This window comes from Nocardia sp. FBN12 (assembly GCF_050320175.1).
In the GTDB taxonomy this organism is placed as follows: Bacteria; Actinomycetota; Actinomycetes; order Mycobacteriales; family Mycobacteriaceae; genus Nocardia.
This window is the reverse complement of sequence record NZ_CP190048.1, coordinates 1-56,477: the sequence shown is the minus strand read 5'-3', so window position 1 is coordinate 56,477 and position 56,477 is coordinate 1. Positions and strand designations below refer to the sequence as shown.

Here is a 56,477-nt window from a genome sequence, read left to right as displayed (position 1 = left end):
GAGATGCCGAGCAGGAACCCGGTCATCACCGAATGCGAAACGAACCGGGTGTACTTGCCCAACCGCAAGATCGCGGCGACGATCATCATCGCGCCCGCGATCAACGTCAGCATGACAATGGCGGCCGACCGCTGTTCGGGGTCGACTTCGGTCAGCGTCGAACCGACCGCCAACGCGGACGCGCTCGTCGTGGTGACCACCATCAGCTGCGTGCTCGTGCCGAACCCGCCGAAGAATCGCCCGGCCATACTCGCGTACAGCCCGTGCACCGGGCTCACCCCCGCGAGCACGCCCGCCGCCATCCCGTCCGGCACCCCACCGATCGCACCCGGAATCCCCGCGACGACATCGGCTTTCGACATTCGCTCGGTCCGCAGCCACTGCCGAACCCGGCGCACGACCTCAGCCACAGCGCGGCCTCGCCGTGGGCATCACACCGCCACGGCGCACGGCCTCGGTCACCGTGGCGTTGTGGGCCGTCGGCGTCGCACCCATCACATCTCCTTCGGCTGCCGACCGGGCGACTGGCGACTCCCGCCGATCGCGCCGGTACCCTGGCGCGGTCGGCGGGAGGTTGTTCACGGCGTGACCATGGCGAAATCCGGGTCGGGGGCGACCAGATAGCCGACGAGTTCGACCAGCTTGGCGGGGTCGCCCTCGACCGTGACGCGGCCGTCGCCGATCATCTTCCCCAGATCCTGTCCGCCGAGAAGAGCCGCGCGCAGGTCCACTTCGGTGAGACCGAACGTCGTCTCGGCGGGCGGGAGGTCGCCCTCGACATCGAAGTGCACGAGCAGCCCGTTGCGTAGTTCGGTGCGGTGCACAGTGCCGGAATCGGTGAGACGCCAGTCGATGACGATCTTCGCGTCCCAGGCGCTCGGGCCGTCGACCCGCAGCGCGAGCGCATCGAACACCTGCTCCACGGAGAGCGCGGCGGAAATGTCGTCGGAGGAAGTCGCCAGCGGGGTACCGACATTGCCGTTGCGCAGTTCGTAGGCGCCCATCAGGAAGAAGTTGCGCCAGGTGCCGTTCTCCGAGCCGTAGCCGAGTTGCTCGAGCGTGTCCGCCTGCAACGCCTTCGCCTCGGCATTGCCGGGGTCGGCGAAGATGACGTAGTTGAGCACCTGGGCGACCCAGCGGAAATCGCCGTCGGCGTAGGACTTTCGCGCCTTGGCGATGACTTCGTCGGCCCCGCCCATGAATTCGACATGGCGTCGGGCGCTCGCGACCGGCGGATGCTGCCACAACGTGGCGGGGTTACCGTCGAACCAGCCCATGTACCGCTGGTAGATCGCTTTGATGTTGTGGCTCACCGACCCGTAATAGCCGTGGGTCGACCACGAGTTCACGATGGCCGGTGGCAGTGGGAAATCCTCGGCGATCTCGATACCGGTAGCGCCCTGGTTCAATGCCCGCAACGTCTGGTCGTGCAGGTAGCCGTAGAGGTCGCGCTGAATCGACAGGAACTCGGTCAACCGGTCGGTTCCCCACGTCGGCCAGTGGTGGGAAGCGAACACGACATCGGTGCGCGCGGCATATCGGTTGATCGCCTGCGTGAGGTATTTCGACCACACGTGCGGGTCGCGAACCAGCGCACCACGCAATGTCAGCAGGTTGTGCAAGGTGTGGGTGGCGTTCTCGGCCATGCACAGCGCCCGCCGGGCCGGGAAGTAGAAGTTCATCTCCGACGGCGCCTCGGTACCCGGGGTCATCTGGAACTCGATATCGACCCCGTCGACTGTCACGGTCTGCCCGGTGTGGTCGATGTAGACCGTCGGTGAGATCAAAGTCGGGGTTCCGGTCGAATTCGTCGGTCCCAGGCCTGCACCGACCGCGCCCTTCGGCCCACGCGGAAGCACGGCGCCGTACATGTACGCCGACCGGCGCGCCATCGCGGTGCCCGCGTACACGTTCTCCTCGACCGCGTGCTCGGTGAAACCGACCGGCGCGATGATCTGGCAACGCCCCGCCGCGACATCCTCTTCGGTGGTCACACCCTTCACCCCACCGAAATGGTCGATGTGGGAGTGCGAATAGATCACCCCGGTCACCGGGCGCTCACCACGATGCTCACGATACAGCGCCAGCCCAGCCGCGGCGGTCTCCTGCGAGATCAGCGGATCGATCACGATCACACCGGTGTCGCCTTCGACCAGCGTCATATTGGACAGGTCGAATCCGCGGATCTGGTAGATGCCGTCGGCGACCTCGTACAAGCCTTGCTTCGCACACAATTGCGATTGGCGCCACAAACTCGGATTCACCGTGGGCGGGCACTCGCCGTCGAGGAAAGAGGTATAGGCGTCGATGTCCCACACCACCTCGCCCGCGGCGTTCTTCACCACCCCCGGTGTCAGCGCCGCGACGAAGCCGCGTTCGGCATCGGTGAAATCCTGTGTGTCGCCGAACGGTAGCGTGCGCAACAACGTTTCGTTGTTGGCTTCGATACTGGCCGAGACACCCTGCTGACTGGTCATCAGATTCCTTTCACTGTCTGTGAACGACGCCGAATTGCGCAGTGAATCGCGGGTTTCAGGCGAGCGCCTTGGCCTTGAGCTGCTGGAATTCCGCCTCGGTGATGGCGCCGGCGTCGAGCAGCTTCTTCCCGTCGGCGATCTGGGCGGCGGAATTGGTGCCTGCGGCCTGTCTGATGTAGTTGTCCGTCTCGGTGCGTGCCTGCTTCTGCGCTTGCTCGGACCGTTCGGTCATGCTCTCGCCGCGGAAGATCAGGTACACCAGCCCGGTGATCAGCGGGAACAGGATCAAACACACCACCCACACCGCTTTCACCCAGCCCGAGGTGGACCGGTCACGGAATAGATCGGTGAGAATGTAGAACATCAACATCAGGTAGGCGACAAAGCAGAAGCTCACGATGATGACCCAGAGAACGTCCCACACCGACGACATGATTCGACCTCACTTCTGTGATGCGTGAGCACCGGCCGGTGGCCACGGTTGTGCCCCGCCATCGTCGCGGAGAACCCCGGCCGCACACATCATCCGAATCGGGTGAATCCGGCCGAGCTGACACTCGAATTCACCCGTAACGGGGGATACGGCACAGCACCGACGGCCCTACCGTCGACATCATGACCACCACCTCGCATCCCGTCCGCCAAGGTCTCGCGGCCGGCATCACCATGCTCGCGGCGACCATGCTCCTGGTGGCAGGCGCACTGAGCATCCTGCGCGGCATCGCAGGCGTCACCAAGGACGAAATATTCCTGATACCGAGCGAATACAGCTACCAGTTCGACGTCAGCACCTGGGGCTGGATCCACATCGCGCTCGGCATCCTGCTGGTCGCCGTCGGCGTCGGGATGATCGCGACCGCGACCTGGGCCCGAATCTTCGCCTACTGCTTGGCCTCGCTGTCGATCGTCGCCAATTTCCTGTCGCTGCCGTATTACCCGTGGTGGTCGGTGATCCTCATCGTCATCGACCTCATCGTCATCTGGGCGATTTCGGCCTGGAACCCCACCCGCGTCTGAGCTGTGGGGCCCCGCCCGCAACGGCACCCGGCCCCGCGATTCTCGCGATCGGCAGTCGACCCGGGTTCGCTACGTCTTGGTGGCGGTGATCTGGGTCAGCAGGCACCGCCACCGACCGTCTTCCTCGACGAACACGTCGGTTGTCCACTCGTCGGCATCGAACCGGGTGCCTTGGTAATGGGCAGTATTGGTGATCCGGGTAGTCAGCAGGGCGAGCTCGCCGTGGTAGCGGATCCTCGGCTCGCCGACTCGCCGCATCGCCGAGTGTGTGAGATCGCCCGATCGGACGAAGGCAAGGAACCGCTCGGCCGTGGTGATGCCGTTCTCCGACACCATGATCCACTCGTCGGCCATGTAGGAGCCGATCCGGTCCGCGTCGTTGGCGACGATCGCCACCTGCCACTCGTCGAGTACGGCCAGCAGCTGGTCATCAGCCGTGTGTGTTGTTGTCATGGTCCAACGCTAGGACCGATATTCCGCCCGGTCTTGGACGAATGGAACGACAGTCCCGGTGTGGCGGGAGCTGCGGGGTCAGCTGCGAAATCGCCTCCGGCATCGAGAAATTTCGCAGCCGACCCGCACTATCGGATCAGAGGCTGACGCCGAAATCGCGGGCGATGCCCTCCAGGCCGGAGGCGTAGCCCTGGCCGGTGGCACGGAACTTCCACTCGGCACCGTTGCGGTAGAGCTCGCCGAAGACCATGGCGGTTTCGGTGGACGCGTCCTCGGAGAGGTCGTAGCGAGCCAGTTCCTCACCGTTGCTGCGGTCGAGCACGCGGATGTAGGCGTTGCGCACCTGGCCGAAGGACTGGCTGCGGGCGGCCGCGTCGTAGATCGAGACCGGGAACACGATGGAGTCGATGGTCGCCGGGGTGTTGGCCAGGTCGACGTTGATCGTCTCGTCGTCGCCGTCGCCCGCCCCGGTGGTGTTGTCACCCGCGTGCTCGATCGCGCCTTCCGGCGACTTCAGGTTGTTGAAGAAGACGAAGTGCCCGCTCGACACCACCTTCTTGTCGGCACCGAGGCCGATGGCGCTGGCATCGAGGTCGAAGTCCGTGCCGGTGGTGGTCCGCAGATCCCAGCCGAGGCCGACCGCGACGGCGGTGAGATTCGGCGCCGCCTTGGTCAGTGAGACATTGCCGCCCTTGGACAAGCTGACACCCATATCGAGAACTCCCGTACCTCATCGCGGCGCACAGCGCACCGTCGCCCCCACCCTAACTCTCGACTCTGAACGTTTGCTGTGATCAATCCTGTTCGGCCGCACCCGATTCCACGGGCATCCGGTCGGCACCCCAACTCCGGTGCAGGTAACCGATCACCCGGTCCAGTTCCGCGCGCTCGACGGCGGCCAGTTCACCCGGCTCGAGCGGGTCGAAATGGAAGATGTAGAGGCGCGAGGCGAATTGTTCGAAGGGCAGCGACGCTTCGCCGAAACGCTCACCGTGCCCGGCGGTTCCGACCACCACCCCGTCGCCCCAGTCCTGGCCGCTGTCGTTGTTCGGGTTGTAGAAATACACCCGCATCACATCCTGCGGATCGAGACTGACCCGCAGGACCGTGATCGCGTGCCAGCCGACGAAGCGGGCCGCGCTGTCGGTGACGGCGATACCGGCGGGCTGCGGGTGGATCACGGGCTGGTTGCCGTTGTAGAAGGGGTGGTAGCCGGCGTAGAAGTGGCGCAGGAATTCGTCGACGTCGGTCAGGTGGCCGGTGGCCACGTCGACATTGATCCGGAAGCCACGTCCGGACCACCAGCCGTGGAACTCCGGGTTGATCCAGCGGTGTGGATCGCCGTCGCGGCCAACACAGCGCCGCCCCATCTCCGCGTAGATCCGGTCCAGGTGCGGAACCACCAGCAGCGACACCGGGTCCAGATCCAATTGCAGCGCGGCCGATTCCGCGTCATCGGTCTCACGCGAGGAAATCGGCTGCCCTTCGAAGTGCATGACGATCTCGTCGTCGCGCGCGGCCCAGACCAGGGTCTGCAGCAGATAATCGGGGTCGTTGTAGGCCCACATCGACAGTGCCCGCGCTGATTGGCAGGTGGGGTTGTCGCCCTGTCCGATTCCCAGCGGCAGGCCAAGCACCGACAGCATCCCGGACAACAACCACGACCGCGGTTCCGGCGCGGGCCCGAACACCTGGGTCAGCCGCTGACAGGAACGGGTCGAAAGCCGCAGTGCCAGTTGGCGCCACAACGCGGGCGCGACCGGCGGCTGATAGAGGATGCCGCGCTCCAGCAGGAGGGTGAGACCGTAGATGCACTGCGCCGTTTCGACGTGGACAGCCTGCTCGATGAGGCTGTGCACCAGTTCGTGATAGCAGAGCAGGCTGTCGCGACCGGTGCTCGACAATCCCATCGCCTCACCGAGCAGGTACGCACCCTTGGTGAGCAGAAAGCGCAGCAGCACAGCGTGATACGGCGAGACCAACCCGGTGTCGTGCATGGATCGCGCGAATCCTGTTGCCTCGTACTGCAATGCGCTGTCGTCCATCGATTCCAGCCGCGTGCGGTAGATCTCGACGCCCGGGTCCTCCCGGCACCCCTCGGTGGTGCCGTAGAGGCTGCTGATCAGCCGGTCGGCACCGAGACCACTGGCACCGAGGTCCACATCGGGATTGGCACGCGCGACGGCGATCTGGGTGATCATCCGCTTGACCCCGTCGACCTGGATCGGCCGCTGCCGCAGGATGCGCCAGATCTCGTCGACCAGGTTCTCGAGTACCTTCTCGTACCCCACCTCGGCGACGAGGTAGTGCAGCAGCTCCCGCGAGACCTGCGCCATCCGGCCCTGCTGTTCCCGTTCGGCCTCGGTGGGCGGGGAGAACAGCAGCGACAGATTCACCGCGAGTACCTGCGACAGATGATCATTGGCCTGTTCGGCCGAAATCAGCGCATGCTGATAATCCCCCTTGGCGACCGCGAGCAACCGCAGATCACTCACCGCCTCCAGCACCATGGTGTCGGCATTGGGGCTGCGCAACGAGCCGGAGCTCAGCGCCGGAATGAGGATCTGCGGCTGCGTCCAGTCCGTGCCGAGGAACAGGCCCGCGGTCTCCAGCTTTTCGGCGCGGGCTCGCACCGCGGCGCACCCACCGGGCAGCAACAGCACCCGCCGCAGGGTGTCCATGACCCTGGGCAGTTTGACGAGCTTGCCGAATTCGCCCGCGGCGGCGAGGGACTGAGTGGCGTGGTCCACCGCGGCGAGACGCCGGTCCAAGCTCGCCGGGTCGTGGCCGTCTGGACTCAATCGCCGATCCCTTCGCGCACCGTTGCCTTCGCAACGGATCAAATATAGAAGTCGAGCTCTTCTTGTCGCTTCAACAGATCCCGCAGAGTGTACGGGTCCTCACCGAAGAAATAGAGCAGGCCCCAGTGATTGCCGAATGCGGTCCTCTTGGTCACCTTTTCGGCCTGCGGCGCGGTGAGCTCGTGCGAGTCGAAATAGTCGTGGTCCTCGGTCTCGGGCGGCACCGACAGTCGACTCACCACCCGCCGCCGCGGATACACACCGAAGCACCCCGCGTGGCCGGTGGCGTCCACCACCTCCTTCGGGAAGAACGAGTCGATCTCCTCGGCGGTGGTTTTCGGATCGAAGGCCAAGACCAGCGCGTGGTAGGCGTTGAAACCGTACGTGCGTTCCAGTAACTCGAACACCTTGAAACCCGGCGGCCGGTAGGCGACCTCGCCGAAATACATTTCCCCGTCGCTGGTGACGAAGTACTCGGGATGAATGAACCCGAACTCGATGTCGAAGGTCTTGATCAGCTTTTCGACCTGCCGCGTGATCTCGGGCCGGTACTTCTCCAGCTCCGGGGTCGCGGGCACGAACACCGAATATCCCAGCGTCACGTACTCCGAGATGTTCAGAAAGCAGATGCGGCCGTCGTGGACCCAGGCCTCGACCGCGAACTCCCAGCCGTCCAGGTGCGATTCCATCAGCATCGGGAACTCGTCGTCGGGGATCGTGTCGACCTCGTCGGGGGTCCGGATGATCCGGTGACCGAGGCAGCCCGCCTTGTCGAACGCCTTGAGGTGAATCGGATCGTTGGGATCACCGTCGAGTTTGAGCAGGGTTTGATTGACGCGCTTGAGGAAGCGGATCACGTCGTCGCGTTCGTGCGCCTCTTCGAAAATGCCGACCCGGATACCGCCGAGCTGCGCGCGCCGCTTCATCAGCGATTTGTCACGCAGGAGCATGGACTGGCCGAGCAGGCGGGGGTTGTCGAGCAGCACGGAGTTGATCGCACCCGCCCATTCCACCGTTTCCTCGAAGATCGGAATGGCGACGTCGACCCCCCTCGCCTTCAGGGTCTCCGCGATCTCCATCGAACGGTCGTTGAGCCGCTCGAAGTCCCAGGGTACGAAAGGAATATTGTGCTCGGTGCAATAATCTTGCGCCCATTCGGGCGCGACCACGATATAGCGACGATCAAAGCGATCAATCGCCTCGACTGCGTTCAAACTCCAGCCGAGTAGGGCTACATAACCTTTGTTCGGATTTCGACTTTTCGATTCGTCAGCTGAGATCGACAAACCCAATCCCTTCTCGAACTCCACAGCCCGGGCTCCGGGACCCGGAAAGAATCCCGGCAGGGCTGCCATTTCCATGGGATACCCGGCGTCCGCACGGTCAACCATGACGAAGCTGTGACCGCGGACCCGGCCAGTGCCCGCGGGCGCGCCCGGCACCCGTCCCGCATCGCGACTACGCTCGTGGAATGCCAGGTCCAGAGACAATGCCGCCGCCGCGCAACGGCGTCGGCCTCGCGTCGTTGGTGCTCGGCATCATCGCCTGCGCGGTCTCGTTCATTCCCGTCGTCAGCGAGTTCGTCGCCGCCCCTGCCGGTATCGGGGCCGTGGCCGCCGCGTTCATCGGCTGGGACCGGATCGAGAACGGCGTGGCCACCAACCGCGCCGACACGATCGCGGGCGGAATCCTCGGCGCGATCGCACTGGCGGTGACCGCCCTGGTCTACCTCGCGACCCATTCCGGCTGACGCGCGAATTCTCGTCCTGCGCGTGGCGAGCGAAGTCCGTAGCCTGAAATCGTGATTACTCTCAAGAAGGAAGACGGCGCAGCCGATCTCGCCGGTATCACCAAGATGAGCGTGGGGGTGAGCTGGGATCCGTCGGCGGGTTCCAGCGGTGGAATTCTCGGCATGGCCCGGCGCAAGCGCGGTGTCGACCTTGACCTGATCGCCGTGCTGTTCCAAGGTGGTGAGCCGGTGCGGTTCGCCGGTCTGGATTCGCTCGACCCGCTCGGCAACGGCTCGGTGCTGCACACCGGCGACGAGCAGACCGGTGCGGCCGTTGGCGACGACGAGACCGTGCACGTCACCTTCACGAATGTCCCCCCTGCCATCGACTCCATCGTCTTCGTCGCCGTCGCGTTCAAGAAGGGCTCGTCCTTCGAGAAGGCGAACAACGTGTCCTTCAAGATCTACGACGCCACCGGCGGCGATACCCAGCCCGTCGCCGATATCTGGCCGTCGCTGCTCGGCGCGGACAACGCGAACGCGATCGCCCGGACCTTCCGCAACGGCCCGGTGTGGCAGCTCGAGGTCCTCGACCGCAAGGGCAAGATCAAGCAGGGCGATCGCCAGGCGTTGCTGCGCTTCGCGATCGGCTGACACCACGGCGGCAGGGCCCGGCGCGCGCGCGTCGAGCTCCGCCGCGCGCGTGGGCCGACCTCCCCGTTTCACGCATTTGCGACATCAGCGAAGTTCGTCAAGTCCACGCGATTTCGATGTTCTCTGAATGGTTGCTGCGATAACGTTTTTCGCATGGACGACATCGAGTTGGATTTGCCGAGCGTCGCTACTTCGCGCAACGCCGGACGGATTCTGGAAATCGGCGCGGTCGGTCTGCGCAACCCGCTGCCTATCGACGGCGAGCAGACCCACGCCTACGTGTGCTGCGTAGACGGCACCACCCTGCAGCTCCCGGACTCGCTACAGAACTGGGCCATGCAAACCCTCGCCGCGAACTTCGACCTACGCGCGACCGGCCTGCCCTCACTGTTTCCCTGCCGCTTCGAATTCGGCATCCGCGACGGCGCCGCCTACGCGATCCCGGTGACCCAGCGGTCGCTGCGCGAGAAGGCCAACGCATGACGACCTGACGTCGCCTATCGTCACCCTCGTGCACGAGGGACTCACCTACGCCCCAGCCGGCGCGACCAGCCCCGCCGACCACCTCTGGACGGCCGAATACCCCGGCTTCCGCCGGCTCGACACCACAGTGGTGATCGGACACGGCGAGCCGACGTGGACGGCCGCGTCCGAAGCCGTGCTGCGATGGGGCATCAAGCGCCGCAGCGGTTTCCGCGTCGCCCCCGACGTCGCGGTGTCGACGGACGCGAAGTACCGGATCAGCGCGGGTTGGGGGCCCGTCTCCGTCCACGAGCCGGTTCGCGTAGTCGCGGTGGTCGACACCGAGGACCGGTGCGGCTTCGCCTACGGCACCCTGCCCGGACATCCGGTCAGCGGCGAGGAAGCCTTTGTCGTGCACCGGGATTCGACCGGCACGGTCTCGCTCACCCTGCGTTCGCTGACGAGACCGGCACCGACCGGATCATGGCGCTTCGTCTTTCCGATACTGCTTGTCGCGCAACGGTTCTATCGTCGCCGATATCTGCGCGCGCTGGTGAACTAGGCGATCGGCGGCAGGTGGACGACCTGGCCCGCGTAGGCCAGCCCGGCGCCGAAGCCCAGCAGTAGTGCGGTGTCGCCGGGGTTGGCGGCACCGGAGCGGACGAGTTGTTCCATGGCCATCGGGATGGAAGCGGCGCTGGTGTTGCCGGTTTCGATGATGTCGCGGGCGACGGCGACCTTCTCCGGAAGGGCGAGGGTGCGGACCAGCGCGTCGGTGATGCGGATATTGGCCTGATGCGGGACGAACGCGTCGAGATCCGCGGCCGCGAGGCCCGCGAGGTCGAGCGCGTCCCGGCACGCCTTCTCCAGGAAGGTGACGGCCCAGCGGAACACCTCGGTGCCGTTCATCCGGATGTACGGACGCTGTGAGGTGCCACCACTGGCCTCCGCCGCGGCGACTTCGGCGAAGTACTCCGTGAAATCCTTGTCCTGCTTGATCGCCGAGGTGCGGCTGCCGTCCGAACCCCACGCGACCGGCCCGATCCCCTCCTGCTCCGCCGCGCCGACGACCACCGCGCCCGCGCCGTCGGCGAAGATGAACGCGCAACCGCGGTCGGTGGTGTCGAGCAGATCCGACAGCCGCTCCACCCCGATCACCAGCACATAGCGCGCCTGGCCCGAGCGCACCAGATTGGCCGCGTCGGCCAGCGCGTAGCAGAAGCCCGCGCAACCCGCGGAGATGTCGTAGGCGGCGGTGTCGTGCATGCCGAGCTCGGTGGCCACCACCGCGCCCGCCGACGGACCGAGCACCATCTGCGACGACGTCGCCAGCACCACCGCATCCACCTGCTCGGCACTCACCCCCGCTGCCTTCAGCGCGTCACCGGCAGCCGCCACACTCATCGAGACGATCGTCTCGTCGGGCTCGGCCCAGTGCCGGGCGGCGATCCCGGACCGAGTCTTGATCCATTCGTCCGAGGACTCGATCGCCTCGACGATCTCGGAGTTGGGCACAACGCGGCGCGGGCGATATACACCGAGACCACAGATCCCCGCGTGGGTGACCGGAACCGCGGTGGCAATGGGGGTGGGCATGGCATCCTCTCCATATGAACCGATCGGTTCACGTAGGAACAGGTCTAACATGAACCGATCGGTTCAATCAAGGGGTAGGAGTAGATCGGATGGCTGCCGGACCACGAGCCCGACTCATCGAACACACGATCAGCACCGTTCAGGAACACGGCGTCCACGCGTCCTCCCTCAGCGAGCTGCTCGAGCGCAGCAACACCTCACGCAATTCGCTTTATCAGCACTTCCCTTCCGGCAAAGGCGAATTGGTGCAGACAGCGGCCCGGATCGTGACCCGTCTGGTGTACTCGCATGTAAGCGCGATGGCCGACTCCCTACAGACCGCGCCCTCGGCGCAGCAGTGGCTCACCGACCTGCTGGCGTTCTGGCGGGTCCCGCTGGAAAAGTCCGACTACGCCGCGGGCTCGTTCATGATGGCGGCCGCGCTCGACGAGCTCGACCCCGCCGTCCAGTCCATCGCGGGCCAGGCGTTCGCCGAATGGACCGCGCGGCTCGCCGACGGGATCGTCGCCACGGGGATCGAACGCGCGACCGCGGTGTCGCTGGCCGGGTTCCTGCTCACCACCATCGAGGGCACGATCGTGCACAGCCGCGCGCTCAAGTCCGCGCATCCGTTCGATCAGGCGGTCACTCAGCTGACGATCCTGTTCAACGTGCACCTGTCCGCGCGGTAGGGATCATCACGAAATACTGTGTGCCGCATCGAGTTCGGTGCGCAGGGTGGTGATGATCCGGCGGCGGGCCCTGGCGCCTTCCGCGCTGGGAGTCAGCGGATAGACGTGGACGAGACCGGATTCCTCGTGATATTCGAGGTCGACTCCCGCCTCGCGCAGCTTCGCCGCCAGCAGCCGGGCGTCGGGGTTGAGGATGTCGTCGGTGCCGGTGAACACCGTGATCGGACCCAGCCCGTCGAATTCGCCGAACAGGGGGCTGACCAGGGGGTCTTTCATCGAGAGTTCGCCGCTCCACAGCTTGCCGAACACCAAGCCGCCGTCGCGTCCCAGCCATGGGTCACGTCGCAGAACCGCGTCGATCTCGGGATTCTCGAGGGTGAGGTCGAGGGCGGGCGAGATCAGGATCGTGCGGGGGACGGTGTGGCCCGCGTCGCGCAGGTGCAGGGCGGTGGACAGCGCGATCTGACCGCCCGCGGAGTCGCCGGCGAGGAAGGTCGGACCGTGGCGCTCGCCGGCCGAGGTGACCAGTTCGGCGATGCGGGGGATCACCTGGGCCGCGGTGCCGAACGGGATCAGCGGATAGATCGGGACCGTCACGACGAGATGGGTCTGCGCGGCGATCCTGGCCGCGAGTTGCCAATGTTGCGAAGCGATTTCGCCCACCCAGCCGCCACCGTGCGCGTACACGAGGCCGCCGCGGGAGATCCCGTCCGACGGGGTCACGGTGTAGATCGGCCAGCCACGGTCGTGCACCACCGAGACCTCGACACCACGCAGCTTGCGCGGCGGGCCGTACGCGAGGGGCCGCAGACTTCGCTCACGCACGTGCGCCCTGGCCAGCTCGGCATCGATGTAGTTCCGGTTGCGCCGGGTGACCCGCAGGAATCCCGGAATCACGTACCGACTCATCACACCGGGCACCGCGACCTCCACTCGACAGGTAGACCGGCGTAGTCGAAGCGCTCGGTCCGAGCGTCACCGGTGGACGCCAAGTTACCCCGTGCCCGCGTCAGCCGAGGGGCTGCTCGGTGACATCGGTGCGCAAGCTGGTGCCGTTGAGGTCCAGATACAGCACACCCTCGGTGACCGACAGCGTGGCGGTATTACGGCGATCGACCAGCGCCGCCGCCTCGTCGATGAACGCCCGATCGAAACTGAACAGTGGAATCCGCGCCGCGTTGTGAATCTTCTTGCCCGCATACTGCGCGAGCACCTTCGCCGGATCCCGATGGGTATAAACCACGGCCCGACCAGCGAGCTTGCTCCCGCGATGAATCCGATCCGCGTCCGGCGCCCCCACCTCGATCCACGCGGTGGTCCGCCCCGTCATATCCCGCACCTGCACCGCGGGCTCATCGGTAGCCGAAATCCCACCGTCACTGAACACAATCCCCTCCTCGTACTGCAAGCAGTACGCGAGGATCCGCGTAATCATGTACTCCGCTGTCTCCGACGGATGCCGAGCCACCCGCAATTCCAGATCCTCGTACACCCCCCGATCCACATCGGCGAGCTGAACGGCGAAGTTGTGCAATGTTGCGCTGAGTGCCATAGGACATCCGAGCCTACCGGCCACCCCGAACCCGCCCACCCCCACCAGCACATTCGCACCGTAAGCGATTGATAGCCAATTGATTTGACTCTCACATGTGGTGCGCTCTACTGTCCTCGCGTGCCACGCACCCACTCCGCCGCGCTCACTAGATGGTCCAATCGACGCTGCGCCGCGCTCGACAGCTTGGAAGCGGTCCATGGTGCTGTCACGGGGCGGCGCCGTGGGCGCCAATATGCGACCGAACATTTGAACCTGGCCCTGTTCGTCAGTCTCGCGGCAGAATTCCAGGGCTACTGCCGTGACCTCCACGACGACGCAGCAAATGTCTTCGCGCTCAGTCTCGGTCCGGCGACCGACCCTCGAATCACGGCTCTGCGGGCAACCCTCGTGCGTGGGCGGAAGCTCGATCAGGGCAATGCACAGCCGAGCGCACTCGGCGCGGACTTCCAGCTCCTCGGCCTGTCACTGTGGTCAGCGGTGCATGCCGCCTACCCGTCGCGGGGCAAGGGCTGGAACGCGACTCTGACCAGCCTGAACAGTGCACGCAACGCCATCGCGCATCGCAATGACGCCCAGCTGGCTGCGGTGAAAGCAACCCAACCGCTCGACCTGGCCACCTTCAAGCGATGGCGCCGGTCGCTGGACGGCGCTGCCACTGGATTCGACAAAGTGACCGGGGCATACTTGACAGAAATAGCAAGCACCAGCTGGCACAGATAGGAGGTGGGCTCGATGGCAAAGGCGAAGAACACCGAGGTGAAGCCGGGAGATCCGGTCCGAGTCCGATGGAGCCTCTATGTGATGGATGCCGTGGTGACCAGCGTCTCAGGTGACAACGTCCACGTCACATTCTCTGTCGAAGGTTCCGACGAGCCGGTCAACGGCTTGTATCGCATGAGCGAACTCCTCGCCGCCTGAGCAAGTCGGCTACTGATCGTCGAGCAGATCACGCGGGGCGGCTTGGCGCCACGAGTCGGTGACGATGGCCTGCAGTTCCTCGCGGTCGTCGAGGGCAGCCAACCGGACCCGGACCCAGGGGTTGCCTGCCTCATGCGAAGCGATCCAGAACTTGGCGGGCTCGGCCAGTACGAGTTCGTCGCGCTCGACGATCGGGCAGCGCACCGCCATCGAGGACTCCTCCTCCGGCAACGTGAGGAACAGCTTGCCCGCGACCTTGAAAATCGGCATGCCCCAAGCGAATTGCTCCACAGTCTGTGGTAGCGACAGCACGTAGGCGCGGACGTCATCCCCGGTGACATTCATGTCCTCCATCCTGACAGCACACACCGACAGGATCCGACCCGCCGCAGCCGACCCGGGACCGCTAGTCGACGGCGCCGAGCGTGGCCACCGTCTTACGGGCACGGGAGGCGGTGATTCGGCGGCCGATCACGCCGTGGCGGGGGGCGAAGAGGTAGACGAGAGTGAAGGCGATGCCCTGGGTTACCACGACCATGCCGCCTGCCGCGGTGTCGAGGTGGTAGCTGATGTAGAGGCCGGTGACCGCGCACAGCACCGAGATCGTGGGGGCGATGACGAGCATGCGGGAGAAGCGGTCGGTGAGCAGGTAGGCGGTGGCGCCGGGAATGATCAGCATCGCCACGACCAGGACCACGCCGACGGCTTGCAGGGCGACGACCGAGGTCAGGGCCAGTAGGGCCAGCAGGGCGGTGCCGAGGATGCGGGGGTTGAGGCCGATGGCGTGGGCGTGGGTGGCGTCGAAGGCGTAGAGGGTGAAGTCGCGGCGTTTGAGGATCAGGGCGACCAGGACGATGGCGGCCAGAATCATGATCTGGACCATCTCGCCGCGGCTCACGCCGAGCAGGTTGCCGAAAACGATGTGGTTCAAGTCGGTTTGGCTCGGCGTCACCGATACCAGCACCAGGCCGAACGCGAACAAGGTGGTGAACACGATGCCGATCGCGGCGTCTTCCTTCACCCGGCTCGTATCGCGAACGACCCCGATCAACGCGACCGCGAGGAACCCGAAGATCACCGCGCCGACCGCGAACGGCCAGCCGACGATGTAGGCCAGCACCACCCCCGGCAACACCGCGTGCGACACCGCGTCACCCATCAGCGACCAGCCGATCAGTACCAACCAGCACGACAGCACCGCGCACACCACGGCCGCCGTGACGGTGGTGGCCAGCGCGCGCACCATGAACTCGTAGCGCAGCGGGTCGATGAGGAATTCCTCGAGGCTCATCGGTCTCCGTCCACATCGAGGCCGAAGGCCTTGGCCAGGTTCTCCGGGCGCAACACCACATCGGGGTCGCCGTGCTCGAGCACCCGGCGATTCAAAAGCACTGCCTCGTCGGCCAATTGGGGCAACGCGTGCAGATCGTGGGTGGACACCAGGATGGTGGCCCCGTCGGCGGCGAGCTCACGCAACAGCGCGGTGATGGTCGCCTCGGAGCGCTTGTCGACCCCGGCGAACGGCTCGTCGAGCAGCAGGATCGTGGCCTCCTGGGCGATGCCGCGGGCGACGAACGTGCGCTTCTTCTGGCCACCCGACAGCTGCCCGATCTGCCGGTCGGCCAGGTCGGTGAGCTCGACGCGGGCCAGCGCCGCGTCGACGGCGGCGCGGTCGGCCTTGCTCGCCCGGCGGGTGAATCCCATCTTCCCGTAGCGCCCGGTCATCACCACATCGCGCACCGACAGCGGGAAACTCCAGTCCACGTCCTCGGACTGCGGCACATAACCGAGGCTGCCCGCCTTGCGCGCGGCGGCCGGGGGGCGACCGTTGATCAGCACCCGGCCACGATCGGGCGTGACCAGGCCCATCACGGTCTTGAACAGTGTCGATTTGCCCGAGCCGTTCATCCCGATCAGCCCGCACACCCGGCCGGACTTCAAGGTCAGTTCGACATTGTCGAGCGCGAGCACGTCACCGTAATGGACTGTCACATCCTGGATTTCGACGACCGGCGCGGTCATTTCGGGGCTCCGGCGAGTGCGGTCGCGATGGTCTTCGCGTCGTGGCGGATCAGGTCCAAGTAGGTCGGGACCGGCCCGTCGGCTTCGGAGAGCGAATCGACGTAGAGCACGCCCCCGAACCGCGACCCGGACGCCTCGACCACGCGTTGCATCGGCGCGTCGGACACCGTCGATTCGCAGAACACGGCGGGCACACCGCGCTGGCGGACGAAGTCGATGGTCGAGCCGATCTGCTGCGGGGTGGCCTGCTGTTCGGCGTTGACCGGCCAGATGTACTTCTCCGTCAGACCCGCATCGCGAGCGAGGTAGGAGAACGCGCCCTCGCAGGTGACCAGGGCGCGCTGGTCGGCGGGCAGGGTGTTCACCGCGGCGACGAGATCGTCGCGCACGGCGCCGAGCTGCGCTTTGTAGGCGTCACCGTTGGCACGGTAGGCGTCGGCGTGCTCGGGGTCGAGATCGGTGAACGCGCGGACCATGTTGTCGACGTAGATCTGCGCGTTCACCGGCGACATCCAGGCGTGCGGATTGGGCTTGCCCCGGTAGGCGTCCTCGCTGATGTCCATCGGCGCCACCCCCTCGCTCACCACGGCGTGCGGCACATCGAGATCGGCGACGAACTGGTTGAACCAGGCCTCGAGGTTCAGCCCGTTGTCCAGGATCAGGTCGGCCTTGGCGGCCTTCTTGATATCGCCCGGGGTCGGCTCGTAACCATGGATCTCGGCGCCGACCTTGGTGATCGACTCGACCCGCAGGTGCTCGCCTGCCACATTCCGTGCCATATCGGCGAGCACCGTGAAGGTGGTGAGGACGACCTTCTTCCCGTCGTCATCGGCGGTGATCCCACCGCAGGCGGTGAGCGCGAACGTCATGACACTCAGAACACATGCCGCGAGCACCCGACGTCGCGCCGGCGAACGGTAGAACCCAACCCTCATTCCAGAATTATATTGTTCGGGTAGCCGAACTTTCAAGTTCTGGGCTTGAAACAGTCGCGAAGACGGCTCAGGATGCCCAAGGCGGGGCGAAAGTGGAGCCGTCGGGAAGTTCCGCCGTGAAGCCGACGCGCACGGTCACCAACAGCGCGGCGATCTCGTCGGTCGAGTTCGCGAGGGCGATCAATGAACCGGCGGGCGCGACCGCCGCGTCACCGGGTTTCATCGGCACGGAATCGCCGTCGATCGTCATGGTCACCTCGCCCGACAGCAGAACGAAAGCTTCCTCGCCCAGGATGCGATGGGGAACGCCGACCGAGCCGGCCCGGACCTCGGTCTGCCAGACACACAATTCGGCACTGCCGGTGCCGGGGCGGACGAGAGACGTGAAGCGGGCGTTGTGCACCTCGTGCACCTGCGCGTCAGCGGAACGGATCACCGGCATTCGAAACCTCCATAAGGTCAAGTAACTTGTCTATATGGTCAAGTAGGTTGACTATTGTGTCAAGTGCCAGAATGACTGTCGTGCCCGCGAACGCAGACCTCCCGCTCCTGCTACTCGCGGCGGCGGCCGAGATCACCCAGACCGTGAACGCCAGGGTCGCGGCGGCGGGGTTCACCGATATCCGGCCCGCACACGGCTTCGCCTTCGTGCGCATGGCACCCGACGGCGCGACAATCGGGGAGATCGCCGAGCACCTCGGCGTCACCAAACAGGCGGCCAGTCAGCTCGTCGACGAGCTGGTCACCAAGGGCTACGCCGACCGCAACCCACACCCGCGCGACGCGCGCGCCCGCCTGATCACCCTCACCGAGCGCGGCTGGGCATGCACACGGGCCGCCGACGCCGCGTTGGCGGAATTCACCAAGAACTGGTCGGATGCACTGGGCGCGACCGCGCTCAACCAGGTCAGCAGGGCTTTGGGCCGCGTGGTCACACCAGGCAGAGTCCGCCCGAGCTGGTGAGAAGTCACCGGAGCCGTAACTATTCGACGCGAGCCGACGATCTCATACCGGGTATCCGTTAATCCGAAGAAATGGATTTTCAAAACCTGCGCGGTGTCACGGCGAGCGGCATACTCTCGGATCGAGCGGTGACGCGCCACCGCGGCAGCCGGGCCGAAAGGCCTGGTTCACGCACTCGTCACGCCACCGTTTCGCCTCGATCTCGGAGAGTCAATGTCAGCCCCAGCCATCGTTCCCACTATCGACACCGTCACTCGGCACAAGTACGAGCGGCTGCAGTACACCGGTTCGGCCGGCGTCGTCGCCTCGCTCGAGGACACGCGCCTTGTCGATCGCTGGCGCGCCGAATACCCCACCTGGGACGGCGAGCACTGGGCCTTCGACGCGGGCACCGACAGCCCCGGACGACTGCGCCCGATCAATGTCGCGGTGCGCAACAACTGATCGACACGGTGCCGAACGCCTGATCAGCGCGGTGCGCACCGCCTGATCAGGCGGCACCAGCGGCGGCGGCCCGATCGATGATCCGCGGGAACAGGCTCGCCGCTTCCCACTGGTAGGCCAGATCCAGCAGCGTCCGCTCGTCACCACGACGGGCGGCGAACTGGATCGATCCGGGCAGACCACTCGGCAACAGACCGTGCGGCAGCGAAATGCCCGGTCCCCCACCGACATTGTTGAGCGGGGTGAAGCCCACGTAGTCGGCGAGTTTGGTGAACAGCGCCTCGAAGGGCTGGCCCGGCGCGAGTTCGCCGATGCGCGGCGCGGGATGCGACAGCACCGGCGTGAGCAGCACGTCGACGTCGGCGAAATGCCTGTCGTAGGCCGCGACTCCCCCGCGCAACCGCCACGTCGACGCGGCCACGCCGAGCGGATTGCGCTTGGCGAGCCCGATCAGGCCGGTGGTGAACGGGTCGAGTTTGCGCGAATCGAAGTACCCGCGATGCCCCAGCCGGAACGACAGCGCCATCGCGCCTGCCATCATCGCCCAGTACCGCTTGAAGTCCTCGACGAAGCGCGGGTCGACATCCAGGCGCATCTCGACGATCTCGTGCCCGAGCCCTTCGAGCACCTTCACCGCGGAAGCCAGCACGACGCCGTTGTCGGCGTGCACCGGCCTGCCGAGGATGTCGGCGGTGATCAAGCCGATCCGCAACCGTCGCGCGCTCGGTCCCTCGACCAAGCCGACCGGCGCGAGCTTCGGATTCGCGCTGAATTGTTCGACGGCGGCCAGGTAGTGCGCGGTGTCGCGGACCGAGCGGGTGAGCACACCCTCGGCCACCAGGTGGACCGGCAGGCTGCGGGCACCGGGCTGGTCGAGCAACCGGTTGCGGGTGGTTTTCAGGCCGACCAGACCGTTGGCCGCGGCGGGAATGCGGATCGAACCACCGCCGTCGTTCGCATGCGCGATCGGCACGACTCCGGCCGCCACGAGCGCGGCCGACCCACCCGATGACGCACCCGCCGAGTACTCCGGATTCCACGGATTGCGGGTCGGCGCGCGATGGGTGAACTCGGTGCTGGCGGTGAGCCCGAACTCCGGCAGCGTCGACTTACCGAGCACGATCACGCCTGAATGCAGGAACTGCGCGCCGGGCCCGCTGGTCACCGTGGCCGGGCGTGGGGTGAACGCGGCAGAGCCGTGGCAGCTGGGCAGCCCGGCGATATCGGTGTTGTCCTTGACGAACGCCGGCACACCCGCGAACACACCCGCGGTCTCCGGCGTCGAGGCCGCGCGGTCGAAGCACGTCATCTGGACCGCGTCCAGACTCGGATCGACCCGCCGGGTCCTGGCGATCGCGGCCTCGATCACCTCCGACCGGCTCACCTCCCCCGCGCGCAACGCCGCGGCGACACCGACCGCGTCCAGCATCCCGAGGGCATCGTCGGTAAATCCGTGCACGGCAGAGCTCATGTCCGCAGCGTAATCCGAGCCGGTGGCCCTTCGCAGCAGTAACGACCTCGCTCGACTCTCGACTATCGCATTTCTATTGGAAATGGTTATCATTAGCATCTTGCTCGAGGTTGGAGGACATGTGGGACACCTGCTGATGGTGGAGAGCTGGGTCGGTTCGATGAGCACCCTGCTCCCTGCGGGAATCAAGGACAGTGGCCACGAATTCAGTTTTCTGACCCGAGATCTCGGGCATTACCTGCGGGCTGGAACACCCGTTCCGCACCCCCTACTGGGCGCCGCCAACGTGTTCACCGCCGAGACCAACGACGAGCCGACACTGCTGGCGCACGTACGAAAACTGCAGGCGGCCTTCGGTTTCGACGGTGTACTCACCTCGTGTGACTACTACCTGCCGACCGTCGCCGCGATCGCCGCCGATCTCGGCCTGCCCGGCCCCGGCCGGACCGCGGTGGCAGACGCCTGCGACAAATACCGGACCAGACTGGTCTGCCGTGCCGCCGGTGTGGCCGGCCCCGCCTTCGCTGTCGCGCAGGAGTGGAGTGAGATCGTCGGCGCCGCAGCCGAACTCGGCTATCCGCTGGTGGTGAAGCCGGTCGACCTGTGCGGCGGGATGTTCGTCCGCCGGGTCCGCGACGACGCCGAGTTGCGGGTCGCGGTCGACGCCATCGCCGGCTTCCCGATCAACGCCCGAGGACAACACCGCTCACCACGCATCCTGCTCGAGGAATGCTTGAACGGACCGGAATTCAGCGTGGAGACGGTCACCATCGCCGGGCAGACGACGGTGATCGGGGTGACCGACAAACGGATCACCGGCGCCCCCGCCTTCATCGAGGCCGGCCACATGTTCCCCGCCGCGCTGGACTCCGCCGACACCACCGCCGTGGCCGAGCTGGCAGTCGCGGCGGTCACTGCGCTCGGTCTCGACGCGACCGTCGCGCACACCGAGATCAAACTCGGCGCCCAGGGGCCACGCCTGATCGAGGTGAACCCACGCCCCGCCGGGAATCGCATCACCGAGCTGGTCCGACGGGTCACCGGAATCGACCTCACCGCGGTGCACGCCGAGGCGGTGGCGGGCGGGAAACCCGATGTCACACCACGCGATACCGGCATCGCCAGCGCGGCCGTCGCATTCGCCGTGCCCACCGAGGCGGGTGTGCTGAGCCGGGTGGACGGTACTCAGGACTGGTCCGGCGACACCCGGATCGTGGAACAGAAATTCGCGGACCCCGGCGCGTCGGTGCGCCCCGCGACCGACAACAACACCTACCTCGGCCACGTCATGGTCGTCGATGAAAAAAACCGCACCGCAGGCGATCTCGCGCAGCGACTGATCGCCGACCTGCGCTTCGAACTCGACGGTGCGCGATGATCGAGCCCGCCCCGCGCCCCGGCTCCGTCGCCGAGCTCATCACTTGGGCACGCCGCGGCCGGCTCGGGCCGGAGCCGTCGACGCTGCAGGCTTCGACGGCATTTCGCACCGCCTACGGCACCCGGCACGCGGGGCGCGGCCGCGGATACCGCAACGAGGCGCTGAGCCTGCGGGTCGGCGCGGCTGTGGGCTCGTGTGGACTCGAACCCGGCACGGCCACCGACGATCTGGTCGACAGCTGTGTCGCGGCGACGATCGGCGAGTTGCTCGAGCATCCGGTGCCCGCGGTCCGGATCGCGGCGCTCGACGCCTATCTGATGCATGTCCGCCCGCATCCGAACGCGGGTGGCGTAGCCGGTGAGCCGGTGCTGATCGACGGGCCGACCTCGCTGACGAAGTCGCGCCGCCGGGCGAGCGCCGTCGTCGACCTGCTGCCCGCCGGGGTGTCGCGGGTGCTTGTCGTCGGCGTGGTCGGTTCGCTGCTCGCCGAACTGCGGGCACGTGCCATCGCGTATCTGCCGTGCGACCTCGCCGGCGGGGTCACCGAATGGGGTGAGCCGGTGTACGAGTCGGTCGCCGACGCTCCGGCGGACTACGACGCGCTGCTGGTCACCGGAATGTCACTGGGTAACGAGACATTCGACGAACTCCGTGGCACCGCGAACCGGCGCGGTCTGCCGCTGGTGCTGTTCGCCCAGACCGGCAGCGCGGTGCTGCCCTGGTTCCTCGACGCGGGGGTGCACGCGGTCTCGGCCGAGCCCTACCCGTTCTTCTCCCTCGACGGCGGGCCGAGCACCATCGTCACCTATCGAGAGCAGTCATGACGCCATCACAACCCGCCCTCCTGCAGTTGATCGGCGGTACCCCCGTCGTGCCCGTCCCGACCGGAAACAGCTGGTACACAGCGAAACTCGAAGCAGCGAGCATCGCGGGTATGAAAGCCCGTGCGGCGGTGTCGATGTTGCGCGCCGCGGCGGCGAGAGGCGATCTCGCGCCGGGCGCCACGGTCATCGAATCAACCAGCGGCACACTCGGTCTGGGACTGTCACTGGCGTGTAAAGCGCTGGGACATCCGGTCCTGCTGGTGGTCGACGACGAGCTGGAACCCGATCTGCGCGCCTTGTTCTCGGCGTTTCGGATACCACTCGACGTGGTCACCGAACCCCACCCGACAGGCGGTTGGCAGCAGGCCAGATTGGATCGGCTGGCGGCATTGCTCACCACCACCCCGGGCGCGTACTGGCCCGACCAGTACGACAACCCCGACAACGCGGGCGGCTACCAGGCGATGGGCGAGGAGATCCTCGCCCAGGTCGACACCGTCGATGTGCTGGTCGCCTCGATCGGATCCGGCGGGCACTGCGCCGGGCTCGCCCGGGTACTGCGCACGCGGTGGCCTCGGCTGCGGGTGATCGGGGTCGACGCCGTAGGCTCCCGGATCTTCGGTCAACCCGACCGGCGCCGACTCATGCGCGGTCTCGGCAGCAGCATCCTGCCCCGCAATGTCGCCTACGCCGACTTCGACGAGGTGCACTGGGTCGGCGCGGCCGAGGCGGTCGCGTCGTGTCGCCGGGTCGCGGCGGCCACCGGCATCGCGGGCGGCTGGAGTACCGGCGCCGCCGCCCTGGTCGCGGGCTGGGTCGCCGAGCGCGAACCCGACGCCAGGGTGCTGACCGTGTTCCCCGACGGCCCACACCGCTACCTGTGCACCATCTACGACGACGACTGGTGCCGCGCCAACGGGCTCTTCCGCTCGCCCGCCACCGAACCCACCGCGATCGCGACTCCCGACAGCGCCGAGGTGGTCGGCTGGGGCCGATGTTCGATCGTCCGCGACCCGGCCGCCGAGGTGAACGCATGACCGGCCCGCGATGAACGGCGTCGACACCTTCCGCGCGCTGCCGGGGGCAGTGCGGCTACTGCTGGTGAATCACCTTGTGGGCCATATCGGTTTCTACCTGCTCGTGCCGTTCCTGGCCGACTACCTCCTCGACGACCTCGCGCTGTCGGCCGCGGTGGTCGGGATCGTGCTCGGCGTGCGCAATCTCAGCCAGCAGGGCCTGTTCCTCGTCGGCGGCTCGGCCGCCGACCGGCTCGGCGCGCGCGGCGTGATCATGGTCGGCCTGGCGATCAGGGCGCTGGGGTTCGCGCTGTTCGCCGTCGGCGGTTCGTTGCCGGTGGTGCTGGCCGCCTCGGTGCTGACGGGTTTCGCGGGGGCGCTGTTCAATCCGGCGGTTCGCGCGTTCATCTCCAGGGACAGCGGAGCACATTCGGCGCAGGCCTTCGCGCTGTTCAACGTCTTCGGCAATGCGGGCTCGGCCATCGGGCCGGTACTCGGCACGGTGTTGATCGCCGCGGGCTTCCGGATATCCGCCCTGGTCGCGGCGGCGATCTTCGCGGTGCTGGCGGTGGTGCAGTGGCTGCTGCTGCCCGCACGACCGCTGCCCGCGCACGAGCATGGGGTCGGCGCCGATTTCGCGACGGTGTTCACCGATCGCCGGTTCTGGGCGTTCACTCTCGCGCTGATGCCGATGTTCGCCTTGCAGAGCCAGATCTACTTCCTGTTCACCCTCCAAGCGCAGGACAGCGCCGGGCCAGGACACGGTCCCGCGGCGGTGGCCGCGTTGTTCGTGGTCGAGACGATCGCCGTGGTGGCACTGCAGGTCCGGGTCACCACGGTGCTCGCGCGCAGGCCACAGCGTGGACCCGCGATGGCGCTCGGCATGGCGATCATGGGTGCCGCGTTCCTGCTACCCCCGGCGGCCGCGGGCATAATCACGTTCGAGGGAAACAGCGTGGCGGGCACGGTGATCCGGGTGGCGCCCGTGGTCGCGGCCGCGGTGCTGCTGGCGATCGGTGTGACCGCGGTGCAGCCCTTCGTCAACGAGGCGATCGGCCGCTTCGCCGGAACTCGGCTGACCGGAACCTATTTCGGCGCGTTCTATCTGGCGTCCGGACTGTTCACCGTCGTCGCCACCTCGGTCACCGGAGCGGTGCTCGACCGCACCGGCGGCCCGTCGAGCTGGCCGCCGGCCCTGTTGTGCGCTGCGGCCGGTCTGTTGTCGGCCGTCGCGCTGCTTCGGCTACACCAGCGAAATCTCTTGCCTGACAACACAATCAGCCAGCCAGATCAGGAGCCCAACGTCGAGCGCGACGCAACCGCCACGGCGTACGACACCAACTCCCCCGGTGAAAGGCGATGACTCCGATGACGATCGATCTCACCGTGCCCGGCATCGGCGTCGGCCGCGCCTTCGGCAGCTGCGGGGAGCTCCTGCAAGGCGTCACCGAACAGAACCGGCACTTCCTGGTCACGCTGCCCATCCGGCGTGGCACAGTCGCGGTTTTCGAACCGAGCGAACACGACATCGCGGTTGTCCCGGCGGACAAGTCGAAAGCACATCGGCTCGCGAGCGCGATGCTCGCTCGGTCCACCGTGCTGTGCGGCGGGCGACTCACCCTGCACAGCGAGCTGCCCGAGGGCAAGGGGCTGGCGAGCTCCACCGCCGATCTCGTCGCCACCGCCCGGGCGATCGCCGACGCCGAGGGTCGCGCCGTGCCGCTCGGCGAGCTCGAAGCCGACCTGCGCGCCATCGAACCATCCGATGGCGTCATGTACCCGGGCACCGTGGCCTATCTCCATCGTGAGGTGCGCCTGCTCGCTCCGCTCGGCACCCTGCCCGCGCTGACGATCGTCACCGGGGACGAGGGCGGCTCGGTCGACACGGTCGAATTCAACCGGAACGAACCGCGATTCAGCCCGGCCGACAAGCGCGAATTCGACCGGCTGCTCGGCGAACTCGGCGCGGCGATCGCCCACGGTGATGTCGCCACGATCGGCGCGGTGGCCACGCGCAGCGCGGTGTTGAGCGCGGCGACGCGCGACCGCCCACATCTGGACGCGACGATCCTGGCCGCGCGCGCGATCGGTGCGGCCGGCGTAGTCGTCGCCCACAGCGGCACGACCACCGGCATCCTGCTCGCCGACACCGATCCACGCCTGCGCGAGCAAGTCCTCGCCGCGCAACAGATCTGCGCCGATTTCGCCCGCTCGGTCACAGTCCACCACTCCTGGCGCCCCGGCGTGCACGCCGAACAGCGCGTATCCACCGTCGACCATCCCCACCTGCTGACCATTCCCCGAACAGAGAGCACGCCGCGATGATCACCGTCGACCAGATCCACTTCACCTACGACGGCCGAATCACCCTCGATGACATCAGCTTTCAGGTCGATCCCGGCAGCACCCTCGGGCTGATCGGACCCAACGGCTCTGGCAAGTCCACGCTGTTGCGGCTGATGTACCGGGCCCTGCGGCCCGCGGGCGGATCGGTCGTCATCGATGCGACGCCGGTGGAAAAGTTGCGCGGGCGTGAGCTCGCGAGCCGCCTCGCCGTCGTCGCGCAGGAAGCACCGCCGGACACCCCGGTCACCGTGGCCGAGACGGTGCTGCTCGGCAGATCGCCGTGGGTCGGTGCGTTCCAAGGGTATTCGCGCGCCGACCGGATCGCCGCGGCTGCCGCACTCGAGCACGTCGGGGCGCGGGCACTGGCCGAGCGCCGTTTCGCCACGCTCTCCGGCGGCGAACGCCAGCGCGTCCTGATCGCCAGAGCACTCGCCCAGCAGGCCGACCACCTGCTACTCGACGAACCGACCAACCACCTCGACATCCGCTACCAGCACGAACTTCTGACTCTGGTCCGAGGCCTGACCGCGACCACAACGGTTGTCGTGCTGCACGAGCTGAACCTGGCCGCCCGCTACTGCGACCGCCTCGTGCTCCTCGACCAGGGCCGCGTCGCCGCCGCCGGAACAGTCGCCGAGGTCCTGACCCCGCAGATCCTCGAACCCGTCTACCAGATCCCGGTCCGCCGAACCTCCGCATTCGGCGCCGTCCAACTCCTCTTCGGCCCGGCCACCGAACCGCCCACGGCGGCGACCGGCCACCGCAATGACGAGCATCCGGCGAGCGCCACCGCGGCCGCCGACGACAACGTCGAGCCTGTCGCCGCCCAGGCAGTGCCCGACCACTCGGGTGCGGCTACCGGCGAAGCATCCACCACCGCGCATCGAACGCTCGAACGTGACGCCTTGTCAATCGGCCCGGACACCACCGCGCCTGCACCGGACCTGCCCGCCCCGAGCGCCGTCGCACCCGCGGCCCAGACGAGAGAGGCGGCCACACGATGACCGCGACACTGGTGGCCGATCCGGCGATCGATGACCTCGACCATGCCCGTCATCGCGGACGAACACTACTGCTGACCACGGGGCTGACCATCGCGCTGGCCCTCACCCTCGTGGTCGCGGCCGGGCTGGGTCCGGTCGCCGTTCCGCCGGGCACGGTGGCGCGCATCATCGGCCACCACACGTTCGGTCAGCCGGTGACCGTCGACTGGAGCGCAGCACAGGACTCCATCGTCTGGCTGGTGCGGGTGCCGCGTGTGCTGCTCGGCGCGCTCGTCGGTGCCGCCCTGGCGATCACCGGTGCCGTATTGCAGACCATCGTGCGCAACGTGCTCGCCGACCCGCACATCCTCGGCGTCACCTCGGGCGCGTCGACCGGTGCCGCGGTGTATTTGCTGTTCGGGGTCGCCGCGGCGACCACCGCCACCGCGCTCGCGGCGAGCGCGTTCATCGGCGCGCTCATCGCCACCGCGCTGTTGTTCGTGATCTCGCGGATCAACGGCCAGCTCACCTCGCTGCGGCTGCTGCTCGGCGGGGTCACCATCGGCTACATCTTCTCGGCCGCGACCAGCTTCCTGATCTTCGCCTCCGACCGGCCCGAAGGCGCGCGCACCGTGCTGTTCTGGCTCCTCGGGTCACTGGCGCCTGCCGCGTGGTCCTCGGTGGCGACCACCGTGGCCGTCGTCGCGGTGTCGCTGCTCGCGGTGCTGCTGATGGCACCGCGGCTGGACGCACTGGCCGCGGGCGATGACACCGCGCGCACCCTGGGCATCGCGCCCAATCGAATTCGCCTGTGGGCGTTGCTGATCGTGGCACTCGCGGTCGGCGCGGTGGTCGCGGTGGCGGGTGCGATCGGTTTCGTCGGCTTGATCGTGCCGCATGTGGCGCGGCTGTGCACCGGCGGAACCCACCGCCACCTGCTGGTCGTCAGCGCGCTGATCGGAGCGCTGTTCCTGGTGATCGCCGATGTGGCCGCGCGCACCGTCTTCGCCCCTCGCGAACTGCCCATCGGCATCGTCACCGCCGCGGTCGGCGCACCACTGCTGCTCATCTTGATCCGCCGCTTCCGTGCGTCCGGCGAGTCCTGAACTCCACCTATCTGTCCCGGTCACCACGACCGGCGAATCCGCAACACCGAACGATGAGGACCAACACCGTGTTCACCCGTGTCATTTCCGCCCGCCGCTCCGCCATCCCCGTCCTAGCCCTGCTCACCAGTGCGATCGTGACCGGTTGCGGTACACCAGCTCCCGCCACCACCGCCGCGGAAACCGGTTTTCCGCTGACGATCTCGAGCTGCGGACGCGACGTCACCTTCACCTCGCCCCCGCAGCGCGTCGTCACGGTCGGTTCCATCGCCGCGCCGCTGATCGCCGCCGCGGGCGCCGCCGACCGCATCGTCACCCGCACCTTCGAAGCCGCTGCCTTCCCCGGCCAATACGGTGACGCGCTGAAGAACACCGAGATCACCGCTCCCACCGCGGAACTCGCGCGCGAGGAGATCATCAACCGATCCCCCGACCTGGTGGTGAGTGTCGAAGGACTCTCGGTGACCCCCGACGACCTCGCGCAGGTGAACATCCCGCTGATCGTCACCCGCGGCTACTGCCGCGACGCCGCGGGCACCTTCGAGGACATCTTCGCCGACATCACCCTCTACGGAAAGCTCTTCGGCACCGCCAACGCGGCCGACACCGAGGTCGCCACACTGAAGCAACGCGTCCAAGCGGTGACCGAACGGCACAGTGGCACAACGTCTCCCCGTCCCGCCGCCGCACTGATCCTGTCGCGCGACGGCGCCCAGCTCAAGGCCTACGGCGCCAAGAGCACCGTCCACGAACAGATGAAGATTCTCGGCCTCGGCAATGTCTATGGTCAGATCGACAAGCGCAATTTCGAAGCCAACACCGAAACCCTCATCGCCGCGGACCCCGAGGTGATCATTCTGCTCACCCAGGGCGACCAGACGCCCGATTCCGTGCGCACCGCAGTACGCCAACGTCCCGAACTGGCCGGGCTGCGCGCGATCCGCGAGAACCGGATCATCGTGGCGCCCTTCGGTTACACCGGGCCGGGGCCGGTCGCCGTGGAGGGTCTGGAAGTGCTCGATCGTGAATTGGCGCAGGTGCGATGACCACCGAGTACCGGATCCGCGAGGCAGGCACCGCGGATCTCGCGGGCGCGCGCAGCGTCATGCTCGACACCTTCTACCAGGTATTCGGCATCGGCTATCTGCCCGAATACCACCAGGACGTGATCGACCCGGAGACCGCCTATCTGCGGCATCCACGACACCGGCTGTGGGTCGCCGAGCACGAGGGTGTCATCGTCGGCACCACCGCGATCCGGGCACAGGGACCCGCGCATCCACCGCATCCCGCCGAGCTCGCGGACCGCTACCCCAGCGAGTCCACCGCGCAGCTGTTCCGGGTCTACGTGCGGCCGGAGCACCATCGACGCGGCCTGGCTACCCGCCTGGTCACCACGGCGGTCGAGCACGTGCGCGCCACCCCCGGATTCGAGCGGCTGTACCTGCACACCGACGCGCGAACGCCCGGTGCGCTGGAATTCTGGTCGACCTTCGGCCACATCGTGTACGACGCGCGCGGTCCGCATGACGGTTTCCAGACGGTGCACCTGGAGATCGCGCTGGAGGGCGGTGGACGGTAGCGCTGACGGGTTGCCGCCGGCGCGGTGACGGTTGCCGCTGGCGCGGTGACGGCATACACGGCACTATCGAACGCGTGGAACACTTGCGAATCGCCCGACCGTCGGGTGCTGTGTCGTGACCGTGCTGGCTCCCGGTGAGAACCGGCCCGCGCCCGGTGATCAGTTGACCGTCACCGTGGCGAGTTCGGCGTCGGTCGATGTGTCGGCGCTGCTGGTGAACACCGCGGGCACAGTTCGCTCCGACGCCGACTTCGTCTTCTTCAATCAGCCCACCGGACCGGGTGTGGTGTACCGGCACGGCAACGGTGGGCCCGATGTGGTTGCCGTCCAGACCTCGGCGTTGCCCGGCGATGTCGACAAGGTGGTGGTCACCGCGAGCCTCGACGGCCGCGGGCCCGCCACTTTCGCCTCCGTCGGCACCCTGACCACCACGATCGAATCCGGTTCCACCGCACTGACTTTCCCGATCCCCGGACTCACCACCGAGAGCGGTGTGGTGTGTGTCGAGATCTACCGCCGCAACAGCGCGTGGAAGGTTCGGGCGATCGGGCAGGGCTACGACGACGGGCTGGCGGGCATCGCGTCGGCCTACGGGGTGAACCTCGACGACGAGCCCGAACCTGCTGTGACGCCGGGTAATTCGGGACAGGGTGCCACCGGCGGCTATCCGCCGCCGGGCGCGCAGGGCGGCGCAGGTCAATCTGCCCCGGCGCACCATCCCGGGTCCAACGCCCCGATCCCTCCCGGCCAGTTCGCCCCGCCTCCCGGCCAATTCGCCCCGCCACCTGGACAATTCGCCCCGCCTCCCGGTCAGCCCGGCGCACCTTCGGGTGCACCGGGCTACCCACCGCCCGCCTACGGACAGCCCGGCGGACCCGCGCAACAGCCGACGTACGCATCTCAGCAAGGAGCCCAGCCCGTGCACAGCGACCTTTTCGACCCCTCGCATGCCGAGGTCAACGGCCTCGGCATCCAGAAGCAGGGCGGCAAGATGGTGAAGGTCGGCATGAACGGGGAGGTGATGGCGCGGGCCGGGTCGATGGTGGCCTACCAGGGTGACCTGAAGTTCGAAGCGCTCGGCTCCGGCGGCATCGGCCGCGCCATCCGCCAGCACCTCACCGGCGAAGGCGTGCCGCTGATGAAGGTGACCGGCCGCGGCGACCTGTTCCTGGCCAACAGCGCCGCCGACGTGCACATCATCGACCTCGACGGCACCGACGGCCTCACCATCAACGGCGCCAACGTCCTCGCCTTCGACTCCACCCTGCGCTACGACATCGGCCGGGTCCAGGGCGCCGCGGGCTACGCCTCCAACGCGGGCCTGTTCAACTGCGTCTTCACCGGCCGCGGCCGCATCGCCATCACCACCCACGGCTCCCCCGTGGTCCTCACCGTCGACCAGGCCACCTACGCCGACCCCAATGCCGCCGTAGCCTGGTCCTCCAGCCTGCAAACCGGCATCAAACGCAACGATTCCTTCGGCCTCGGCCGCCTGATGGGCCGCAGCACCGGCGAAGCGAGCACCCTGTCCTTCTCCGGCCGCGGCTTCGTCATCGTCCAGCCCTCCGAACTCCCCCCTGGCGGCCTCATCGGCGGCACCGGCGGCGGCCAGCAAGCGGGCACCGGCGGCGGCATCTTCGGCTGACCCCGAACACACAACAAAGGCCGATACCCACGCATTCGCGGGTATCGGCCTTTGACGTATCTGCTAGTTCGCGCGCTCCTTGCGGGCCTGTCGGCGGGCCTCACGCATGTCGTTGAGTTCCTGCTCCAGGCTCTCCGCGATGCGGAATTGGCCGGTGTCGTAGATGCTGGTGGGCTCGATCGCCTCGTAGCCGAAATTAGCTTCGGCGAACGCCTTTTCGACGCGGGCCTCGATGTCGGAGATGGCGCTCTTGCGGGCGGCGGGGGCCGAGTCGGCGGCCGGTTCGGGCTTGGCCGGTTCCTTGGCGGGCTCCGGTGGTGCGATCGGTGCCTGGACGGTCTTCTTCGCGGTGGCCTTGTCGCCCGCGGACGGCTTGCCGATGCCGAAACGCTTGCGCTTCTCGGGAACCCGGCCGTTGGCGGTCGGCTCGGTGGGCGTCCAGGCGGGTTCGCGGGTGATGGGGGTGGTGGCGGCCGTTTCCGCGGCGGCGACCGCCTCGGCACGGGCCATGCCCGTCATCGGCGGGGTGTAGGTCAGACGGACGCCCTCGGTGGACTGGCGGCCGAGGATGTTGTCGGCCGGGTCGGGCAGATCCCTGACCTGACTGGTCGCGCGGGTGATGGCCAGACCGTAGCGGGCGCTGACCGCGTCGTGGATCAGCAGCGCGACACCGATCATCACCGGCGCGACCGCGTGCACGGCGACGTCGTACCACCGACCGTCGCGCACATACGGATAGGTGTTGAGGGTGACGGTGAGCCCGAGCAGTGCGAGCTCGGCGAGCGCGACCTGGCGGCGGTTGTCGATCACGCCCCACTCGGCGACCTTGTTCGTGCCGACCATGATGATGATCAGACACACGCTGATCATCGCCTCGAGCAGGTAGCTGAACCAGAACAGCGGATCACTCGGCCCACCGGGCGCGATGTTCTGCTGCACGTTCACCGCCGACCACAGCATGCCGGCGCCGACCACGCCGGCCAGCGCCTTCAGCGACCACGACCGGTGCCGATACAGCGAAGCGAGCTTCGCGTGCGGGCTCGATTCGCGACGCTGGGACGCCATCGCCTTCCTGGCGAGCAGCAGATCTCGCATGTCGGCCTTCTCGATCGCTTCGGTGGTCTGACGGCTGCGGTCCGAGGCGGACGCCATCGCCTGGGTGTGCTTCCAGCGCTGCTCGCGATCCTGTTCACGGATGCGTTCGGCGAGTTCACGTTCGGCACGCAGCTCGTCTTCGGAGAGCGCGTCGGTGAGGGCCGGATCGAATTGGTAAGCGAGGCGCCCACGGGCACGTTCGACTCGCTGGGCGAGCTGGCTGACGTCGTCCTCGAGACCGGACTCGATCGTCATGCCAGACCACCGCCCAGGGCGCGCGAAGGCAGGCAGGTGACCACACGTGTGAACGGCACAGGCCATTCTTAGTCGATATACCCTCGAGCGCGAAACCGATGCTCCTACACGGCACCCCGAACACGGCGCGCCGCGCGCGACACGCCCAACAATTTCGGTCGGACACTCGATCAGCGAAGATAATCCCCCACCGCCCCCGGAACCAGAGTTTCCGGCGGTTCGGTGCCCGACCGTTGCCGAACACCGTTCGCGGACAACCCGACCCGACCGGCTCGGCGCCTGCCCCACGCCACCGGCGGACCTGCCCGGGCGAAACTCCGTTCATCCGACGGCGCGAACCGCGGGCACCTAGGGTTGTCCGGGGGTGCGGGCGGGTTGGCGCACGCCCGTGAGATCTACTCCGGAGTGACGAATTGACCGAGCACACAAGCGAACTCGACCAGGCGATCGCCGAAAGACTCGAACCGTGGACCGCCCGGCTCGGCGCCGACCGCAAGGCCTATTTCCATCATGTGCTGCGGGTACTGCGCTCGGCCGATCTACTGTTCGCCCGGAGCGGCGAGCCGGGACCGCCACCGAGTGCCCGCGAGGAATTCCGCACCGCGGCGACTTTCCACGATCTCGGCATCTGGGCGGCGTGCACCTTCGACTATCTCGAACCGTCGTGCGCGTTGGCGGGCGACTGGCTGATCGCGCACGAGCGCGAGGACATCGCCGAACTCGTCGCCGAGATGATTCGCGACCACCATCGGGTGCGCTCGGCGGGCAACGCGACCGACCCGGTGGAGCTGTTCCGGCGGGCCGATCTGATCGACGTGACGTTCGGCGCGCGACGCTACGGCCTGCCCTACGCGGCCTACTCCGCACTGCTGCGGCGGTACCCCGACAGCGGGTTCCACTTCAAGCTCGTGGAGCTCACGGTGCGGCGCGCGCTCATCCATCCTCTCTCACCGCTGCCCATGATCCGCTGGTGAGAGGCCATTTCGGCGGTACTATTGTCACTACGCCAATACTGCGGCACACTGGTATCCGTAACCACCGGTCACGCCTGGACCGGTGCTGTGCCGAGCCGAACAAGGAGACTCGATGGCCGCCAATCGGTCCAGCTGGATGAATGAGGACCTGGACGCCCTGCGTGACATGACCCGTGCGTTCATGGCCAAGGAACTGGTCCCCAATATCGACAAGTACCGCGAGCAGCACCACGTCGACCGCGACCTGTGGAACAAGGCTGGCGAAGTGGGTCTGCTGTGCATCTCGATCCCCGAGGAGTACGGCGGCGGTGGCGGCACCTTCGCGCACGAGGCGGTGCTCATGGAGGAGCAGGCCCGCGCGGTCGACACCTCGTGGGGTATCAGCCTGCACAACGGCATCGTGGCGCACTACCTCCTCGCCTACGGCACCGAGGAGCAGAAGAAGCAGTGGCTGCCGAAGATGGCCAGCGGCGAGGTCGTCGGCGCCATCGCGATGACCGAGCCCGGCACCGGCTCCGACCTGCAGGCCGTCAAGGCCAAGGCGATCCGGGACGGCGACGAGTACGTCATCAACGGCTCCAAGACCTTCATCACCAACGGCGCGCAGGCCGACCTGATCATCCTGGTCGCCAAGACCGACCCCACCCAGGGCGCCTCCGGCGTCTCGCTGGTGCTGGTCGAGGCCGATCGCGAAGGTTTCCGTCGTGGCCGCGTGCTCGACAAGATCGGCCAGAAGGGCCAGGACACCTCCGAGCTGTTCTTCGAGGACGTGCGCGTCCCGGTGACCAACCTGCTCGGCACCCAGGAGGGTCAGGGCTTCATCCAGCTGATGCAGCAGCTGCCCCAGGAACGCCTGATCGTGTCGATGGGCGCGGTCGCGGGCATGGAGGTCGCCCTCGACCACACGCTGCGCTACACCAAGGAGCGCGAGGCGTTCGGCCGTGCGGTGTTCGGCTTCCAGAACACCAAGTTCAAGCTGGCCGAGGTCGCCACCGAGGCACGGATCGCGCGCGTGTTCATCGACGACTGCGTCGAGAAGCACCTGCGCGGCGAGCTCGACATCCCGACCGTCGCCATGGCGAAGTGGTGGACCACCGACAAGGCAATGCAGATCGCTGACACCTGTCTGCAGCTGTTCGGTGGCTACGGCTACATGAACGAGTACCCGATCGCGCGCATGTGGGTCGACAACCGCGTCCAGCTCATCTACGCGGGCACCAACGAGATCATGAAGGAAATCATCGCCCGGAGTCTGTGATCCGCCAGCTCCATCGGTGATCCCGACCGGCCGCGAACCACCTGTTCGCGGCCGGTTTTCGCTGTTGAGGGGTCATTTCGTGACCTATCCGTCGTCCCCGCCGAGACGAATGTCCTTCGACAAACGCCTACATATGCGACGACGAGGACGGTGCGGCGACAGTGGACACGGACGGCAGCGGTTCGACGGGACGACCCGGACCGGAACCGGTACTGCCGGACCGAACACAGATGATGCAGGCGGTCTGTGGGGTGGCCGGAGACGGTGATCCCGTCCTAGCCGCCGCGCACGAACTGGCCACCCTGCACGAACGCCGCGAACAGCAGATTCCCGGTGATACCAGCGACATCGATTGGGCGCGTGCGCGTCTGGTCTGCGAGATCGATCGCTGGGTCGTCATCCGCTGCCCCACCCCCGCGACCTCCGCGCCGATGCACACCGAGAGCATCGGCGCCGTCGTCGACCGCATGGCCCATTTCGCCGCCCTCACCTACCGCGCCCTTGCCTGCGGCGCCGAAGCCGAACTCCACGCCGCGCAACTTCGTCTGCACGAATTGTCCTGCGGCTACGACGATCTCATCGCCGAGGTAGCGAGCGGTGCGCGGCGCCTGCCGGACGGGTTGGACGGTGAGGCCCCGGAAAGTGGTGGGGCACAGCCAACCCAGAACAACCCCCGTCCCGAATAACCGTCGCCACCTGGGCGGTCAACGGCCACATCGCCGTCTACGGGTGTTCAGCCGGGCGCCGTACCGTCGGCGTCAGACGGCGAACGGAGCCCGGCATGCTCGATCCGCGATTACACACCGCATGGTTGGTCAACGCGGCCTCGGGGGCCGCGGCGGCGACGGTTCGGGCGCCGATGGCGCGGCCGAATTCCTGGACGGGCCTGCGTGATCGGCTTGTTGTCACCGATCTCGAGGTCGTGACGGTCACGCACGACACCGCGATCCTCACCTGGTCCACGCAACGACGCGATCGCTCGGGGCAGTTGTGCCCGGCGGCGGCCGACACCGAGGTACGGCTCGCGCCCGCCGACGGGTCGACCGCACCCGCGACCCACTATTTCGATGTCCGCCGCACAGCACACCACTACGCGGAAGTGCGTGGGCTCGAGCCCGGCCGCCGCTATCGCTTCACTGCCTGCTCCGACGGCGAAACCGCGGTGCCAGGCCGTACCTGGGTGACGCGACGGCCCGGGACGCCGGAGGTCACCGGCGTCTTCCTGACCGCGCCGCCGCCACCGGGACGCCTGCTGCGCACGATCGCCCTCGCCAACGATCTGCACTGGGGTGAGGACCGCAGCGGCTTGATCGTCGCCGGGTTGCCGCCGGGTCTGCGCCACGACGACGGCCACTACCCACAGGTGATGACCGAGGCGCTGCTGCACGACATCCGCCGACCCGAGCGCGCGGCCGACCACCTCGTCGTCGCCGGTGACCTCACCGATTGCGGCACCGCCGAACAGTCAGCGGGAATCGGTGCGCGCCTCGATGCTTGGGGCATCGCGGGCCGCGACCATTTCGTGTGCCGCGGCAATCACGACGTGCCGCGTGGCCCGGATGATCACTGGGGCCGGGTATTCCAGCCATTCGGGCAACTCACCTGCCATGTACTCGGCGGGTTGCGCCTGATCGGCCTCGACACCACGCGCGGGCGAGGTGCGGGCGGCACGATCGACGCCGATCAACTCGGCCAGCTACGCGCGATCCTCGCCGCCGATCCCGACCGCCCGACGCTGGTCTTCGGACACCACCCCGCGACTCGCTATGCTGCACTGAGCAATCCCGGCGGCCCCGGTTTCGTCCTCGATCGCGCGAGCGTCGCGGCGCTGCAGGCCTGCTACCGAACGACCCCCGGCGTCTTTCTGCACCACAGCGGCCACACCCACCGAAATCGCCGCACCCGCCCCGACTCCGGCCACGTCGAGTACCTCGAGGTAGCCGCCGTGAAGGAGTATCCCGGCGGCTACGCCCTCCTGCGCGTCTACGAACACGGCTACACCGTCCACTTCCACCGCATCGCCGCCGCGGCCGCACTGGCCTGGACCAGCAAGACCCGCAGGCAGTACTTCGGCCTACACCCCGACCACGCCCTCGGCAGTCTCCCCGACCGCAATCACCGTGCGTCGCACGACTTCTCCGGAGTCACCGCGCCACACTGAGGTCAGAACATCCGCACCGCCACCAATCGCCAACTGCCCTTTGATGATTCGATGCGGCCCGCGATTGCCAACGTCCGAGGCCCGCGTTGGTACGAAGCGAAGACTTCGGCGGCGGCGCCCTCCGCGGGCGTCAGATGGACGCGGGTCAAGGTGGCGGTCCCGAGGCTTCGGTCGGGAACCGAGTCCTGTGCGAGCATCGTGTTGATGGCGGCCAGCGCTTTCGCGTCGGTGAACGCGCGCAGGTGAGTCGACGATCTGCGCCGATCGACTACCTCCAAGAGCAGCCGAAGGACGTGCTCGGTGAATCGCTTTGCCGTGGCCGATGAATCGGTGGCAGGCACGGCATCTGGACAGGACGCGCGCACTGCCCGGCGGATACCGGCCGGCGTTCCACCCGCTGCCCGCCGACGACCGGTACAGGTAACCCGATGGGGTGCAACAGCATTCACCTGTGCGGACCGATGCACCAGGCCCCCGCCCTCCAACTGCGGCTCGCAATGCGGCGCGGGCGACAACAACATTCCCTCCGTAGACATGCTCGTCCCCTTCGAGTCAGTCCACCCACTCCCCAGTGGTGGCGCACAGCATGACACGCAGGTCCGACAAGTGTTCGCGAAATCAACTCAGGTCGCCGCAGATGTCCGTTCGGCCCTCAGAACAGCGTCATCGGTTCGTCGGACTCGGGCATCGGCTGTGCGGGTAGCTCCGGGACTATCACGCGGACCTCGTCATGGAAACGCCGGGCCAAGCCACGGGCCGCGGCGTTGTCGGGCGTGTGCACGAAGACCGTGGGCGAGCGACCTTCGCGCAGCCAGCCCGCCACGGTCTCCACCCACGGCCGCCAGCCCGCGACGGTGCGGTCGGTGTCGGCGCGCCCGTGGTAGCGCACGATCGGGTACTCGGTCAGCGCCCGCAGCCGGCGCGGGACGCGCGGCTTCTTCGCCCTCGCCTCGTATTCGGAGGGGTCACCCGGTGGCCCGTCGAACAGGACAGTCGTGTCGAACGGCACCCATTCGGCCCCGATCCGCCCGAGCACTCGCTCCAACTGCACCGTGGCCCGCTCGTCCTCGAAGAACGCCGGATGCCGCACCTCGACAGCGCATCGCAACCCACCGGGCAGCTCCCGCTGAAAACGGGCGAGCGCGCCCAGATCGGTCGGCCCGAACGACGCGGGCAACTGGATCCACAGCGCGTGCACCCGTGTTCCGAGCGGCGCCATCACGTCGAGAAACGCGCCGAGTTCGGCACCGGCGTCGACGAGTCTGCGCTCGTGCGTCACCGCTCTCGGCGGCTTGAGCACGAACCGGAAATCGGGCGCGGTCTGCCGGGCCCACGACTCGACGGTCGATGCGGACGGTGTCGCGTAGAAAGTGGTGTTGCCCTCGACCGCACCACAGTGCCCGGCATAGGCGCGCAACCGTTCCCCCGGCGCGGGCATCCGCTGCTGCCACTCGGGATGAGTCCACATCGCACACCCCATCCGCAGCTCACGCACAGGCCGACGGTAATACAGCGGACGGCCGCCCTTAAAATGAGACCGGTTGCCACCATTTCGCCCTGTGCGCGGGTGGCGGGTTTCGGCCGAGCAGGTCGGCGACCCGCCACGTCCCTGGATCCCGGTGCGCGCACAACGGAAAGGGCCTGTGATGGCGATTCTCACCACCGAGCGGCCCAGTGCTGTCTCCGCAACCCGCGCCTGGCTCGGCGTGTCCGCCGCCATGGTGGCGATCGCGTGGGGTGGCAACGAGTTCACGCCGCTGCTGGTGATGTACAAAGCCCACGGCCTCCCGCTCACCGCGGTCGACCTGCTGCTCTTCTACTACGTCCTCGGCATCGTGCCCGCACTGCTCGTCGGGGGCCCACTCTCGGACCGGTTCGGTCGCCGCCCGCTGATGCTGCCCGCACCGCTGATCGCCGCGGCCGGTTCGCTGCTGCTCGCGGCGGGCGCGGCCTCGGTGCCGATGCTGGCCGCCGGGCGGATGCTGTGCGGTGTCGCGCTCGGCCTGGCGATGGCGGTGGGCGGCAGCTGGCTCAAGGAGCTGTCGCAACCACCGTTCGCCGCGGCCGCCGCGGGCAAAGGCGCGCGACGATCCGCGATGAGCCTGACCGCCGGGTTCGCCCTCGGCGCGGGTGTGGCGGGAACCCTCGCGCAGTGGGGTCCGCTACCCGATTCCACCGCCTATCTCGTCAACGCGGTGCTCTGCGTCGCGACTGCGTTCTGGATCGCCAAGACACCGGAAACCGTGACGCGCCAAGCGAATCCGGGCAAACTGCGGGACGACTTGAAGATCCCCGCAGCCGGACATCGGCGCTTCCTTCGCGTCGCGGTGCCGGTCGCACTGTGGCTGTTCACCGCCAACGCGACCGCCTACGCCGTCCTCCCGACGCTGCTGCTGCCGCGCGTGCAGCAGGCCCCGATCGCCTTCTCCGCCCTGGTCACCATGGTGACGCTCGGCTGCGGATTCACCATCCAATCGGTCGCCAGGCGCATCGACCGCCCCGGCACCGCCCGCGCCGCGGTGGTGGCACTGGTGTTGCTCACCGCGGGCATGATTTTGGCCGCGTGGACGGCGGCCACCCTGAGCATCTGGGTGACGCTGCTGACCGCGGTCGTGCTCGGCAGCGGCTACGGCATCGGCCTGGTCGCGGGCTTGCAGCAGATCGAACGCATCGCGGGCCCCAGCGATCTGGCCGGCCTGAACGCGGTCTTCTACTCCGTGAGCTACCTGGGCTTCGGCGTGCCCGCCGTCCTGTCGGCACTGCACAGCAGCCTCGGTTTCGGCTACCCCGCCATGTACGTTGTCACGGCCGTGATCGCCGCGTGCTGCCTCGCGCTCGTCGCCGCGAATTACCGCGAACGGATCTGAGCGCACACCCTCCGCCGGAGCCATCGCGGTTCGATCCGCGATCACGGCGCACTACCGTGGATCGAGTGAGCGCCGATCCCGTCGAAACACTGCTTCGCTGGCAAGATTCCGGCGCGATCTGGCGGGTTGTCGGGCGCAGGCCCGACTCCGTGACCATCGCCCTGTTCGAATGCACCGGCGGTCAGGAAGTAGACCGCTTCACCTCCACCGATCCCGCCCTCCTGCGCTTTCTCGGCGAACGCGCCACCAGCGAGGACTGACCCGCACCCGCTGCACGGGGTTACGCTGGTTGGCGCTATCGCTTCACACGCCCGTCGGCCCACACGGCCGGATCGCCAAGTGAGGAGAGACCATGTCGGCCCCTACCGGACTACCCGCGGGAACCTGGGTCATCGACCCCGCCCATTCCACCCTGCAGTTCTCGGTGCGCCACCTGATGGTCAGCAAAGTACGTGGTCGTTTCACCGACTTCTCGGGCACGCTCGTGGTCCACCCCGACGGCACCGCCGACGCCGATGTCGCGATGAACGTCGCCTCGGTGACCACCGACAACGCGCAGCGCGACGGGCACCTGGCCACCGCCGACTTCTTCGACGTCGCCAATCACCCGACCGCCACCTTCAAGGCCACCGGTTTCAAGGCGCTGAGCACCGAATTCTCCGTCACCGGCGATTTCACCATCCGCGGCAACACCCACCCGGTCACCCTCGAGGTCGAATTCCTCGGCACCGGCCCCGGCATGGCCGACGCCCCGGTCGCCGGCTTCTCCGCGACCGCCACCATCAACCGCCGCGATTTCGGCCTCACCACCGAGATGCCGATGGCCGACGGCGGCGCCGTGATCGGCGACAAGATCACCCTCTCGCTCGACGTCGAGGTCGGCTTACAGAGCTGACGGCACCGAGCACAGGAGGGCGCATGTCAGGACGACGTTTCCGAGCAGGCCTCGCCGCCACGCTCCTGGTGCTGGTCGCGGGCTGTGGCGGCTCGCCCACCGAGTCGGACACCGAATCCGCGGACCGCCCGGCACCGACGATCTCGGTCGCCCCGGAGGACGGCGCGACCGAGATCGATCCGCTCGGACCAGTTCGCGTCAGCACCAGTGACGGGCAGCTCACCGCGGTCACGATGACCAACGAGGACGGCGGCACCGTCGACGGCATCCTCACCCCGGACCAGTCGGCGTGGAAGCCGTCAGTGCCGCTGGGGTACGGGCGCACCTACACCGTCACCGCCGAGGCGGTCACCGTCACCGGCAAGGTCGGTCCGATCACCTCGTCGTTCTCCACCCTGACACCCAACAATCAGACCGAGGTCTCCTTCCGCACCACCGGCGGCATGCCGCTCTCCTCCTCGGACACCTTCGGCGTCGGCACGGTCGTAGTCGCGCATTTCGACGAGGACGTCCCCGATCGCGCGACCGCCGAAAAGTATCTGTCGGTCAGCACCGATCCGCCCGTCACCGGTTCCTGGTATTGGGTCGACAACCGCAATGCCCACTGGCGCCCCCAGAACTACTACACACCTGGCACGAAGGTGACGCTCACCGCCGACATCTACGGCAAGGATCTGGGCGGCGGCCTCTACGGCCAAGAGGACACCGAGACCGGTTTCACCATCGGCGACTCGCACGTTTCGATCGTCGACGACAACGACAAGCAGGTGCGGGTGTACGAGAACGGCACCCTGGTCAGGACCATGCCCACCTCGCTCGGTATGGGCGGCAGTCAGACCGTCGCGGGCAAGACCATCACCTTCTGGACCCAGCCCGGGATCTACACCGTGATGGAGAAGGCCAATCCGGTGGTGATGGATTCGTCCACCTACGGCTTGCCGGTGAACTCCCGGCTCGGCTACAAGGAGACCATCGGCTGGGCGACGAAGATCAGCACCGACGGCATCTACCTACACCAACTCGACGACACAATCTGGGCGCAGGGAAACACCAACGTCTCACACGGCTGCCTCAATCTCAGCGGCGAGAACGCCCGCTGGTTCTACAATTTCTCCCAACCCGGCGACGTGGTCGAGATCAGGAATACCGGCGGCGCCCCGCTCGAGGTGTGGCAGAACGGCGACTGGAGTGTGCCGTGGGAACAGTGGCAGGCAGGTAGCGCACTGCGGTGAACGGGGACAACGACTTTCCCGCGGGCACGGCGCGCGGGGAGCACAGACGGCGGGGGCCGGAGCGCGTGGGCAGGCAGGTCACCGACCACCGCGCTCCGCGGCGCGGCCGCGCTCGCCGAGTCGGGATGATCCTGGCGCGCACGCTGGTCGCGACCACTGCGCTGGCCGTCCTCGCGGGCACCGGTCTGGCCTGGTCGGCCAAGCAGGACTTCGACTCCGGCTTCACCCATTCCACCGCGCTCGGTGAGGACGCCCCACGTTCCGGTGGCGGCGCGGTCAATATCCTGCTGATCGGCTTGGACACCCGCAAAGACCTCAACGGCAACGACCTGCCGAAACAGGTGCTCGACCAGCTCCACGCCGGTGACGGCTCCGAGGGCGGCTACAACGCGAATTCACTGATCCTGCTGCATATTCCGGCCGACGCGAGCAAGGTCGTCGCCTTCTCGATCCCGCGCGACGACTACGTGCCGGTGACGGGGATTCCCGGCTACCAGCAGGTCAAGATCAAAGAGGCGTACGGGCTGAAAAAGGCTGCGGTGCAGGCGAAGTTGATCGAGCAGGGCGAGAAGGACCCGGTTGTCCTGGAGCGACGCGGCCGCGAGGCCGGACGCGCGTCCATCGTCACCACCGTCCGCAATCTCGTCGGGGTGCCGATCGACCGCTTCGCCGAGATCTCGCTCGCGGGCTTCTACGACCTGGCCACCGCGGTCGGCGGGGTCGACGTGTGCCTCAACCACGCCGTCGACGACAGTGAGTTCTCCGGCGCGGTCTTCCCCGCGGGCAGGCAGCATCTCGACGGTTCGCAAGCCCTCGCGTTCGTCCGTCAACGTCACGGCCTACTGAACGGCGACCTCGACCGCACCCATCGCCAGCAGGCGTTCCTCACCTCGGTTGCCAAGTCGCTCAAGGATTCCGGGACGCTGACCAACCTGAGCCAACTCGCGGCGCTGATGGATGTGGCCCATCGCGATGTGGTGCTCTCCGACGGCTGGAACCTGTTCGACTTCGCCCGTGACCTCGGCTCCGCGGGCTCGGTGCCGGTGGAATTCCGCACGCTGCCGGTGGTGCGCTACGACGTGATCGATGGTCAGGACGTGAACATCGTCGATCCGGCGGCGATCAAACGGGAGGTGCGGGCGGCTTTCGGCCAGGAGGTGCCGAAAACCAGCGCGGCGGCCCCCGTTCCGACGAGCGTGGTCGATGTGCACAATGTCGGCGCCGCGAAGGGTCAGGCGGCGGTGCTCTCGGCGGCACTGGAGAGCCGCGGTTACGCTGCGGGCCTGATCGGCAACGGTGATTCGAGCGACGGGCAGTACTCGTCCATCACCTACGGCCTCGGCGCCGCCGACGACGCGGGCGCCCTGGCGGAACTCCTCGGTGGACTGCCGGTTTCCGCATCCCCGTCGATCGAGGACGGGCGGGTGCGAATCGCGCTCGGCGCGGACTTCACCATGCCCAGCGAGCTGAGCCCGGCGACATCGACGACCACACCACCGAAACCCACGACGTCCGGTTCGATGCCATTGCCCGATGCGGGAAAACCCCTGTCCACCAACATCGGTGACACCATCCCCTGCGTCAACTGAGCCGCCCCGTGCTCCGGCGGCCGCCCACTGAGCGCGACAGTATCCGGCCGGCCACCGGAATTACCCGGTGGCCGACCGCTTCTCACTCCTCCGGTGCGTCCGGATACGCCTGCTGCCGGTACCCACCGCGCAGCGTCCCGTCCAGATACGCCGCCTTACAGGCCCGCCGGGCGATCTTCCCGCTCGACGTCCGCGGAATCGATCCCGCGTGCACCAGCAACAGATCCCGCACCATCACCCCGTGCCTGCGTGCGATGGCCGCCCGCACCGTATCCGTGATCGGCCCCGGCTCCAGTTTCGCGGCGCCCGTGCCCCTTTCGGCGACGACCACCAATTGCTCCGCCGCCGGGTCGGACCCACTCCCGGTCTCGAGCACCGGCGCGGGCAACTGTCCCGCCTGCACGGAGAAGGCCGCGATGAACCCGGGCCGCAGGGCGGTACTGGCTTCCTGCGCCGAGTATTCGAGATCCTGCGGGTAATGATTGCGCCCGTCGACGATCACCAGATCCTTCACCCGACCGGTGATGAACAACTCGCCGTCGTGATAAGCACCGTAATCGCCGGTGCGCATCCACTTGGCGTCGTCGGGCGCCCCCTCGGCGCGACTACCGACCGACATGCGCGCGACCACCCGGTTGTGGAAGGTCTCCGCGGTCTCCTCCGGCCGTCCCCAATACCCGATGCCCATATTGTCACCGTGCAACCAGATCTCGCCGACCTCGCCGTCGCGGCGCTCCACCCCGGTGCCTGGATCGACGATCACCGCCCACTGCGACCGCGCGACGTGCCCGCACGACACCTGTGCCACCGCGTTCGCGGCGTGCTCGTCGCACTCCACCATCCGGCCCTCGTTCAACTGCCCGCGATCGACATAGACCACCCGCGCCTCGTCGTCGCGCTTGGTCGCCGACACGAACAGCGTCGCCTCGGCCATCCCGTAGCACGGCTTGATCGCGGTCTTGGACAGCCCGTACGGCGCGAACGCCTCGTTGAACTTGCGCATCGAGGCCACCGACACCGGCTCACTGCCATTGATCAGACCGATCACGTTCGACAGGTCGAGGCTCTCGTTCCCCTTGGGCAACCCGCGCATCGCCGCGTGCTCGAAGGCGAAGTTCGGTGCCGCCGAGTAGATTTCGGCACCATCGGCCTGGGCGGCCAGCTCCTTGATCCAGCGCGCGGGCCTGCGCACGAACGCGCTCGGCGACATGATGGTGATGAACTTGCCGCCGATGGTCGGCAGGATCACCGTGAGCAGCCCCATGTCGTGGAACAGTGGCAGCCAGGTGACTCCGCGTGCGTTCTCGGTGATCCCGATGGCGTCGATCATCTGCAGCAGATTCGTTCCCACCGAGCGGTGGGTGATCTCGACACCGGCGGGCACCCTGGTGGACCCCGAGGTGTATTGCAGGTACGCCACGCTGTCGATATTGATATCGGGCCTGCGCCAGCGCGTGCCGACGGTATCGGGAATCGCCTCGACCGCAATGATTCTGGGCCGTTGCGCGGCCGGTTGTTCGCGGAAGAAGTTGCGCACCCCCGCCGCCGCGCTACCGACGGTGAGCACCGCGGCGGGTTCGCAGTCGCCGAGGACGGCGTGCAGCCGGTCGCTGTGGCCCTGCTCCTCCGGATCGAACAGCGGCACAGCCACATTTCCCGCGTACACCGCCGCGAACAGCGCCACGACATAGTCAAGACCCTGCGGCGCCAACACCGCCACCCGGTCGCCGGGCTTGGTCACCTGCTGCAACCGCGCGGCAACCGCGCGCAACCGCACGCCGAATTCGCGCCAGGTCAGTTCCCGATATTCCCCCTCGCGCTCGGTTGAATAGTCGATGAAGCGGTAGGCCAGGTCGTCCCCGTTGGCCTCGCTGTGTTTGTCGACGAAGTCGATCAAGGTCTGATCGCCGGGAATCCGGATAGTCCCCAGCTCGTCTACATAGTCGTCGAAAGTCTCGCCGATCATTCCCAATCCTTTTCAACGCACATTGACCAGAACCCGCCACTGCCGGGCGGATCGTCAATACCGCCCGAACGAGATCGCCACGTTGTGACCGCCGAAACCGAAGGAGTTGTTCACCGCGTAATCGATGCGACCACGCCGCGCCTGACCCGACACCACGTCCAGATCGATCGCGGGGTCCTGATTGTCCAGATTCAGGGTGGGCGGAACGACGCTGTCGCGCACGCTGAGCACGGTGAGCACCGATTCGAGCGCACCGACCGCGCCGATCGAGTGCCCGAGTGCCGATTTCGGCGCGTACACCGAAGCGTGCGAGCCGATGGCCTTGCCGATCGCATTGGCCTCGGCGGTGTCGCCGATCGGCGTCGCGGTGGCGTGGGCGTTGATGTGGGTCACGTCGGTGCGGCTGATCCCGCCGGTCTCCATCGCCCGCGTCATCGCCCGTGCCGCGCCGGTGCCCTCGGGATCCGGGGCGACGAGGTGGAATCCGTCGGAGGTGATGCCCGCCCCGAGCAGTCGCGCGTGAATCGTCGCGCCACGCGCCTTGGCGTGCTCCTCGGTCTCGATCACCATCATCGCGCCTGCCTCGCCGAAGACGAACCCGTCACGGTCGGCGTCGAAGGGACGCGAGGCGGCCTTGGGATCGTGGTTGCGGGTGCTCATGGCCCGCATCTGCGTGAACGCCGCGATCGGCACCGCCTGGATGGAGCCCTCGACACCGCCGGTGACCACGATGTCGGCATCGCCCATCATGATCATCCGCCACGCGTTGGCGATCGCCTCCGAGCCCGACGAGCAGGCCGATACCGGCGTGGAAACCCCGGCGCGCGCACCCAATTCGATGCCGACACAGGCGGCGGGGCCGTTGGGCATGATGGCCTGCACGGTCAGCGGCGAGACCTTGCGGTAGCCGCCGTTGCGCAGGCGATCGCGGGCGTAGATCAGCGATTCCGCGCCGCCGAGACCGGTACCGATCGAGACGCCGAGCCGGTCGCGGTCCACTTCGGGGCTGCCCGCGTTGCGCCAGACCTCACGGCCGAGGACCACGGCCATCTGCTCGACGTAGGACAGTTTGCGCGCCTCTTCGCGGGTGAGCGAGAGGGTGGGCGACACCTTGAGGTGGCCGCCGATCCGCACCGGCAGTTCGAAGTCGTCGATGAAGGAATCCTCCAAGACGTCGATCCCGCTCTCGCCGTTGAGCAGACCCTTCCAGGTCGAGTCGACGTCGCCCGCGATCGACGTGGTCGCCGCCAGGCTCGTGACCACGATGTCCGTCATAATTTTTCGCTCACTCTCTCTAGCTATGCCACGACTGAACGGGAACCGCTGATGGAGCTGAACTGGTGGAGCGTATATGCACTCGACGCGACGCGCCCAAATTCTTCAACAGTGCTGAGCGCACCGTGTCGTTTCCAGGCGCCGTGCGCCGGGTCTATTGTGACGACGGGCAACACTACCGGACCGACGCAACTCTCGCTTTTCACTAACCGGAAAGGGCAACGAGCGTGGCCAGGAACCTGACCCAACTGGAACTACTGATCGAGCTGGAACCCATCGCCGCGAGCAATGTGAACCGCCATCTGGCGATGGCCAAGGACTGGCACCCGCATGATTATGTGCCGTGGGACCAGGGCCGCAATTTCGCGGCGATGGGCGGAATCGATTGGGACCCAGAACAATCCGCACTCAGCGAGCTGGCCAAGGCCGCGATGGTCACCAACCTGCTCACCGAGGACAACCTGCCCTCCTACCACCGCGAGATCGCGGAGAACTTCTCCAAGGACGGCGCGTGGGGCACCTGGGTCGGCCGCTGGACCGCCGAGGAGAACCGGCACGGCATCGTGCTGCGCGACTACCTCGTGGTGACCCGTGGGGTCGATCCGGTCGCGCTCGAACAGGCGCGAATGATCCACATGACCAACGGATATTCGGCGATGGCCGTCGTCGACGACAAGGCGCCCGGCTTCGACATCCACAGCTCGACCGGTGCCGGATTCCTGTTCTCCGTCGCCTATGTGACCTTCCAGGAACTGGCCACCCGGGTCAGCCACCGCAACACCGGTCGCGTCTGCGACGACCCGGTCGCCGACAAGATGCTGGCCCGCATCGCCGCAGACGAGAACCTGCACATGATCTTCTACCGCAACCTGTGCGCCGCCTCGCTCGACCTGGCCCCCGACCAGACCATCGAGGCGATCAACACCATCGTGCAGAACTTCCAGATGCCCGGCGCGGGCATGCCAGGCTGGCGACGCAACGGTGTGCTGATGGCCAAGCACGGAATCTACGATCTGCGCCAGCATCTCGAAGAGGTTCTGATGCCGGTGCTGCGCAAATGGGACATCTTCGAGCGCAACGACTTCAGCCCCCGTGGCGAGCGTGCCCGCGAGGATCTCGCGGCGTTCCTCGACCGGCTGAGCGGGGACGTCCTGCGCTTCGAGGAGCAACGCGATCGCTCACTGGCGCGGGCGGCGAAGCGCGAGCCCCAATCGATCTGATCGACTCCGGCCCGGCCGCTACCGGGCCGGATCGCGGCGCGCGTCGTTCTTGTTGCGATACATCGCCGCGTCGGCGGCGTGCACCAGTTCGTCTACGGCACCGGGCAATTGCTCGAAGAAGGCAGTGCCGATGCTCGCTCCGACAACGAGCATGTGCCCGTTCGCCGCGAGCGGCTCGGTGAGCGCGGACAGCAGCTCATCGGCCAGTGTCGCCAATTGCGCTTCGCCGGAACAGTTTTCGACAAGCACGAGGAACTCGTCGCCGCCGATGCGGGCGGCGACCGCGTCGGCCGGACGCACCGCGTCACGCATCCGGTCTGCCACGACCTGGAGCACGCGGTCTCCGATCGTGTGCCCCCACAGGTCGTTGATCTCCTTGAAACCGTCGAGGTCGAGGTAGCAGACCCCGATCGGGGGTTGCGCGTCGGCCAGTTTGTTGAACAGGTGCGGGCGGTTCGGCAGACCGGTGAGTGCGTCATGGTTGGCGTCGTGCCACAGCCGGTCGGCGAGCTGCTTACGCTCGGTGACATCGACCGCGACGCCGATCAGGAATTCGATACCGCCGTCGGCGCCGCGCACCGCCGACATCGACAGGTCGATCGCGGTGATCCTGCCGTCGGTGTGCAGGTGCTCGGTCTCGGTGCGGAAGCTCTCGGTTTCACCCGCGACCATGCGCTGGAGTTGTTCGAACGCGAAGTTCAGGTTCTGTGGGCCGAGGATGTCGGCGACGGTCCGGCCCGGCATCGTCTCCGGGGTCCGGCCGAGCATCTGGGCCATGGTGGCATTGCAGTTCACCACCTGACCCGTCATGTCGACAGTGCCGATACCGACGAGCGCACCGTCGAAAACCGCCTCGAACCGTACTTCCGACAGCGCTCGGCGGGTTTCGGCCTCCTGGGCCGCGGCCAGCACCGCGGCCAGCGTGGCCTCCTGCTCGGCGAGTGCGGCGGCACGTAACGCCGCCGTGAAGCCGGCGGCGAAATCGGCGGCCAGCCCGATGGCCCGCGCGCGGATCTGCGGCAGCGCTGGGTCGGCGGGACCGTCGGCAGCGACCTCGACCAGATCCGAACACAGCACCGGCACCGACCGGCTCACCGCCGACGGGTCGCGAAAATTAGCCGCGACCAGCATCCGAGCGGCGCGGCGGGCGATATCGGGGTCTTCACCACCGCGCGCCGCGTCGATCAGACCGGTACACAGGGCGGCCAGCATCTCGTCGATCTGAGAGCGGTTGAGCGTAGGAGCTACGACACCGTCCAGGGCATCCGCCCACCGCTGCCCCAACTCCCACGACCCCACTGCTTCATCCACCTGTCATCGTCGATCCCACCGCCATGGCAGGCGGCTCTACTTCTTGATCGCGACTCCGCCCAGACCGAGCGAACGGCCCGGCTTCTCGTGCTGATCGCGCTCGGACTCGGGCCGCCACAGCGGCAGCTCGACTACGCCGGGCTCGACCGAATCCCATCCCTCGAACAGTGCGACGATCTCGTCCTTGGACCGGAAATGAATGCCGACCTTGGCATGATTCACCGACTGCACGCCCAGTTTACTGGCATCCTCGGGACGTAGCTCGGATGTGAGATGTGAAATGGCTATGAAACTGCCGGGGGCGACCGCCGCACGCAGCGCGGCCACCTTGCCGATCGGATCCTCGTCGTCGTGCACCAGATGCAGCACCGCGATCAGCAGCAATCCCACCGGTTCGTCGAAGTCGATCAGCCCGGTCTCGCGCACCGCCGCGAACAAGTCGCCGGGCTTGCGTAGATCGGCCTCGATCGCGCCTGCCTTCTCGATGCCCTGCAGGATGGTCCGCGAATGCGCGACCGCCACCGGATCGATGTCGACGTAGAGCACCCGCGCCCCGGGGTCCAGCTCGTGGACGATCTCGTGCACATTGCCCGCAGTGGGAATGCCCGATCCGATGTCGAGGAACTGCCGGATCCCGGCATCGAGCATGAAGCGGACCGCTCGGCGCAGGAAGGCCCGATTGCTCAGCGCGAGCCGCGGCAGATCGGGAACCAGTTTGATCGCGTACTCCGCGGCCTCACGGTCCACCGCGAAATTATGCGAGCCACCGAGCAGCGCGTCATACATCCGAGCCGGACTCGGATACTGAATATCGACACCCTCGGGCGCCCATACCGGCCTGTCCATCACATTCCCCTATCCGCCATTACTTCGACAGCGCCCTCGCAACCCCGCAGTGACGCCACCGAATCGTAAACGGCATCACCGACATCGGCGCGACTATCGGTTCGCGCCGTAGGGCTGGGCCCAGAGAGGGGCGACGTCCGGGGTCATAGTGGCGACTACCGGGATTCCCGCGGCGAGGAAATTGTCCAGGGCTCGGCGCATGTGGTCGGCGGAGGTGATGAGGACTGCTTTGGTAACGCCGAGGGCTTCCATTATCCGTGCCGAGAACTCGGCGTTCTGCACGGTGGAGCCCGCTTCGGTCTCCGCATGCAGCCGGTGCCTGGCGACGCCGCGAATGTTGAGCCAGTCGGCCATCACCTGCGCCTCGGTGACACCGTTGCGCGGGTTGCCGCCGGTCACGATCACCGGGGAAGCGGGTGACATGTAGGCCTGAATCAGGGCCGCGTGCAAGCGATTACCGAGTTCGGCCCGCATGGTGCCGTCCGGCAGCAGGCCGTACCCGAGCACCACGATCGCGGTCTCGGGGCCGTAGGTGGCCGGTAGCTCGATCCCGGCGAGGCCGGCGACCGAGCCGACCGCACCGATCAGCGGGTCGGGAGCGGGCGCCGCAGCGCCGGGTGCGGCGGTTGCCGCCACTACTGCGATCAGTGCGGCAGGCAGCACGAACGCTGTCGCGTAACGACGCAGTGTCTGGTGAGTGCAGAGCCAGTCCATGGTGACCTCCCGAAGCGACGTCGCATCATCGTCGCGCACCGGAACCCCGGGCATGGAGGTTTTCTGAAATGTTGATGGTTCGGACTGCTGGCCCGGTGTGGCAGGTGCTCGGGAACGCAAAAAGGCCCCCAACCAATGGTTGAGGGCCTTTCGCAATGATGTTCCGGCAGTGTCCTACTCTCCCACACCCTGTCGAGTGCAGTACCATCGGCGCAGGTGGCCTTAGCTTCCGGGTTCGGAATGGGACCGGGCGTTTCCCCACCGCTATAACTACCGTAACTCTATGAAACTATCGACAGCGCTCCCCGAAACACCGACCCCCCGAACGGGACCCGATGACCAGGTTTGCTGCAGTGTCTGTTGTTTCAGAAACCGCACAGTGGACGCGTAACACCTTTGTAGTAAGCCCTCGGCCTATTAGTACCAGTCACCTACACCAGTTACCTGGCTTCCAATTCTGGCCTATCAACCCCATGGTCTGTAGGGGGCCTTAACCCATCAAGTGGGAGAGAAACCTCATCTTGGAACAGGCTTCCCGCTTAGATGCTTTCAGCGGTTATCCCTTCCGAACGTAGCCAACCAGCAGTGCTCCTGGCGGAACAACTGGCACACCAGAGGTTCGTCCGTCCCGGTCCTCTCGTACTAGGGACAGCCTTCCTCAAGTTTCTTACGCGCGCGGCGGATAGAGACCGAACTGTCTCACGACGTTCTAAACCCAGCTCGCGTGCCGCTTTAATGGGCGAACAGCCCAACCCTTGGGACCTACTCCAGCCCCAGGATGCGACGAGCCGACATCGAGGTGCCAAACCATCCCGTCGATATGGACTCTTGGGGAAGATCAGCCTGTTATCCCCGGGGTACCTTTTATCCGTTGAGCGACACCGCTTCCACTTGCCGGTGCCGGATCACTAGTCCCGACTTTCGTCCCTGCTCGACCTGTCAGTCTCACAGTCAAGCTCCCTTGTGCACTTGCACTCAACACCTGATTGCCAACCAGGCTGAGGGAACCTTTGGGCGCCTCCGTTACATTTTGGGAGGCAACCGCCCCAGTTAAACTACCCACCAGGCACTGTCCCTGAACCAGATCATGGTCCGAGGTTAGAAGTCCAATACGATCAGAGTGGTATTTCAACGACGACTCCCACAACACTAGCGTGCCGCTTTCACAGTCTCCCACCTATCCTACACAAACCGTACCGAACACCAATACCAAGCTATAGTGAAGGTCCCGGGGTCTTTTCGTCCTGCCGCGCGTAACGAGCATCTTTACTCGTAATGCAATTTCGCCGAGTCTGTGGTTGAGACAGCAGAGAAGTCGTTACGCCATTCGTGCAGGTCGGAACTTACCCGACAAGGAATTTCGCTACCTTAGGATGGTTATAGTTACCACCGCCGTTTACCGGGGCTTAAATTCTCAGCTTCGCGGACAAAGTCCGCTAACCGGTCCTCTTAACCTTCCGGCACCGGGCAGGCGTCAGTCCGTATACATCGTCTTACGACTTCGCACGGACCTGTGTTTTTAGTAAACAGTCGCTTCTCTCTGGTCTCTGCGACCTTCCCCAGCTCTGAGTGCAAGACTCGTCACCAGGGCAGGTCCCCCTTCTCCCGAAGTTACGGGGGCATTTTGCCGAGTTCCTTAACCACAGTTCTCTCGATCGCCTTAGTATTCTCTACCTGACCACCTGTGTCGGTTTGGGGTACGGGCCGTGTACCAGCTCGCTAGAGGCTTTTCTCGGCAGCATAGGATCACTGAATTCCCCTCAACGGGTACGCATCACGTCTCAGGCTACATGTTGTGCGGATTTGCCTACACAACGCCCTACACGCTTACACCAGGTATTCCATCACCTGGCCCAGCTACCTTCCTGCGTCACCCCATCGCTTACCTACTACAATCGGGGTCCTGTGCAGCAATCATCCCTCTCACCCGAAGGCTCGATAAGACAACATTTGGACAGTTAGCACAACTGATTCAGCATTGGGCGCGGATACACGGGTACGGGAATATCAACCCGTTGTCCATCGACTACGCCTGTCGGCCTCGCCTTAGGTCCCGACTCACCCTGGGCGGATTAACCTGGCCCAGGAACCCTTGGTCATTCGGCGGACGAGTTTCTCACTCGTCTTTCGCTACTCATGCCTGCATTCTCACTCCCGTGGCCTCCACAGCTAGTTCACACTGCTGCTTCCACGGCCACAGGACGCTCCCCTACCCATCCACACACCTGGCCCTGCACGAATGCAGGACGGGTTATTGTGTGAATGCCGCGGCTTCGGCGGTGTACTTGAGCCCCGCTACATTGTCGGCGCAGGATCACTTGACCAGTGAGCTATTACGCACTCTTTCAAGGGTGGCTGCTTCTAAGCCAACCTCCTGGTTGTCTAAGCGACCCCACATCCTTTTCCACTTAGTACACGCTTAGGGGCCTTAGCCGGCGATCTGGGCTGTTTCCCTCTCGACTACGAAGCTTATCCCCCGCAGTCTCACTGCCACGCTCTCACACACCGGCATTCGGAGTTTGGCTGACTTCGGTAAGCTTGTAGGCCCCCTAGGCCATCCAGTAGCTCTACCTCCGATGTGAAACACGTGACGCTGCACCTAAATGCATTTCGGGGAGAACCAGCTATCACGGAGTTTGATTGGCCTTTCACCCCTACCCACAGCTCATCCCCTCAGTTTTCAACCTAAGTGGGTTCGGGCCTCCACGACGTCTTACCGTCGCTTCACCCTGGCCATGGGTAGATCACTCCGCTTCGGGTCCATAATGTGCGACTAAATTTCGCCCTATTCAGACTCGCTTTCGCTACGGCTACCCCTCAACGGGTTAACCTCGCCACACACCGATGACTCGCAGGCTCATTCTTCAAAAGGCACGCCATCACCCCACGTACAAGTACGAGGGCTTTGACGGATTGTAAGCGCACGGTTTCAGGTACTATTTCACTCCCCTCCCGGGGTACTTTTCACCTTTCCCTCACGGTACTAGTCCGCTATCGGTCACCAGGGAGTATTCAGGCTTACCGGGTGGTCCCGGCAGATTCACAGCAGATTTCACGGGCCCGCTGCTACTCGGGTATCTCCTACGGAAGCCAAGATGTTTTCGTCTACGGGATTATCACCCTCTACGACAGGCCGTTCCAGACCACTTCGACTAACAACTTGGTTTCTTACTTCCGCTTGATCCGGCAGAATCAAGAAAGAAGACCCCACAACACCGCATACACAACCCCTGCCGGGTATCACATGTACACGGTTTAGCCTCATCCGCTTTCGCTCGCCACTACTCACGGAATCACTGTTGTTTTCTCTTCCTGTGGGTACTGAGATGTTTCACTTCCCCACGTTCCCTCCACACACCCTATATATTCAGATGCGGGTAACACGACATCACTCGTGCTGGGTTTCCCCATTCGGAAATCCTCGGATCTCAGCTCGGTTGACAGCTCCCCGAGGCTTATCGCAGCCTCCTACGTCCTTCATCGGCTCCTGGTGCCAAGGCATCCACCGTACGCTCTTAAACACTTACTAACAAAGATGCTCGCGTCCACTGTGCAGTTCTCAAACAACACACCCGCGAAAATTCCGTACCCAGACCTACCCAACCTTACGGCCGGCGGTTTCGAGGAAAACTCTCTCGGATCGTATGTTTTGCCTTGAAAAAACACTTTCGCGTGTTCTTTCAGGACCCAATAGTGTGTCGGTATACCCATCGCGGTCGAAGACATTGCTTCGACCGTATGCGATGAAAGTTGTCAGTGTTCCACCCATGAGCACCGCCGGACTACATATGAGTCCGAAACGGCTCTGGCATCCTCGAACCTCGACTACACGAGGCGAGAAATGCAGATGCTCCTTAGAAAGGAGGTGATCCAGCCGCACCTTCCGGTACGGCTACCTTGTTACGACTTCGTCCCAATCGCCGATCCCACCTTCGACGGCTCCCTCCACAAGGGTTAGGCCACCGGCTTCGGGTGTTACCGACTTTCATGACGTGACGGGCGGTGTGTACAAGGCCCGGGAACGTATTCACCGCAGCGTTGCTGATCTGCGATTACTAGCGACTCCAACTTCACGGGGTCGAGTTGCAGACCCCGATCCGAACTGAGACCGGCTTTAAGGGATTCGCTCCACCTCGCGGTATCGCAGCCCTCTGTACCGGCCATTGTAGCATGTGTGAAGCCCTGGACATAAGGGGCATGATGACTTGACGTCGTCCCCACCTTCCTCCGAGTTGACCCCGGCAGTCTCTCACGAGTCCCCGCCATTACGCGCTGGCAACATAAGATAAGGGTTGCGCTCGTTGCGGGACTTAACCCAACATCTCACGACACGAGCTGACGACAGCCATGCACCACCTGTACACCGACCACAAGGGGGCCTACATCTCTGCAGGTTTCCGGTGTATGTCAAACCCAGGTAAGGTTCTTCGCGTTGCATCGAATTAATCCACATGCTCCGCCGCTTGTGCGGGCCCCCGTCAATTCCTTTGAGTTTTAGCCTTGCGGCCGTACTCCCCAGGCGGGGTACTTAATGCGTTAGCTACGGCACGGATCCCGTGGAAGGAAACCCACACCTAGTACCCACCGTTTACGGCATGGACTACCAGGGTATCTAATCCTGTTTGCTACCCATGCTTTCGCTTCTCAGCGTCAGTTACTTCCCAGAGACCCGCCTTCGCCACCGGTGTTCCTCCTGATATCTGCGCATTTCACCGCTACACCAGGAATTCCAGTCTCCCCTGAAGTACTCTAGTCTGCCCGTATCCCCTGCAAGCTTAAGGTTGAGCCCCAAGTTTTCACAGAAGACGCGACAGACCGCCTACAAGCTCTTTACGCCCAGTAATTCCGGACAACGCTCGCACCCTACGTATTACCGCGGCTGCTGGCACGTAGTTGGCCGGTGCTTCTTCTACAGGTACCGTCACTTGCGCTTCGTCCCTGTCGAAAGGGGTTTACAACCCGAAGGCCGTCATCCCCCACGCGGCGTCGCTGCATCAGGCTTTCGCCCATTGTGCAATATTCCCCACTGCTGCCTCCCGTAGGAGTCTGGGCCGTGTCTCAGTCCCAGTGTGGCCGGTCACCCTCTCAGGTCGGCTACCCGTCGTCGCCTTGGTAGGCCGTTACCCCACCAACAAGCTGATAGGCCGCGGGCCCATCCTGTACCGATAAATCTTTCCACCACCGACCATGCGATCGGTGGTCATATCCGGTATTAGACCCAGTTTCCCAGGCTTATCCCGAAGTACAGGGCAGATCACCCACGTGTTACTCACCCGTTCGCCGCTCGTGTACCCCGAAGGGCCTTACCGCTCGACTTGCATGTGTTAAGCACGCCGCCAGCGTTCGTCCTGAGCCAGGATCAAACTCTCCGTTGAAGACTCTCGAAAACACCCCGAAGGGCGCAATCAAAATTATCTAACTAGAGTCCGAAAACCTAGCAAAGCCAAACACCAGCAAAAAAGATTCGCTGTTGTTTTCAATGTCCAACTCTCATGACCGGGGGGTACATGAGAAGTTGGCACCAATAATAATTATTGGCACTGACATTCATCGACACACTATTGAGTTCTCAAAGAACACACGCACACACTTCTACCCACAACTTCTCGGAGGGGTTTCGGTGAGGCAAGGGTTCGTACTTTAGCTCAGGCAACCGGTCGGAAGCAAATCCGTACCGAGTCGGTCTGAACACATGATCAGCCAGGCGCTCATCGTCCTACCTCGTGTCTCGGCCGCTGGGCGGCTGAGTCGGTGTCCGTGTCGCTCTGACT

The 56,477-nt window shown here is 66.1% G+C and carries 54 protein-coding genes and 3 rRNA genes (1 of these 57 running past the window's edge); 30 read left to right on the top strand and 27 right to left on the bottom strand.

The genetic code is table 11. The features are described from left to right. The 3 genes from ACQHI0_RS00285 to ACQHI0_RS00275 all read right to left on the bottom strand — a co-directional run. On the bottom strand, positions 1-362 hold the 5' end (the start) of the coding sequence (locus tag ACQHI0_RS00285) for a SulP family inorganic anion transporter (RefSeq protein ID WP_427905920.1). Its footprint begins 1,270 nt before the window's first position; 362 of the gene's 1,632 nt are visible here — the first part of the coding sequence; it begins with the start codon at positions 360-362; its stop codon lies off the left edge, out of view. A 216-nt stretch (positions 363-578) separates the two neighbouring features. After that, positions 579-2,477 (bottom strand): alkyl/aryl-sulfatase, encoded by a 1,899-nt coding sequence (locus ACQHI0_RS00280; RefSeq protein WP_427905919.1) that lies wholly within the window; start codon positions 2,475-2,477, stop codon positions 579-581. A gap of 55 nt (positions 2,478-2,532) precedes the next feature. Beyond that, positions 2,533-2,910 carry an SHOCT domain-containing protein gene (locus ACQHI0_RS00275; protein WP_427905918.1) on the bottom strand — a complete coding sequence of 126 codons (378 nt, stop codon included), beginning with the start codon at positions 2,908-2,910 and terminating at the stop codon, positions 2,533-2,535. Between the two features lie 182 nt (positions 2,911-3,092). Here ACQHI0_RS00275 and ACQHI0_RS00270 point away from each other — a divergent pair, with 182 nt between their 5' ends. Further along, on the top strand, positions 3,093-3,494 hold the full coding sequence (locus tag ACQHI0_RS00270; protein ID WP_427905917.1) for a DUF7144 family membrane protein: 402 nt from the start codon (positions 3,093-3,095) through the stop codon (positions 3,492-3,494). 69 nt (positions 3,495-3,563) lie between these two features. Here ACQHI0_RS00270 and ACQHI0_RS00265 read toward each other — a convergent pair whose 3' ends face one another. The 4 genes from ACQHI0_RS00265 to ACQHI0_RS00250 all read right to left on the bottom strand — a co-directional run bounded on the left by ACQHI0_RS00265 (position 3,564) and on the right by ACQHI0_RS00250 (position 7,827). Continuing rightward, complete coding sequence (locus ACQHI0_RS00265) at positions 3,564-3,947, bottom strand: nuclear transport factor 2 family protein (protein WP_427905916.1); 384 nt, start codon at positions 3,945-3,947, stop codon at positions 3,564-3,566. Between the two features lie 136 nt (positions 3,948-4,083). Then, entirely contained in the window at positions 4,084-4,659 is a 576-nt protein-coding gene (locus ACQHI0_RS00260; protein WP_427905915.1) for a TerD family protein, read from the bottom strand. Positions 4,660-4,741: 82 nt separating this feature from the next. Further along, a complete protein-coding gene (locus ACQHI0_RS00255; protein ID WP_427905914.1) occupies positions 4,742-6,748 on the bottom strand; it encodes a hypothetical protein in 2,007 nt (668 codons plus the stop codon). Between the two features lie 38 nt (positions 6,749-6,786). Beyond that, complete coding sequence (locus ACQHI0_RS00250) at positions 6,787-7,827, bottom strand: ATP-grasp domain-containing protein (protein ID WP_427909042.1); 1,041 nt, start codon at positions 7,825-7,827, stop codon at positions 6,787-6,789. Between the two features lie 392 nt (positions 7,828-8,219). Between ACQHI0_RS00250 and ACQHI0_RS00245 the strand changes: the two genes are divergently transcribed. From ACQHI0_RS00245 to ACQHI0_RS00230, 4 genes are all read left to right on the top strand, one after another. Beyond that, on the top strand, positions 8,220-8,498 hold the full coding sequence (locus ACQHI0_RS00245; protein WP_427905913.1) for a hypothetical protein: 279 nt from the start codon (positions 8,220-8,222) through the stop codon (positions 8,496-8,498). Positions 8,499-8,549: 51 nt separating this feature from the next. After that, on the top strand, positions 8,550-9,131 hold the full coding sequence (locus tag ACQHI0_RS00240) for a TerD family protein (protein ID WP_427905912.1): 582 nt from the start codon (positions 8,550-8,552) through the stop codon (positions 9,129-9,131). A 153-nt stretch (positions 9,132-9,284) separates the two neighbouring features. Then, positions 9,285-9,614, top strand: a complete 330-nt coding sequence (locus ACQHI0_RS00235) for a hypothetical protein (RefSeq protein ID WP_427905911.1) — start codon at positions 9,285-9,287, stop codon at positions 9,612-9,614. A gap of 28 nt (positions 9,615-9,642) precedes the next feature. Then, positions 9,643-10,155 (top strand): DUF1990 family protein, encoded by a 513-nt coding sequence (locus tag ACQHI0_RS00230; protein WP_427905910.1) that lies wholly within the window; start codon positions 9,643-9,645, stop codon positions 10,153-10,155. Here the strand turns inward: ACQHI0_RS00230 and ACQHI0_RS00225 are convergent. Next, positions 10,152-11,189, bottom strand: coding sequence for a beta-ketoacyl-ACP synthase 3 (locus ACQHI0_RS00225; RefSeq protein WP_427905909.1), 1,038 nt, complete (start codon positions 11,187-11,189; stop codon positions 10,152-10,154). The two genes, ACQHI0_RS00230 and ACQHI0_RS00225, sit on opposite strands and share 4 nt — an antisense overlap. A gap of 89 nt (positions 11,190-11,278) precedes the next feature. On the opposite strand from ACQHI0_RS00225, the gene ACQHI0_RS00220 reads away from it, so the two are divergent. Then, complete coding sequence (locus ACQHI0_RS00220; protein WP_427905908.1) at positions 11,279-11,860, top strand: TetR/AcrR family transcriptional regulator; 582 nt, start codon at positions 11,279-11,281, stop codon at positions 11,858-11,860. Positions 11,861-11,866: 6 nt separating this feature from the next. On the opposite strand, the gene ACQHI0_RS00215 is transcribed toward ACQHI0_RS00220, so the two are convergent. Together ACQHI0_RS00215 and ACQHI0_RS00210 are read right to left on the bottom strand one after the other, a co-directional pair. Further along, positions 11,867-12,769 (bottom strand): alpha/beta hydrolase fold domain-containing protein, encoded by a 903-nt coding sequence (locus tag ACQHI0_RS00215; protein WP_427905907.1) that lies wholly within the window; start codon positions 12,767-12,769, stop codon positions 11,867-11,869. Positions 12,770-12,869: 100 nt separating this feature from the next. Then, entirely contained in the window at positions 12,870-13,412 is a 543-nt protein-coding gene (locus ACQHI0_RS00210; protein WP_427905906.1) for a YaeQ family protein, read from the bottom strand. Between the two features lie 120 nt (positions 13,413-13,532). Between ACQHI0_RS00210 and ACQHI0_RS00205 the strand changes: the two genes are divergently transcribed. Together ACQHI0_RS00205 and ACQHI0_RS00200 are read left to right on the top strand one after the other, a co-directional pair. Next, positions 13,533-14,135 (top strand): hypothetical protein, encoded by a 603-nt coding sequence (locus ACQHI0_RS00205; RefSeq protein WP_427905905.1) that lies wholly within the window; start codon positions 13,533-13,535, stop codon positions 14,133-14,135. Between the two features lie 12 nt (positions 14,136-14,147). Then, positions 14,148-14,333, top strand: coding sequence for a hypothetical protein (locus ACQHI0_RS00200; protein WP_427905904.1), 186 nt, complete (start codon positions 14,148-14,150; stop codon positions 14,331-14,333). Positions 14,334-14,342: 9 nt separating this feature from the next. On the opposite strand, the gene ACQHI0_RS00195 is transcribed toward ACQHI0_RS00200, so the two are convergent. From ACQHI0_RS00195 to ACQHI0_RS00175, 5 genes are all read right to left on the bottom strand, one after another. After that, entirely contained in the window at positions 14,343-14,678 is a 336-nt protein-coding gene (locus ACQHI0_RS00195) for an MmcQ/YjbR family DNA-binding protein (protein WP_427905903.1), read from the bottom strand. Between the two features lie 61 nt (positions 14,679-14,739). Then, positions 14,740-15,624 carry a metal ABC transporter permease gene (locus ACQHI0_RS00190; protein ID WP_427905902.1) on the bottom strand — a complete coding sequence of 295 codons (885 nt, stop codon included), beginning with the start codon at positions 15,622-15,624 and terminating at the stop codon, positions 14,740-14,742. Next, positions 15,621-16,355, bottom strand: coding sequence for a metal ABC transporter ATP-binding protein (locus ACQHI0_RS00185; RefSeq protein WP_427905901.1), 735 nt, complete (start codon positions 16,353-16,355; stop codon positions 15,621-15,623). Before ACQHI0_RS00185 ends, ACQHI0_RS00190 begins: the two co-directional genes overlap by 4 nt. After that, entirely contained in the window at positions 16,352-17,224 is an 873-nt protein-coding gene (locus ACQHI0_RS00180) for a metal ABC transporter substrate-binding protein (protein ID WP_427905900.1), read from the bottom strand. The genes ACQHI0_RS00185 and ACQHI0_RS00180 overlap by 4 nt, the downstream gene beginning before the upstream one ends. A 133-nt stretch (positions 17,225-17,357) precedes the next feature. After that, a complete protein-coding gene (locus tag ACQHI0_RS00175; protein ID WP_427905899.1) occupies positions 17,358-17,732 on the bottom strand; it encodes a cupin domain-containing protein in 375 nt (124 codons plus the stop codon). A gap of 80 nt (positions 17,733-17,812) precedes the next feature. On the opposite strand from ACQHI0_RS00175, the gene ACQHI0_RS00170 reads away from it, so the two are divergent. Both ACQHI0_RS00170 and ACQHI0_RS00165 read left to right on the top strand, forming a co-directional pair. Further along, entirely contained in the window at positions 17,813-18,253 is a 441-nt protein-coding gene (locus ACQHI0_RS00170) for a MarR family winged helix-turn-helix transcriptional regulator (RefSeq protein ID WP_427905898.1), read from the top strand. A 213-nt stretch (positions 18,254-18,466) separates the two neighbouring features. Beyond that, entirely contained in the window at positions 18,467-18,697 is a 231-nt protein-coding gene (locus ACQHI0_RS00165; protein WP_427905897.1) for a hypothetical protein, read from the top strand. Positions 18,698-18,743: 46 nt separating this feature from the next. Here ACQHI0_RS00165 and ACQHI0_RS00160 read toward each other — a convergent pair whose 3' ends face one another. Then, on the bottom strand, positions 18,744-20,168 hold the full coding sequence (locus tag ACQHI0_RS00160; RefSeq protein WP_427905896.1) for an amidase: 1,425 nt from the start codon (positions 20,166-20,168) through the stop codon (positions 18,744-18,746). A 100-nt stretch (positions 20,169-20,268) separates the two neighbouring features. Between ACQHI0_RS00160 and ACQHI0_RS00155 the strand changes: the two genes are divergently transcribed. The 10 genes from ACQHI0_RS00155 to ACQHI0_RS00110 all read left to right on the top strand — a co-directional run bounded on the left by ACQHI0_RS00155 (position 20,269) and on the right by ACQHI0_RS00110 (position 31,048). Then, the gene (locus ACQHI0_RS00155) at positions 20,269-21,546 is read left to right on the top strand and encodes an ATP-grasp domain-containing protein (protein WP_427905895.1); all 1,278 of its coding nucleotides are present in this window, start codon (positions 20,269-20,271) and stop codon (positions 21,544-21,546) included. Beyond that, the gene (locus tag ACQHI0_RS00150; protein WP_427905894.1) at positions 21,543-22,370 is read left to right on the top strand and encodes a hypothetical protein; all 828 of its coding nucleotides are present in this window, start codon (positions 21,543-21,545) and stop codon (positions 22,368-22,370) included. Before ACQHI0_RS00155 ends, ACQHI0_RS00150 begins: the two co-directional genes overlap by 4 nt. After that, the gene (locus ACQHI0_RS00145) at positions 22,367-23,407 is read left to right on the top strand and encodes a PLP-dependent cysteine synthase family protein (RefSeq protein WP_427905893.1); all 1,041 of its coding nucleotides are present in this window, start codon (positions 22,367-22,369) and stop codon (positions 23,405-23,407) included. The genes ACQHI0_RS00150 and ACQHI0_RS00145 overlap by 4 nt, the downstream gene beginning before the upstream one ends. A 10-nt stretch (positions 23,408-23,417) precedes the next feature. Then, positions 23,418-24,749 (top strand): MFS transporter, encoded by a 1,332-nt coding sequence (locus ACQHI0_RS00140; RefSeq protein WP_427905892.1) that lies wholly within the window; start codon positions 23,418-23,420, stop codon positions 24,747-24,749. A 5-nt stretch (positions 24,750-24,754) separates the two neighbouring features. Continuing rightward, positions 24,755-25,711: a hypothetical protein gene (locus ACQHI0_RS00135; RefSeq protein WP_427905891.1), complete on the top strand. Its 957-nt coding sequence runs from the start codon at positions 24,755-24,757 to the stop codon at positions 25,709-25,711. Continuing rightward, the gene (locus ACQHI0_RS00130; RefSeq protein ID WP_427905890.1) at positions 25,708-26,736 is read left to right on the top strand and encodes an ABC transporter ATP-binding protein; all 1,029 of its coding nucleotides are present in this window, start codon (positions 25,708-25,710) and stop codon (positions 26,734-26,736) included. The genes ACQHI0_RS00135 and ACQHI0_RS00130 overlap by 4 nt, the downstream gene beginning before the upstream one ends. Next, positions 26,733-27,821 (top strand): FecCD family ABC transporter permease, encoded by a 1,089-nt coding sequence (locus tag ACQHI0_RS00125; RefSeq protein WP_427905889.1) that lies wholly within the window; start codon positions 26,733-26,735, stop codon positions 27,819-27,821. Before ACQHI0_RS00130 ends, ACQHI0_RS00125 begins: the two co-directional genes overlap by 4 nt. 53 nt (positions 27,822-27,874) lie before the next feature. Next, entirely contained in the window at positions 27,875-28,867 is a 993-nt protein-coding gene (locus ACQHI0_RS00120) for an ABC transporter substrate-binding protein (RefSeq protein WP_427905888.1), read from the top strand. Beyond that, positions 28,864-29,403, top strand: coding sequence for a GNAT family N-acetyltransferase (locus ACQHI0_RS00115; protein WP_427905887.1), 540 nt, complete (start codon positions 28,864-28,866; stop codon positions 29,401-29,403). Before ACQHI0_RS00120 ends, ACQHI0_RS00115 begins: the two co-directional genes overlap by 4 nt. Positions 29,404-29,518: 115 nt before the next feature. Continuing rightward, on the top strand, positions 29,519-31,048 hold the full coding sequence (locus ACQHI0_RS00110; protein WP_427905886.1) for an AIM24 family protein: 1,530 nt from the start codon (positions 29,519-29,521) through the stop codon (positions 31,046-31,048). 63 nt (positions 31,049-31,111) lie between these two features. Here ACQHI0_RS00110 and ACQHI0_RS00105 read toward each other — a convergent pair whose 3' ends face one another. Then, entirely contained in the window at positions 31,112-32,398 is a 1,287-nt protein-coding gene (locus tag ACQHI0_RS00105) for a hypothetical protein (RefSeq protein WP_427905885.1), read from the bottom strand. Between the two features lie 413 nt (positions 32,399-32,811). On the opposite strand from ACQHI0_RS00105, the gene ACQHI0_RS00100 reads away from it, so the two are divergent. The 4 genes from ACQHI0_RS00100 (at position 32,812) to ACQHI0_RS00085 (ending at position 36,791) form a co-directional block, all read left to right on the top strand. Continuing rightward, the gene (locus tag ACQHI0_RS00100; RefSeq protein ID WP_427905884.1) at positions 32,812-33,372 is read left to right on the top strand and encodes a hypothetical protein; all 561 of its coding nucleotides are present in this window, start codon (positions 32,812-32,814) and stop codon (positions 33,370-33,372) included. A gap of 112 nt (positions 33,373-33,484) precedes the next feature. Then, a complete protein-coding gene (locus ACQHI0_RS00095) occupies positions 33,485-34,630 on the top strand; it encodes an acyl-CoA dehydrogenase family protein (protein ID WP_427905883.1) in 1,146 nt (381 codons plus the stop codon). Between the two features lie 230 nt (positions 34,631-34,860). Further along, a complete protein-coding gene (locus ACQHI0_RS00090) occupies positions 34,861-35,316 on the top strand; it encodes a DUF4254 domain-containing protein (RefSeq protein WP_427905882.1) in 456 nt (151 codons plus the stop codon). 95 nt (positions 35,317-35,411) lie between these two features. Continuing rightward, positions 35,412-36,791 carry a metallophosphoesterase gene (locus tag ACQHI0_RS00085; protein ID WP_427905881.1) on the top strand — a complete coding sequence of 460 codons (1,380 nt, stop codon included), beginning with the start codon at positions 35,412-35,414 and terminating at the stop codon, positions 36,789-36,791. A 2-nt stretch (positions 36,792-36,793) separates the two neighbouring features. Here ACQHI0_RS00085 and ACQHI0_RS00080 read toward each other — a convergent pair whose 3' ends face one another. After that, positions 36,794-37,132, bottom strand: a complete 339-nt coding sequence (locus tag ACQHI0_RS00080; RefSeq protein WP_427905880.1) for an Rv3235 family protein — start codon at positions 37,130-37,132, stop codon at positions 36,794-36,796. 311 nt (positions 37,133-37,443) lie between these two features. Then, entirely contained in the window at positions 37,444-38,286 is an 843-nt protein-coding gene (locus ACQHI0_RS00075) for a DUF72 domain-containing protein (protein ID WP_427905879.1), read from the bottom strand. Positions 38,287-38,437: 151 nt separating this feature from the next. Between ACQHI0_RS00075 and ACQHI0_RS00070 the strand changes: the two genes are divergently transcribed. The 5 genes from ACQHI0_RS00070 to ACQHI0_RS00050 all read left to right on the top strand — a co-directional run bounded on the left by ACQHI0_RS00070 (position 38,438) and on the right by ACQHI0_RS00050 (position 43,374). Next, positions 38,438-39,658, top strand: coding sequence for an MFS transporter (locus tag ACQHI0_RS00070; protein ID WP_427905878.1), 1,221 nt, complete (start codon positions 38,438-38,440; stop codon positions 39,656-39,658). A 65-nt stretch (positions 39,659-39,723) separates the two neighbouring features. Continuing rightward, positions 39,724-39,918: a hypothetical protein gene (locus ACQHI0_RS00065; protein ID WP_266297926.1), complete on the top strand. Its 195-nt coding sequence runs from the start codon at positions 39,724-39,726 to the stop codon at positions 39,916-39,918. 92 nt (positions 39,919-40,010) lie between these two features. Further along, positions 40,011-40,553 (top strand): YceI family protein, encoded by a 543-nt coding sequence (locus ACQHI0_RS00060; RefSeq protein WP_427905877.1) that lies wholly within the window; start codon positions 40,011-40,013, stop codon positions 40,551-40,553. 23 nt (positions 40,554-40,576) lie between these two features. Then, positions 40,577-41,785 (top strand): L,D-transpeptidase, encoded by a 1,209-nt coding sequence (locus ACQHI0_RS00055; protein WP_427905876.1) that lies wholly within the window; start codon positions 40,577-40,579, stop codon positions 41,783-41,785. A 125-nt stretch (positions 41,786-41,910) separates the two neighbouring features. Then, the gene (locus tag ACQHI0_RS00050) at positions 41,911-43,374 is read left to right on the top strand and encodes an LCP family protein (RefSeq protein WP_427909041.1); all 1,464 of its coding nucleotides are present in this window, start codon (positions 41,911-41,913) and stop codon (positions 43,372-43,374) included. Between the two features lie 82 nt (positions 43,375-43,456). Here the strand turns inward: ACQHI0_RS00050 and fadD32 are convergent, their stop codons facing one another. Together fadD32 and ACQHI0_RS00040 are read right to left on the bottom strand one after the other, a co-directional pair. Continuing rightward, positions 43,457-45,337, bottom strand: coding sequence for a long-chain-fatty-acid--AMP ligase FadD32 (fadD32, locus tag ACQHI0_RS00045; protein WP_427909040.1), 1,881 nt, complete (start codon positions 45,335-45,337; stop codon positions 43,457-43,459). A 57-nt stretch (positions 45,338-45,394) separates the two neighbouring features. After that, positions 45,395-46,642 (bottom strand): KasA/KasB family beta-ketoacyl-ACP synthase, encoded by a 1,248-nt coding sequence (locus tag ACQHI0_RS00040; RefSeq protein ID WP_427909039.1) that lies wholly within the window; start codon positions 46,640-46,642, stop codon positions 45,395-45,397. Positions 46,643-46,842: 200 nt separating this feature from the next. Between ACQHI0_RS00040 and ACQHI0_RS00035 the strand changes: the two genes are divergently transcribed. Next, the gene (locus tag ACQHI0_RS00035) at positions 46,843-47,835 is read left to right on the top strand and encodes an acyl-ACP desaturase (protein ID WP_427905875.1); all 993 of its coding nucleotides are present in this window, start codon (positions 46,843-46,845) and stop codon (positions 47,833-47,835) included. Positions 47,836-47,853: 18 nt separating this feature from the next. Here ACQHI0_RS00035 and ACQHI0_RS00030 read toward each other — a convergent pair whose 3' ends face one another. From ACQHI0_RS00030 to ACQHI0_RS00005, 6 genes are all read right to left on the bottom strand, one after another. Further along, positions 47,854-49,146 carry a diguanylate cyclase domain-containing protein gene (locus ACQHI0_RS00030; protein ID WP_427905874.1) on the bottom strand — a complete coding sequence of 431 codons (1,293 nt, stop codon included), beginning with the start codon at positions 49,144-49,146 and terminating at the stop codon, positions 47,854-47,856. A gap of 36 nt (positions 49,147-49,182) precedes the next feature. Next, positions 49,183-49,992, bottom strand: coding sequence for an SAM-dependent methyltransferase (locus tag ACQHI0_RS00025; protein ID WP_427905873.1), 810 nt, complete (start codon positions 49,990-49,992; stop codon positions 49,183-49,185). A gap of 93 nt (positions 49,993-50,085) precedes the next feature. Then, positions 50,086-50,760, bottom strand: a complete 675-nt coding sequence (locus tag ACQHI0_RS00020; protein WP_427905872.1) for a YdcF family protein — start codon at positions 50,758-50,760, stop codon at positions 50,086-50,088. Between the two features lie 107 nt (positions 50,761-50,867). After that, positions 50,868-50,984, bottom strand: a 5S ribosomal RNA gene (gene rrf, locus ACQHI0_RS00015). 119 nt (positions 50,985-51,103) lie between these two features. Continuing rightward, positions 51,104-54,235 (bottom strand): 23S ribosomal RNA (locus tag ACQHI0_RS00010). 329 nt (positions 54,236-54,564) lie between these two features. Further along, positions 54,565-56,081, bottom strand: a 16S ribosomal RNA gene (locus tag ACQHI0_RS00005). The 16S, 23S and 5S rRNA genes sit together here, the layout of an rRNA operon. Positions 56,082-56,477: the final 396 nt, after the last annotated feature.

Excerpts from the sequence above, each read along its gene's own strand:
- ACQHI0_RS00280 (WP_427905919.1), bottom strand. The coding sequence starts at position 2,477 with ATGACCAGTCAGCAGGGTGTCTCGGCCAGTATCGAAGCCAACAACGAA.
- ACQHI0_RS00275 (WP_427905918.1), bottom strand. The coding sequence starts at position 2,910 with ATGTCGTCGGTGTGGGACGTTCTCTGGGTCATCATCGTGAGCTTCTGC.
- ACQHI0_RS00270 (WP_427905917.1), top strand. The coding sequence starts at position 3,093 with ATGACCACCACCTCGCATCCCGTCCGCCAAGGTCTCGCGGCCGGCATC.
- ACQHI0_RS00265 (WP_427905916.1), bottom strand. The coding sequence starts at position 3,947 with ATGACAACAACACACACGGCTGATGACCAGCTGCTGGCCGTACTCGAC.
- ACQHI0_RS00260 (WP_427905915.1), bottom strand. The coding sequence starts at position 4,659 with ATGGGTGTCAGCTTGTCCAAGGGCGGCAATGTCTCACTGACCAAGGCG.
- ACQHI0_RS00250 (WP_427909042.1), bottom strand. The coding sequence starts at position 7,827 with ATGGAGATCGCGGAGACCCTGAAGGCGAGGGGGGTCGACGTCGCCATT.
- ACQHI0_RS00245 (WP_427905913.1), top strand. The coding sequence starts at position 8,220 with ATGCCAGGTCCAGAGACAATGCCGCCGCCGCGCAACGGCGTCGGCCTC.
- ACQHI0_RS00235 (WP_427905911.1), top strand. The coding sequence starts at position 9,285 with ATGGACGACATCGAGTTGGATTTGCCGAGCGTCGCTACTTCGCGCAAC.
- ACQHI0_RS00225 (WP_427905909.1), bottom strand. The coding sequence starts at position 11,189 with ATGCCCACCCCCATTGCCACCGCGGTTCCGGTCACCCACGCGGGGATC.
- ACQHI0_RS00220 (WP_427905908.1), top strand. The coding sequence starts at position 11,279 with ATGGCTGCCGGACCACGAGCCCGACTCATCGAACACACGATCAGCACC.
- ACQHI0_RS00215 (WP_427905907.1), bottom strand. The coding sequence starts at position 12,769 with ATGAGTCGGTACGTGATTCCGGGATTCCTGCGGGTCACCCGGCGCAAC.
- ACQHI0_RS00210 (WP_427905906.1), bottom strand. The coding sequence starts at position 13,412 with ATGGCACTCAGCGCAACATTGCACAACTTCGCCGTTCAGCTCGCCGAT.
- ACQHI0_RS00200 (WP_427905904.1), top strand. The coding sequence starts at position 14,148 with ATGGCAAAGGCGAAGAACACCGAGGTGAAGCCGGGAGATCCGGTCCGA.
- ACQHI0_RS00195 (WP_427905903.1), bottom strand. The coding sequence starts at position 14,678 with ATGAATGTCACCGGGGATGACGTCCGCGCCTACGTGCTGTCGCTACCA.
- ACQHI0_RS00190 (WP_427905902.1), bottom strand. The coding sequence starts at position 15,624 with ATGAGCCTCGAGGAATTCCTCATCGACCCGCTGCGCTACGAGTTCATG.
- ACQHI0_RS00185 (WP_427905901.1), bottom strand. The coding sequence starts at position 16,355 with ATGACCGCGCCGGTCGTCGAAATCCAGGATGTGACAGTCCATTACGGT.
- ACQHI0_RS00180 (WP_427905900.1), bottom strand. The coding sequence starts at position 17,224 with ATGACGTTCGCGCTCACCGCCTGCGGTGGGATCACCGCCGATGACGAC.
- ACQHI0_RS00175 (WP_427905899.1), bottom strand. The coding sequence starts at position 17,732 with ATGCCGGTGATCCGTTCCGCTGACGCGCAGGTGCACGAGGTGCACAAC.
- ACQHI0_RS00165 (WP_427905897.1), top strand. The coding sequence starts at position 18,467 with ATGTCAGCCCCAGCCATCGTTCCCACTATCGACACCGTCACTCGGCAC.
- ACQHI0_RS00160 (WP_427905896.1), bottom strand. The coding sequence starts at position 20,168 with ATGAGCTCTGCCGTGCACGGATTTACCGACGATGCCCTCGGGATGCTG.
- ACQHI0_RS00150 (WP_427905894.1), top strand. The coding sequence starts at position 21,543 with ATGATCGAGCCCGCCCCGCGCCCCGGCTCCGTCGCCGAGCTCATCACT.
- ACQHI0_RS00145 (WP_427905893.1), top strand. The coding sequence starts at position 22,367 with ATGACGCCATCACAACCCGCCCTCCTGCAGTTGATCGGCGGTACCCCC.
- ACQHI0_RS00140 (WP_427905892.1), top strand. The coding sequence starts at position 23,418 with ATGAACGGCGTCGACACCTTCCGCGCGCTGCCGGGGGCAGTGCGGCTA.
- ACQHI0_RS00135 (WP_427905891.1), top strand. The coding sequence starts at position 24,755 with ATGACGATCGATCTCACCGTGCCCGGCATCGGCGTCGGCCGCGCCTTC.
- ACQHI0_RS00130 (WP_427905890.1), top strand. The coding sequence starts at position 25,708 with ATGATCACCGTCGACCAGATCCACTTCACCTACGACGGCCGAATCACC.
- ACQHI0_RS00125 (WP_427905889.1), top strand. The coding sequence starts at position 26,733 with ATGACCGCGACACTGGTGGCCGATCCGGCGATCGATGACCTCGACCAT.
- ACQHI0_RS00120 (WP_427905888.1), top strand. The coding sequence starts at position 27,875 with ATGAGGACCAACACCGTGTTCACCCGTGTCATTTCCGCCCGCCGCTCC.
- ACQHI0_RS00115 (WP_427905887.1), top strand. The coding sequence starts at position 28,864 with ATGACCACCGAGTACCGGATCCGCGAGGCAGGCACCGCGGATCTCGCG.
- ACQHI0_RS00105 (WP_427905885.1), bottom strand. The coding sequence starts at position 32,398 with ATGACGATCGAGTCCGGTCTCGAGGACGACGTCAGCCAGCTCGCCCAG.
- ACQHI0_RS00095 (WP_427905883.1), top strand. The coding sequence starts at position 33,485 with ATGGCCGCCAATCGGTCCAGCTGGATGAATGAGGACCTGGACGCCCTG.
- ACQHI0_RS00090 (WP_427905882.1), top strand. The coding sequence starts at position 34,861 with ATGATGCAGGCGGTCTGTGGGGTGGCCGGAGACGGTGATCCCGTCCTA.
- ACQHI0_RS00085 (WP_427905881.1), top strand. The coding sequence starts at position 35,412 with ATGCTCGATCCGCGATTACACACCGCATGGTTGGTCAACGCGGCCTCG.
- ACQHI0_RS00070 (WP_427905878.1), top strand. The coding sequence starts at position 38,438 with ATGGCGATTCTCACCACCGAGCGGCCCAGTGCTGTCTCCGCAACCCGC.
- ACQHI0_RS00060 (WP_427905877.1), top strand. The coding sequence starts at position 40,011 with ATGTCGGCCCCTACCGGACTACCCGCGGGAACCTGGGTCATCGACCCC.
- ACQHI0_RS00055 (WP_427905876.1), top strand. The coding sequence starts at position 40,577 with ATGTCAGGACGACGTTTCCGAGCAGGCCTCGCCGCCACGCTCCTGGTG.
- ACQHI0_RS00050 (WP_427909041.1), top strand. The coding sequence starts at position 41,911 with ATGATCCTGGCGCGCACGCTGGTCGCGACCACTGCGCTGGCCGTCCTC.
- ACQHI0_RS00025 (WP_427905873.1), bottom strand. The coding sequence starts at position 49,992 with ATGGACAGGCCGGTATGGGCGCCCGAGGGTGTCGATATTCAGTATCCG.
- ACQHI0_RS00020 (WP_427905872.1), bottom strand. The coding sequence starts at position 50,760 with ATGCCCGGGGTTCCGGTGCGCGACGATGATGCGACGTCGCTTCGGGAG.